The sequence below is a fragment of the Terriglobus tenax genome (assembly GCF_025685395.1).
Classification (GTDB): Bacteria; Acidobacteriota; Terriglobia; order Terriglobales; family Acidobacteriaceae; genus Terriglobus; species Terriglobus tenax.
This window is the reverse complement of record NZ_JAGSYA010000004.1, coordinates 2628165-2684248: the sequence shown is the minus strand read 5'-3', so window position 1 is coordinate 2684248 and position 56084 is coordinate 2628165. Positions and strand designations below refer to the sequence as shown.

General features: G+C 61.8%; 60 protein-coding genes (2 of these 60 cut by a window edge). 30 read left to right on the top strand and 30 right to left on the bottom strand.

What is annotated here, in order from left to right; genetic code table 11:
- The 12 genes from OHL13_RS17080 to hfq all read right to left on the bottom strand — a co-directional run.
- Positions 1-666, bottom strand: partial view of an L-lactate permease gene (locus OHL13_RS17080; protein ID WP_263411332.1) — the 5' end (the start) only. 960 nt of this gene lie to the left of the window's left edge; only the first 666 of its 1626 coding nucleotides appear in the window; the start codon lies at positions 664-666; its stop codon lies beyond the left edge, outside the window.
- A gap of 137 nt (positions 667-803) precedes the next feature.
- Positions 804-1238, bottom strand: a complete 435-nt coding sequence (atpC, locus tag OHL13_RS17075; RefSeq protein ID WP_263411331.1) for an ATP synthase F1 subunit epsilon — start codon at positions 1236-1238, stop codon at positions 804-806.
- 3 nt (positions 1239-1241) lie between these two features.
- A complete protein-coding gene (gene atpD / locus OHL13_RS17070; protein WP_263411330.1) occupies positions 1242-2678 on the bottom strand; it encodes a F0F1 ATP synthase subunit beta in 1437 nt (478 codons plus the stop codon).
- Between the two features lie 14 nt (positions 2679-2692).
- Positions 2693-3781: a F0F1 ATP synthase subunit gamma gene (locus OHL13_RS17065; RefSeq protein WP_263411329.1), complete on the bottom strand. Its 1089-nt coding sequence runs from the start codon at positions 3779-3781 to the stop codon at positions 2693-2695.
- A 6-nt stretch (positions 3782-3787) separates the two neighbouring features.
- Positions 3788-5335: a F0F1 ATP synthase subunit alpha gene (atpA, locus tag OHL13_RS17060; protein WP_263411328.1), complete on the bottom strand. Its 1548-nt coding sequence runs from the start codon at positions 5333-5335 to the stop codon at positions 3788-3790.
- A 70-nt stretch (positions 5336-5405) separates the two neighbouring features.
- Positions 5406-5945 carry an ATP synthase F1 subunit delta gene (gene atpH / locus OHL13_RS17055; protein WP_263411327.1) on the bottom strand — a complete coding sequence of 180 codons (540 nt, stop codon included), beginning with the start codon at positions 5943-5945 and terminating at the stop codon, positions 5406-5408.
- Positions 5945-6652, bottom strand: a complete 708-nt coding sequence (locus OHL13_RS17050; protein ID WP_263411326.1) for a F0F1 ATP synthase subunit B family protein — start codon at positions 6650-6652, stop codon at positions 5945-5947. The genes atpH and OHL13_RS17050 overlap by 1 nt, the downstream gene beginning before the upstream one ends.
- Complete coding sequence (locus OHL13_RS17045; RefSeq protein ID WP_263411325.1) at positions 6649-7113, bottom strand: ATP synthase F0 subunit B; 465 nt, start codon at positions 7111-7113, stop codon at positions 6649-6651. Before OHL13_RS17045 ends, OHL13_RS17050 begins: the two co-directional genes overlap by 4 nt.
- Before the next feature lie 318 nt (positions 7114-7431).
- Positions 7432-8907: a GGDEF domain-containing protein gene (locus OHL13_RS17040; RefSeq protein WP_263411324.1), complete on the bottom strand. Its 1476-nt coding sequence runs from the start codon at positions 8905-8907 to the stop codon at positions 7432-7434.
- Positions 8908-8917: 10 nt separating this feature from the next.
- Positions 8918-9763 (bottom strand): alpha/beta fold hydrolase, encoded by an 846-nt coding sequence (locus OHL13_RS17035; protein WP_263411323.1) that lies wholly within the window; start codon positions 9761-9763, stop codon positions 8918-8920.
- A gap of 105 nt (positions 9764-9868) precedes the next feature.
- A complete protein-coding gene (gene hflX / locus OHL13_RS17030) occupies positions 9869-11323 on the bottom strand; it encodes a GTPase HflX (protein WP_399255980.1) in 1455 nt (484 codons plus the stop codon).
- Positions 11324-11325: 2 nt separating this feature from the next.
- Positions 11326-11622: an RNA chaperone Hfq gene (gene hfq / locus OHL13_RS17025; protein WP_263411322.1), complete on the bottom strand. Its 297-nt coding sequence runs from the start codon at positions 11620-11622 to the stop codon at positions 11326-11328.
- A gap of 274 nt (positions 11623-11896) precedes the next feature.
- Here hfq and OHL13_RS17020 point away from each other — a divergent pair, with 274 nt between their 5' ends.
- Positions 11897-13015 (top strand): DegT/DnrJ/EryC1/StrS family aminotransferase, encoded by a 1119-nt coding sequence (locus tag OHL13_RS17020; protein ID WP_263411321.1) that lies wholly within the window; start codon positions 11897-11899, stop codon positions 13013-13015.
- A gap of 69 nt (positions 13016-13084) precedes the next feature.
- Here the strand turns inward: OHL13_RS17020 and pqqE are convergent, their stop codons facing one another.
- From pqqE to OHL13_RS16990, 7 genes are all read right to left on the bottom strand, one after another.
- Positions 13085-14155 (bottom strand): pyrroloquinoline quinone biosynthesis protein PqqE, encoded by a 1071-nt coding sequence (gene pqqE / locus OHL13_RS17015; protein ID WP_263411320.1) that lies wholly within the window; start codon positions 14153-14155, stop codon positions 13085-13087.
- A 6-nt stretch (positions 14156-14161) separates the two neighbouring features.
- Positions 14162-14422 (bottom strand): PqqD family peptide modification chaperone, encoded by a 261-nt coding sequence (locus tag OHL13_RS17010; protein ID WP_263411319.1) that lies wholly within the window; start codon positions 14420-14422, stop codon positions 14162-14164.
- A complete protein-coding gene (gene pqqC / locus OHL13_RS17005; protein ID WP_263411318.1) occupies positions 14419-15156 on the bottom strand; it encodes a pyrroloquinoline-quinone synthase PqqC in 738 nt (245 codons plus the stop codon). The genes OHL13_RS17010 and pqqC overlap by 4 nt, the downstream gene beginning before the upstream one ends.
- The gene (pqqB, locus tag OHL13_RS17000) at positions 15144-16031 is read right to left on the bottom strand and encodes a pyrroloquinoline quinone biosynthesis protein PqqB (RefSeq protein ID WP_399256097.1); all 888 of its coding nucleotides are present in this window, start codon (positions 16029-16031) and stop codon (positions 15144-15146) included. The genes pqqC and pqqB overlap by 13 nt, the downstream gene beginning before the upstream one ends.
- 18 nt (positions 16032-16049) lie before the next feature.
- Positions 16050-16130 carry a pyrroloquinoline quinone precursor peptide PqqA gene (pqqA, locus tag OHL13_RS18740; protein ID WP_399256096.1) on the bottom strand — a complete coding sequence of 27 codons (81 nt, stop codon included), beginning with the start codon at positions 16128-16130 and terminating at the stop codon, positions 16050-16052.
- 143 nt (positions 16131-16273) lie between these two features.
- Entirely contained in the window at positions 16274-17374 is a 1101-nt protein-coding gene (locus OHL13_RS16995; RefSeq protein WP_263411316.1) for an SH3 domain-containing protein, read from the bottom strand.
- Positions 17375-17473: 99 nt separating this feature from the next.
- Complete coding sequence (locus tag OHL13_RS16990) at positions 17474-18577, bottom strand: lactonase family protein (protein ID WP_263411315.1); 1104 nt, start codon at positions 18575-18577, stop codon at positions 17474-17476.
- A 65-nt stretch (positions 18578-18642) separates the two neighbouring features.
- On the opposite strand from OHL13_RS16990, the gene OHL13_RS16985 reads away from it, so the two are divergent.
- Positions 18643-19656 carry a M28 family peptidase gene (locus OHL13_RS16985; RefSeq protein ID WP_263411314.1) on the top strand — a complete coding sequence of 338 codons (1014 nt, stop codon included), beginning with the start codon at positions 18643-18645 and terminating at the stop codon, positions 19654-19656.
- Positions 19657-19756: 100 nt separating this feature from the next.
- On the opposite strand, the gene OHL13_RS16980 is transcribed toward OHL13_RS16985, so the two are convergent.
- The 5 genes from OHL13_RS16980 to nadA form a co-directional block, all read right to left on the bottom strand.
- Positions 19757-20302 (bottom strand): carboxymuconolactone decarboxylase family protein, encoded by a 546-nt coding sequence (locus tag OHL13_RS16980; RefSeq protein ID WP_263411313.1) that lies wholly within the window; start codon positions 20300-20302, stop codon positions 19757-19759.
- A gap of 104 nt (positions 20303-20406) precedes the next feature.
- On the bottom strand, positions 20407-20943 hold the full coding sequence (locus OHL13_RS16975) for a peroxiredoxin (protein WP_263411312.1): 537 nt from the start codon (positions 20941-20943) through the stop codon (positions 20407-20409).
- A gap of 110 nt (positions 20944-21053) precedes the next feature.
- Positions 21054-21479, bottom strand: coding sequence for a Fur family transcriptional regulator (locus OHL13_RS16970; RefSeq protein ID WP_399255975.1), 426 nt, complete (start codon positions 21477-21479; stop codon positions 21054-21056).
- 65 nt (positions 21480-21544) lie between these two features.
- Positions 21545-21973 carry a DUF2203 domain-containing protein gene (locus OHL13_RS16965; RefSeq protein WP_263411310.1) on the bottom strand — a complete coding sequence of 143 codons (429 nt, stop codon included), beginning with the start codon at positions 21971-21973 and terminating at the stop codon, positions 21545-21547.
- Positions 21974-22081: 108 nt separating this feature from the next.
- On the bottom strand, positions 22082-23206 hold the full coding sequence (gene nadA, locus OHL13_RS16960) for a quinolinate synthase NadA (protein ID WP_263411309.1): 1125 nt from the start codon (positions 23204-23206) through the stop codon (positions 22082-22084).
- A gap of 277 nt (positions 23207-23483) precedes the next feature.
- On the opposite strand from nadA, the gene OHL13_RS16955 reads away from it, so the two are divergent.
- The 4 genes from OHL13_RS16955 (at position 23484) to OHL13_RS16940 (ending at position 26835) form a co-directional block, all read left to right on the top strand.
- Positions 23484-23948: a twin-arginine translocase TatA/TatE family subunit gene (locus tag OHL13_RS16955; protein ID WP_263411308.1), complete on the top strand. Its 465-nt coding sequence runs from the start codon at positions 23484-23486 to the stop codon at positions 23946-23948.
- A complete protein-coding gene (tatC, locus tag OHL13_RS16950; protein ID WP_263411307.1) occupies positions 23941-24723 on the top strand; it encodes a twin-arginine translocase subunit TatC in 783 nt (260 codons plus the stop codon). Before OHL13_RS16955 ends, tatC begins: the two co-directional genes overlap by 8 nt.
- A gap of 185 nt (positions 24724-24908) precedes the next feature.
- On the top strand, positions 24909-25742 hold the full coding sequence (locus OHL13_RS16945; protein WP_263411306.1) for a M28 family peptidase: 834 nt from the start codon (positions 24909-24911) through the stop codon (positions 25740-25742).
- Between the two features lie 184 nt (positions 25743-25926).
- On the top strand, positions 25927-26835 hold the full coding sequence (locus OHL13_RS16940) for a TerC/Alx family metal homeostasis membrane protein (protein WP_263411305.1): 909 nt from the start codon (positions 25927-25929) through the stop codon (positions 26833-26835).
- 71 nt (positions 26836-26906) lie between these two features.
- Here the strand turns inward: OHL13_RS16940 and nadB are convergent, their stop codons facing one another.
- Positions 26907-28487, bottom strand: coding sequence for an L-aspartate oxidase (gene nadB / locus OHL13_RS16935; protein WP_263411304.1), 1581 nt, complete (start codon positions 28485-28487; stop codon positions 26907-26909).
- 6 nt (positions 28488-28493) lie between these two features.
- Between nadB and aroB the strand changes: the two genes are divergently transcribed.
- The 4 genes from aroB (at position 28494) to OHL13_RS16915 (ending at position 32592) form a co-directional block, all read left to right on the top strand.
- The gene (gene aroB, locus OHL13_RS16930) at positions 28494-29600 is read left to right on the top strand and encodes a 3-dehydroquinate synthase (RefSeq protein WP_263411303.1); all 1107 of its coding nucleotides are present in this window, start codon (positions 28494-28496) and stop codon (positions 29598-29600) included.
- Complete coding sequence (gene ubiE / locus OHL13_RS16925; RefSeq protein ID WP_263411302.1) at positions 29597-30340, top strand: bifunctional demethylmenaquinone methyltransferase/2-methoxy-6-polyprenyl-1,4-benzoquinol methylase UbiE; 744 nt, start codon at positions 29597-29599, stop codon at positions 30338-30340. Before aroB ends, ubiE begins: the two co-directional genes overlap by 4 nt.
- A gap of 12 nt (positions 30341-30352) precedes the next feature.
- Entirely contained in the window at positions 30353-31780 is a 1428-nt protein-coding gene (locus OHL13_RS16920) for a cation-efflux pump (RefSeq protein ID WP_263411301.1), read from the top strand.
- 62 nt (positions 31781-31842) lie between these two features.
- A complete protein-coding gene (locus tag OHL13_RS16915) occupies positions 31843-32592 on the top strand; it encodes a PASTA domain-containing protein (RefSeq protein ID WP_263411300.1) in 750 nt (249 codons plus the stop codon).
- 15 nt (positions 32593-32607) lie between these two features.
- Here the strand turns inward: OHL13_RS16915 and OHL13_RS16910 are convergent, their stop codons facing one another.
- The 3 genes from OHL13_RS16910 to OHL13_RS16900 form a co-directional block, all read right to left on the bottom strand.
- On the bottom strand, positions 32608-33756 hold the full coding sequence (locus tag OHL13_RS16910) for a trans-sulfuration enzyme family protein (RefSeq protein ID WP_263411299.1): 1149 nt from the start codon (positions 33754-33756) through the stop codon (positions 32608-32610).
- Between the two features lie 68 nt (positions 33757-33824).
- Positions 33825-34898, bottom strand: coding sequence for a VWA domain-containing protein (locus tag OHL13_RS16905; RefSeq protein WP_263411298.1), 1074 nt, complete (start codon positions 34896-34898; stop codon positions 33825-33827).
- Positions 34882-35865, bottom strand: coding sequence for a VWA domain-containing protein (locus OHL13_RS16900; RefSeq protein WP_263411297.1), 984 nt, complete (start codon positions 35863-35865; stop codon positions 34882-34884). Before OHL13_RS16900 ends, OHL13_RS16905 begins: the two co-directional genes overlap by 17 nt.
- A gap of 341 nt (positions 35866-36206) precedes the next feature.
- On the opposite strand from OHL13_RS16900, the gene OHL13_RS16895 reads away from it, so the two are divergent.
- From OHL13_RS16895 to OHL13_RS16845, 11 genes are all read left to right on the top strand, one after another.
- Positions 36207-37583: a DUF1015 domain-containing protein gene (locus OHL13_RS16895; protein WP_263411296.1), complete on the top strand. Its 1377-nt coding sequence runs from the start codon at positions 36207-36209 to the stop codon at positions 37581-37583.
- On the top strand, positions 37570-38268 hold the full coding sequence (locus tag OHL13_RS16890) for an N-acetylmuramoyl-L-alanine amidase family protein (protein WP_263411295.1): 699 nt from the start codon (positions 37570-37572) through the stop codon (positions 38266-38268). The genes OHL13_RS16895 and OHL13_RS16890 overlap by 14 nt, the downstream gene beginning before the upstream one ends.
- The gene (locus OHL13_RS16885) at positions 38265-38936 is read left to right on the top strand and encodes a GerMN domain-containing protein (protein WP_263411294.1); all 672 of its coding nucleotides are present in this window, start codon (positions 38265-38267) and stop codon (positions 38934-38936) included. Before OHL13_RS16890 ends, OHL13_RS16885 begins: the two co-directional genes overlap by 4 nt.
- Complete coding sequence (gene murI / locus OHL13_RS16880; protein ID WP_263411293.1) at positions 38933-39751, top strand: glutamate racemase; 819 nt, start codon at positions 38933-38935, stop codon at positions 39749-39751. Before OHL13_RS16885 ends, murI begins: the two co-directional genes overlap by 4 nt.
- A 101-nt stretch (positions 39752-39852) precedes the next feature.
- Entirely contained in the window at positions 39853-40239 is a 387-nt protein-coding gene (locus OHL13_RS16875) for an EVE domain-containing protein (protein WP_263411292.1), read from the top strand.
- A 409-nt stretch (positions 40240-40648) separates the two neighbouring features.
- Positions 40649-41872 carry a GGDEF domain-containing protein gene (locus OHL13_RS16870; protein WP_263411291.1) on the top strand — a complete coding sequence of 408 codons (1224 nt, stop codon included), beginning with the start codon at positions 40649-40651 and terminating at the stop codon, positions 41870-41872.
- A 1-nt stretch (position 41873) separates the two neighbouring features.
- Positions 41874-42155, top strand: coding sequence for a hypothetical protein (locus OHL13_RS16865; RefSeq protein ID WP_263411290.1), 282 nt, complete (start codon positions 41874-41876; stop codon positions 42153-42155).
- Positions 42156-42188: 33 nt separating this feature from the next.
- A complete protein-coding gene (locus OHL13_RS16860; RefSeq protein WP_263411289.1) occupies positions 42189-42647 on the top strand; it encodes a DUF1569 domain-containing protein in 459 nt (152 codons plus the stop codon).
- A 76-nt stretch (positions 42648-42723) separates the two neighbouring features.
- A complete protein-coding gene (gene asd / locus OHL13_RS16855) occupies positions 42724-43848 on the top strand; it encodes an aspartate-semialdehyde dehydrogenase (protein ID WP_263411288.1) in 1125 nt (374 codons plus the stop codon).
- Entirely contained in the window at positions 43845-45293 is a 1449-nt protein-coding gene (lysC, locus tag OHL13_RS16850; RefSeq protein ID WP_263411287.1) for a lysine-sensitive aspartokinase 3, read from the top strand. Before asd ends, lysC begins: the two co-directional genes overlap by 4 nt.
- A 19-nt stretch (positions 45294-45312) precedes the next feature.
- Entirely contained in the window at positions 45313-45987 is a 675-nt protein-coding gene (locus OHL13_RS16845; RefSeq protein WP_263411286.1) for a 4-hydroxy-tetrahydrodipicolinate reductase, read from the top strand.
- A gap of 24 nt (positions 45988-46011) precedes the next feature.
- Here OHL13_RS16845 and OHL13_RS16840 read toward each other — a convergent pair whose 3' ends face one another.
- Positions 46012-47823, bottom strand: a complete 1812-nt coding sequence (locus OHL13_RS16840) for a TonB-dependent receptor plug domain-containing protein (protein WP_263411285.1) — start codon at positions 47821-47823, stop codon at positions 46012-46014.
- A gap of 64 nt (positions 47824-47887) precedes the next feature.
- Here OHL13_RS16840 and OHL13_RS16835 point away from each other — a divergent pair, with 64 nt between their 5' ends.
- The 4 genes from OHL13_RS16835 to OHL13_RS16820 all read left to right on the top strand — a co-directional run bounded on the left by OHL13_RS16835 (position 47888) and on the right by OHL13_RS16820 (position 51466).
- Positions 47888-49141, top strand: coding sequence for an aminopeptidase (locus OHL13_RS16835; RefSeq protein ID WP_263411284.1), 1254 nt, complete (start codon positions 47888-47890; stop codon positions 49139-49141).
- A 163-nt stretch (positions 49142-49304) separates the two neighbouring features.
- Entirely contained in the window at positions 49305-49895 is a 591-nt protein-coding gene (locus OHL13_RS16830; RefSeq protein ID WP_263411283.1) for a TMEM175 family protein, read from the top strand.
- A 36-nt stretch (positions 49896-49931) separates the two neighbouring features.
- On the top strand, positions 49932-50852 hold the full coding sequence (gene dapA, locus OHL13_RS16825) for a 4-hydroxy-tetrahydrodipicolinate synthase (protein WP_263411282.1): 921 nt from the start codon (positions 49932-49934) through the stop codon (positions 50850-50852).
- A 188-nt stretch (positions 50853-51040) separates the two neighbouring features.
- Entirely contained in the window at positions 51041-51466 is a 426-nt protein-coding gene (locus tag OHL13_RS16820; protein ID WP_263411281.1) for a response regulator, read from the top strand.
- Positions 51467-51495: 29 nt separating this feature from the next.
- Here OHL13_RS16820 and OHL13_RS16815 read toward each other — a convergent pair whose 3' ends face one another.
- Positions 51496-52377: an alpha/beta hydrolase gene (locus OHL13_RS16815; protein ID WP_263411280.1), complete on the bottom strand. Its 882-nt coding sequence runs from the start codon at positions 52375-52377 to the stop codon at positions 51496-51498.
- Between the two features lie 66 nt (positions 52378-52443).
- Here OHL13_RS16815 and OHL13_RS16810 point away from each other — a divergent pair, with 66 nt between their 5' ends.
- The 5 genes from OHL13_RS16810 to OHL13_RS16790 form a co-directional block, all read left to right on the top strand.
- Positions 52444-52698 (top strand): type II toxin-antitoxin system ParD family antitoxin, encoded by a 255-nt coding sequence (locus tag OHL13_RS16810; protein ID WP_263411279.1) that lies wholly within the window; start codon positions 52444-52446, stop codon positions 52696-52698.
- Positions 52695-53000 (top strand): type II toxin-antitoxin system RelE/ParE family toxin, encoded by a 306-nt coding sequence (locus OHL13_RS16805; protein ID WP_263411278.1) that lies wholly within the window; start codon positions 52695-52697, stop codon positions 52998-53000. The genes OHL13_RS16810 and OHL13_RS16805 overlap by 4 nt, the downstream gene beginning before the upstream one ends.
- Before the next feature lie 28 nt (positions 53001-53028).
- On the top strand, positions 53029-53874 hold the full coding sequence (locus OHL13_RS16800) for a 2,3,4,5-tetrahydropyridine-2,6-dicarboxylate N-succinyltransferase (RefSeq protein ID WP_263411277.1): 846 nt from the start codon (positions 53029-53031) through the stop codon (positions 53872-53874).
- Between the two features lie 115 nt (positions 53875-53989).
- On the top strand, positions 53990-55129 hold the full coding sequence (locus OHL13_RS16795) for an acyltransferase family protein (protein WP_263411276.1): 1140 nt from the start codon (positions 53990-53992) through the stop codon (positions 55127-55129).
- A gap of 30 nt (positions 55130-55159) precedes the next feature.
- Positions 55160-56084: the 5' portion of a ribonuclease J gene (locus OHL13_RS16790; protein WP_263411275.1), read on the top strand. Its footprint extends 746 nt past the window's final position; only the first 925 of its 1671 coding nucleotides appear in the window; its start codon is at positions 55160-55162; its stop codon lies beyond the right edge, outside the window.

Below are 56084 nucleotides of genomic sequence, written 5' to 3'. Positions count from 1 at the left end.
CCCGGCAAAGCCCGCACGGCCCCACATCGCCAGCACAAGATACGTTGGCAGCAGCAGCGAGACCGGAGCGCAGAAGCTGCCTACTGCTCCGCTCAGCTTGTCCAGCGGCAGGCCGGTGGTTCCGGCAAGCGTGACCACCGGGATTCCAATTGACCCAAAGGCCACTGGCGCCGTATTGGCCAGCAGGCAAAGCGCAGCCGCATCGAAACCGGAAAACCCAAGCCCCATCAACATGGTGGCGGCAATGGCCACCGGAGCGCCAAAACCAGCCGCGCCTTCAAGGAAGGCTCCGAAGGCAAAGGCGATCAGTAAGGCCTGCAGCCGAAGATCCGGCGTCAACCGGCTGACGGACTCCTTGATGATCTCGAACTTGCCTGTCTGTTCGGTGACACGGAAAAGTGCGATGGCCCAGAAGATGATCCACGAGATGGGAAACAGGCCGAAAGCCGCGCCATGCGCGGCCGCACTGACGGCCTGCAGAACGGGCATCTGATAACCGCCGACTGCCAGCACAAAGGTGACCGCAAGTCCGGCCAGCCCCGCCATCCAAGACGGCTTGCGCAGCACGCCCAGCAGCAACAACAAGGTGAAGATGGGAAGCGCCGCCAGAGCAGCCGACCAGCCGAGTCCCAGGTGAAACAGCAGATAGTCCTGCGGCCACGGCATCGTATGTGTCGGCTCACGGAGTGGGATGAGGTGCTTTCGCGCTCATACTACGGTCCGCCAATCTTCGCGGTCAAATCCAGGGCAAACAAAAAGCGCGGACCGAAGTCCGCGCCTTTGCTGTTTCTGGTGAAAAGAAGTTAGTGCGACTTGCCCTGGGCAGAGTTGAGCTTCTCCTCGGCCACGCGAATTTCCGCATTGGCTTCATCGTAGGCGTTGGCGTCGTCGCCGGCGTCGGCCCAGTCCTTCTCGCCCTTGGCGAGGTCGGCCTTGGCCTTCTCCACGTTAATCTCAGCCGGCTTCATCGCCTGCTCCGCCAGGATGGTGACACGCTCCGGCAGTACCTCGGCAAAGCCCCACGCCACGAAGAACGTCTCGTTGCCGGAAGCACCGCCATGCAGACGAACCTCGCCGGCGCCAAGCTCAGCCAGCAGCGGAGACGCGCCGTAGAGCGCCTCCAGGTAGCCGGACATCGACGGCAGCTCGACCGCCTCAGCCGTGGTGTCAATCACCACGCGCTGCGGCGTGACCAGCCGTACGGTCAGCAGTCCCGAATTGTTTGTCGTCTCGGCCATGGCTTACTTCTTCATCTTCTCCGCGGCTTCCAGCACTTCCTCAATGGAGCCCTTCATGTAGAAGGCCTGCTCGGGGACGCTGTCATGCTTGCCTTCGATGATCTCCTTGAAGGAGCGGACGGTGTCGGCCACCTTGACGTACTTGCCAGGGTTGCCGGTAAAGATCTCCGCGACGTGGAAGGGCTGCGACAGGAAGCGCTGCACCTTACGGGCGCGGGCAACGGTGATCTTGTCCTCTTCCGACAGTTCGTCGATACCGAGAATGGCGATGATGTCCTGCAGATCCTTGTAGCGCTGCAGAATACCCTTCACGGCCTGCGCGGTGTTGTAGTGATCCTCACCCACAACGCGGGGCGTAAGAATACGCGAGTTCGATGCCAGCGGATCGACGGCCGGGTAGATACCGATTTCCGTCAGAGCACGCGAGAGCACGGTGGTCGCGTCAAGGTGGGCAAAGGTGGTCGCCGGAGCCGGATCGGTAAGATCGTCGGCGGGCACATAAACTGCCTGCACCGAGGTGACCGAACCCTTCTTGGTCGACGTGATGCGCTCCTGCAGCTGGCCCATTTCCGTGGCCAGGTTCGGCTGGTAGCCTACGGCCGAGGGCATACGGCCCAGCAGCGTCGATACCTCAGAACCTGCCTGCGTGAAGCGGAAGATGTTGTCGATGAACAGCAGCGTGTCCGCGCCTTCTTCATCACGGAAGTGCTCCGCGATGGTCAGACCGGTCAGCGCCACGCGCAGACGGGCTCCTGGCGGCTCGGTCATCTGTCCATAGATGAGCGAAGCTTTGGACTTGGTCCAGTCGTGGGGATCAATAACACCCGACTCCTGGAACTCGTGCCACAGGTCGTTTCCTTCACGGGTACGCTCGCCTACACCGGCGAAGACCGAGAAGCCGCCGTGCTTCATGGCGACGTTGTTGATCAGCTCCTGAATCAGAACTGTCTTGCCGACGCCGGCGCCACCGAACAGGCCGATCTTGCCGCCCTTCAAGAAGGGCTGGATCAGGTCGACGACCTTGATGCCCGTCTCGAACATCTCTTCCGAGGTCGACTGCTCGTCGAACGCGGGAGCCTGGCGGTGAATCGACTTGTAGGTCTTGGCTGCAACCGGGCCGAGCTCGTCCACGGGCTTGCCCAGAACGTTCAGCACGCGGCCCAGGGTCTCACGACCCACGGGAACGGTGATGGGACCGCCGGTGTCGGTGGCCTTCATGCCGCGAACCATGCCTTCGGTGGCCGTCATAGCGACGGTGCGTACGCGGCCTTCGCCCAGATGCTGCTGCACTTCGACGATAACGTCGATCGGCTCAGGCGTGGTGAAGCCTTCGCTCGTAATGCGCAGCGCCTGGTAGATGGGCGGCATGTGCGATTCTTCGAACTGCACGTCAACGGCCGGGCCGCTGATGGAAATTACGTGTCCAATGTTCTCTGCCATAAATCTCTCTCTCGTTACAGAGCGGCCGCGCCGCTCACAATCTCGATCAGTTCCTTCGTGATGGCCGCCTGGCGTGCGCGGTTCATCGTCAAGCTCAGAGCATCAATCATCTCGCCCGCGTTGCTGGTGGCGTTGTCCATGGCCGTCATACGAGCGGCATGTTCCGCCGCGGCAGACTCGAACATCGCATGCAGAATCTGGGTCTCCACATACTTCGGCATCAGGTGCTTGAAGATATGCGCCGGGCTCTGGTCGAAGATGTAATCCACGTCCGCAGTGCCAAACTTCTTGGCTTCGCGCTCAATGGCCGTCTCTTCGGGCTCCAGGGTGCTGACGCCAGCGGTCGCAGCGGCATGGGCAGCCGCCTCACGCTGTTCCTGCGTCATCTCTTCGGAAGCCGTGATCTCGGACTCGCCCAGTTTCGCGATGGGCAGCAGCTTCTCAACGACCACACGCTGAGCAATCACGCTCTTGAACTCGTTGAAGACCACGTAGACCGAATCAATCTCCGCACGCTCAAAGCGAGCAATAATCTCATGCACCATCGCATGCACCGAAGTCAGATCCAGGCGGGCCAGCACCAGCTCATGCTCGCCGGTCAACTCCACCTGCGCCTTGCGGTGGCGGATGATCTCGTGGTGCGTCGACAGCTCGTTGTCGTACTTTTCCGTGGTGCGCTCGTACACGGCCTGCGGATACAGGCGGCGGAAGGCATCCTTCGCCTTACGGCCTACCGGTTCCACATCCACGTTCTGCCCACGGGCTGCGCGCTCGCGGATGAAGTTGGAAGCCGCACGCACAATGTTGGAGTTGAAGGCGCCGGCAAAGCCCTTGTCACCCGCCACCACAACCACGAGGACGTTCTTTTCCTCGCGCTGCACCAGCAGCGGATGAAGCACATCGCCATTGCCGTCATGGATGTCGGCGCGGCGCTGCAGTGATTCCAGCACGGCTGTAATCATCTGCGCGTAAGGCCTCGCCTGCAGCGCGGCCTCCTGCGCACGGCGCAGCTTGGCCGCCGAAACCATCTTCATCGCCTTGGTAATCTGCCGCGTGTTCTTCACGCTGCGGATACGGCGTCGTAGATCGAGAACGCTTGCCATAGTCGGTTAGGCCTTGGCGGCCTTGGCCTCCTTGGACTTGTTCTGCGCCAGGAAGTTCTTCTTGTACTCGTTGATGCCGGCCGTCAGCTTCGACTTGACTTCATCATCGAGCTGCTTCTTGGTCGCAATATCATTCAGCACGCCATTGCCATTGGCCTCAAGGTACGGATACAGGCCGTCTTCGAATGCGCGCAGCTGCTTCACTTCCACATCGTCCAGCAGACCCTGCGTACCGGCAAACAGGATCGCAACCTGCTTCTCCACCGGGAGCGGATCGAACTGGGGCTGCTTCAGCAGCTCCGTCAGGCGCTGACCACGGGCCAGCTGACGCTGCGTCGCCGGGTCAAGGTCCGAACCGAACTGGGCGAAGGCCGCGAGTTCGCGGTACTGTGCCAGGTCCAGCTTCAGCGTGGAACCAACCTGCTTGGTCGCCTTGATCGCGGCGGCAAAGCCTACACGCGATACCGACAGACCTACGTTCACGGCCGGACGGATACCCGAGTTGAACAGGTCAGTCTCAAGGAAGATCTGGCCATCGGTGATCGAAATCACGTTGGTCGGAATGTAGGCAGCCACGTCGCCGGCCTGGGTCTCGATGATCGGCAGTGCAGTCAGCGAACCGCCGCCCTTTGCATCGCTCATCTTGGCCGAGCGCTCCAGCAGGCGCGAGTGCAGGTAGAACACGTCGCCCGGATACGCTTCGCGGCCCGGAGGACGACGGAGCAGCAGCGAGATTTCGCGGTAGGCTACGGCGTGCTTGGAGAGATCGTCATAGATCACCAGGGCATGCTTGCCGTTGTCGCGGAAGTACTCACCAATCGCGGTGGCGGTGTAGGGAGCGATGTATGCCATGGGGGCCGGCTCGGAAGCCGTAGCAGCCACAACGACGGTGTACGCCATGGCGCCCTTCTCTTCGAGAGCCTGCACAACCTGCGCTACCGACGAACGCTTCTGACCGATGGCGCAATAGATGCAGATCAGGTCGTTCTTCGCGGAGTTGATGATCGTATCCAGAGCAACGGCGGTCTTGCCGGTCTGGCGGTCGCCAATGATCAGCTCACGCTGTCCACGGCCGATCGGAATCATGGAATCGATGGCCTTGATACCGGTCGCCATCGGCTCGGTGACCGACTTACGGTCGATGACGCCCGGAGCAATGCGCTCAACAGGCAGGGAGTGCGGGGTGTTGATGGGTCCCTTGTCGTCAATCGGCTCGCCCAGAGCGTTGACCACGCGGCCCACCATGGCCTCGCCCACCGGCACGGACATGATCTTGCCGGTACGCTTGACCTGATCGCCTTCGCTGATCTGGGTGTAGTCACCCAGAAGAACCGCGCCTACCTGTCCCTCGTCCAGGTTCATGGCCAGACCTGCAATGCCATGGGGGAACTCGATCAGCTCGCCGGCCATAACCTTGTCCAGGCCGTGGATACGGGCGATACCGTCGCCCAGCGAGATCACGGTGCCGACTTCGTCGACCTGCACGCGCTGCTCGTAGTTCTCAATCTGCTGCCGCAGAAGTTCGGTTATCTCATCTGCCTTGATCTGAGCCATTCCGTCGTTTCCTCTTCAATCTTTTGCTTCTAAATTTTTCGCGGGTATGTCGTGTGCGTTTCCGCCGCGTTTACGCGTTGACCAGTTTCTGCTTCAACTGGGCCAACTGCGCCTTGACCGAGCCGTCGTACAGCGTCGATCCAATCCTGATCACCGCTCCGCCCAGCAGCGTTGCATCCTGACGGTAGCTGGCGCGAACCTTGCCACCGGCCAGGGCTCCAGCCTTCTGCTCCAGCAGGGCCTTGTCCTCGTCGGTCAGCGGATGCGCACTGACAATCTCCGCCTCGGCGATACCAGCCTGCCGGTCGGCGATGGAATTGTACTCATCCAGCACCTCGGCCAGCATCTCCATGCGGTCATGTGCGGTCAGCACAGCCAGGAAGTTGCGGACCTGCTTGTCATAGCCGATCTTGCCGCCCACCGCATCCAGCACCTTTACCTTCGTGGTCTGGTCGATGGAGGGGTTCTCCAGCAATTCCTTCAGCTCGCGACTGCCAGCCAGAGTCAGCTGAAAATCAATCAACTGCTGGCGAACCTGCTCGCGGTTCAGATTCTGCGCGGAAACCACGTCAGCAAACGCCTGTGCGTAACGAAGAGCAACCTGTGACATTAGTTCTGCCCTCCGTTCGATCCGCCCAGACGCTCTGCGAAGCTGCGGATCAGAAGACGGTCGGTCTCAGCCGTTACCTGCAGCTTCTGGGCAGCCTGCGAGATCGCCAGGTCAGCGGCAAATTCCTTGATCGCGCGCTGTGCGTGCGAACTGGCCGCGGCAATCTCCTGCTCGGCGGCGGCAACAATCTTGTGCTTTTCGTCCTCAAGCTGAGCTCGCAGACGGGCTTCTTCAGCAGCGGCCTCCGCAGCAGCCTGCGAACGCAGAGCCGAGAGCTCGCCATCCAGCTTCGCGAGGCGGGCTTCCACGGCCGACATGCGGGCGTTGGCCGCCTCGGTCGCCGAACGCGCCTCGTTGAGCTGCCTGCCAATGTCCTCGGAGCGCTTGCGGAAGGCCTTGGGCAGCGCCTTCATCAGGCCATACAGAACGGCAATCGCCAGGATCGCGAAGTTCAGCACCTGGAAGACCGTGGCAGCCGTCTCCGGCTCCATGCCCAGCGCGTGGCCGAGCTTGACGACCATGGGGCTCTTCAGGAAAGCGTCGTTCTCGTTCTCGACTTCCTTCTTCTCTGACTTCTGGTCTTCAGGCGCCGTGCGCGGCACGCCCTGCGTTGCGGCCGGAGCGGACTCCTGCGCAAAGGTCAGAGGTGCGGGCACAGCAAGAACTCCGGCGAGCATCGCCACAAACATGATCTTTTTCAGCTTCACTGCGTGCCTCCAGCCGGAAGTCCCGCGGGCAGGATGGCTTTGACCACCTGGGCCGAAAGCTGCTCGCTGACGGTCTCAATCTGCTTCTTGGCCTCGGCAATGCTCTGCTCCACCTGCTGGCGGGCAGCATCCACACGAATCTGCGCCTGCTCGCGGGCCTCGCCCAGGGCGGCGTCACGCTCCGTGTTGAACTTCTGCAGACGCTGCTGGCGGGCCTCAAAGATCTCCGCGCGGGCAATGCGCAACCGTTCTTCGTAGTCCGACGTCATGTTTTCAGCAGAAGCCACGGCAGACTTCGCCTGCTCCATGGCTCCAGAGGTGCGCGCGCGGCGCTCGGCCAGCGTCTTCTCAAGAGGACGACGCACCAGAACGCTGTACGCAATAACGACGAACGCAAACAACACAATGGTCGGCACGGAGCCGAGCACAAGTTCGCTAAGTGTAGCTAGGATCTCATTCATGAAATGGCTTGTCAGGAAGCTGCCGTAACCGCGGGATCGGATCTACAGGGCAGCGAAAGAGGCTGTCTTTGTCTTCCCTTCGACACTTTTATTTGTAACAAGCCACTTTCGATAGTGTCAATGGATAGTCGTGCGATAAAAGAACGGACGCGTCGCTATTCGCACCAATTCACCCGGCTGAAAACTTCCCCTTAACCACTTGACGCCCGGTAGAACAGGCGTACCCTTAAATTCACCACCTGGACCCAATTCAGGGTCAGTCAGGCCGCCTCGCCGGGGACACTCTCCGCTCCCCCTCTTAGAGGCGGCCTGATGTATTTAACTCAGTCTTTTTCGCGAAAACAGGTTCACCACGTTCCCGCCGCGGCTCTTACCCAAATACATGGCATTGTCCGCCGCCCGCAGCAGGCTTACCCCATCCTCGGCATCCTCCGGAAAAACAGCGACGCCGACCGTGGCGCTGACTTCAATACTCCCCGAGCCGGTGCTGACCGGAATGTGCAGCCGCTGCCGCACCTGCAGCACCAGGTCTTCCAGCCCGGCCTCGTCCATCTCGCCATCCAGGCTCAGAGCGCAGGCAAACTCGTCACCGCCGAGGCGCGCAATCAGATCGTCCTTGCGCAGGCTTCGGGTCAGGGTATCGGCCACCTTGCGCAGCAACTCGTCGCCGCGCTCGTGCCCAAGGGTGTCATTCACCGGCTTGAACTTGTCCAGGTCCAGGTAAAGCACGGCCACCTTACCGTGACTCATCCGGGCATGGTCAACCATCTCGTCCAGACCGTTCCGGAAGCGGCGGCGATTGGCCAGACCGGTCAGGGAGTCCTGGTTGGCCAGCAGGTCGCTGTGCAGCTTGGCAATCTCCAGCTCTTCGTTCTGCCGCTGCAGACCCTGGGTGTACTTCCGCAGCTCGTCTTCGGCCTCCATACGGCGCTCCATCTCGGTGTTGAGCTGTGACAGGTTGCGCTCCAGCACCTGGTTGGCAACCTTCACCTTCTCCGCGCTCTCCCACAGGGGCTTTACATCGGTGAACAGCCAGAACCTGCCGGGAACCTGCGCCGTGCCCACCTCATGGCTCTCCACACGCAGCACGATCCCTCTGCTGGAACAAATCCAGTACTCCTCACCGGCTGCCGAACCTTCGGCCCTGCCATCGCGGGTCTCCGATCTCTCGACGGCGCACTGCGACCGTACCCGCTGAATGGCCGCGGCGACCGTGGCTGTATCGCGCGTCTCCTCCGGCAGTTCCAGGATGCGAGCGGCGACAGGGTTCACCACGCTGCCCGCAAGCAGGTCGACAAAGACGATGCCCAGCTCGACCTTTGCCAGAATCGTATCCAGCCGTTCCTGCACCTGTTGCTGCGAGACCGCCGCAACCTGGCGGCCGGTATATTCCCCCACCAGGCGAGTTGCCTGTTCCAGCAGCTCTGCAAAACGCGGATTCTCCGGCGGCGCCTGCTTCCAAAGGAAGTACAGGCAGCCTTCTCCGTCTGCCCATGACACCCTGCAGGAGGCAAGATACTGCGGACGGAAACCCAGCCAGCCGGTCACCGACGAGGGGAGAAGAACCTTCTCAGTGGGTTGAACACCGGAACCGCAAACGGCATGGAGGGCAGGCGAAACCGGCAGCCTGCGCCCTGCAAGACCCGACGGAACCGAGGCCAGCACTGATGCATCCATGCCCGGAGCGCCGGAAGAGACCAGGGCACCATCCGCACACAAGGTGGCCAGAACCAGACCCAGCAGAGCTGCGAGGCCTGTGTCGGGCAACTTGGAAACCGTCTCCGGGATAGCCATCCTCCGTTTCTTAGTTCAAGTGCTTCAACAGCGCGCCGGAAACAACTTCTGGTGCAGAAAGATGAGGGAAATGCCCTTCGGCTGGCAGAATCTCCAGCGCGGCATTCGGCATGTGGCTCCGCAGATATTCGCCCACCTGGTCCGGCACCGCAATGTCGTTCCGAGTCTGCAACAACACGGTCGGCCGTTCCATCAGGGCGAGGTGACGGCGGAAGTCGCACTGGAAGATAGACCGCGCCGCGCTTAACGCGATATCGGGACGCAGGGAAAACAGGCTGTCGGAAAACTCCTTCACGGCCTCACTGGAGGGCAGACCGCGAACAGCCAGCGGAGCAAAGCCGGTGATCCATCCCTGGTAGTCGCGGCTCATCATCTCGAACATGCCATTGAGCTGTTCCTGTTCGAAGCCGCCGACATACTCTCCATCATTCAGGTAGCGTGGCGAAACACCAATTCCGATGAGTTTGCGGAAGAGATTCGGACGCTCGATCGAAGCCAGAAGGCCAATCATGGAACCGACCGAAGCGCCCACGAAGCAGCACTCTTCAACGCCGGCCTCTTCCATCACCATCAGCAGATCATCGGCATGGGTTTCCAACTCGTCATAGCGGCCTGCCTCATAGGACTCGGCGCCATGCGGCCCTGCGCCGGCCATGTTCATGCGGAGCACGCGGAAACGGGATTCAAGCGAGGGCAAGACCTTGTGCCATACGGTCAGATCGGTTCCGAAGCCGTGCAACAGCACCACAAGCGGACCATCCGTCCCGGACACGGTAACGTGATGCTTCTGCAGACGGGCAGACTTCGCCACATCAGCATCGGAGAGGATCGCCGCTCTGAGCAATTTTTCTGGCAAACGTTGGGTTCCTAGCAGTTAGTTATCAGAATCCGCGCATCCGGTCTATAAGTTCCTGCCAGCCATTGTTTGCGTCATCGAAACCCGAAGAGGAAATAGCAACAATCACGCATGACCCGGCACAGCGGAAGCGATCTGGAAACGCCGGTAGCGTCCCAGCAGGCTGGCCGGTCCCTTTACATGCAGATAGACCAGGTTCCCTTCGAACCGCTTCTTTTCAATGAAAGCTCCCGCCTCGATTGCCGCTAGAGCCGCGCCCTGCTTCTGCGGAATGCGGAACTCCGCTTCGGCCGTGGGATCGGCCGCGCCTTCGCCGCCGATCCGCTCGTCGATCAGTTCGATCAAACGCGAAAGACCTTCTCCGGTCTTCGCGCTCACGGTCACCACATCCCCAAGCCCTGAACGCTGCCACAGCGTGGCACGCTCGCTCGCGCTTAGCAGATCAGCCTTGTTCATCACCTCGATGACAGGCTTACGCGCGGCTTCCAGTTCGCCCAGAACCTTCTCCACCTGCACCTTCTGCTCGTCCATCATGGGCGAGGAAGAGTCACGGACATGCAGCAGAATCTCCGCCCGCTCCACCTCTTCCAGCGTGGCGCGGAAGCTGGTGACCAGCGTATGCGGCAGGTTGCGGATGAAGCCGACGGTATCACTCAGCAGCACCTTGCGCCGCGACGGCAGCGCGAGTTGGCGCAGCTTGGGGTCCAGCGTGGCGAACATACGGCTGGACTCCAGCACCCCGGCCTCCGTCAATGCGTTGAACAACGTGCTTTTGCCCGCGTTGGTGTAGCCAACCAGAGCCACCACCGGCACGGGAACGCCTTCACGCCGCGCTCTTTGCTGGCGGCGGATGCGCCGCACCTGTTCGAGCTGGGCTTTCACATGGTCAATCCGGACACGGATGCGGCGGCGATCTGTCTCAAGCTTGGTTTCGCCCGGACCACGTGTGCCGATGCCACCACCAAGCTGGCTCATCGCCTTGCCCTTACCTGCCAGGCGCGGCAACTGGTATTCGAGCTGAGCAAGCTCCACCTGCAACTGGCCTTCGCGGGTGCGGGCGTGGCGGGCAAAAATGTCGAGGATCAACTGCGTACGGTCAATCACGCGGCAGGGCAGCAACTCGTCCAGGTTGCGAAGCTGCGAAGGAGAGAGGTCGTGGTCAAACAGCACCAGGTCAGCCCCGGTGCTCTCAATCATCGCGGCAATCTCTTCGGCCTTGCCATGACCCACCAGCAATGCGGGGTCGGGCTTCAGGCGGCGCTGGATCATCACCGAGGCAATCTCCGCTCCGGCTGAACGCGCCAGCTCGCGGAACTCCTCCAGCCCGGCCTCAAAGTCGAGATCGGCCTGTGGAACAGCGGGAGTGTCGATCTCTCCGGCATCAATGGCCGCGGAGGCGCGCGCCTGCGCAGCCACGGAGGAAAGACGCCGCCGCTCGCCGGTAAATTCCACGGCGACCAGCACGGCTTTTTCCGTGTGCGCGTTAAGACTGCGCTCGCGTAGTTCGTCAGCCTGCCGCAGCTTCTCAACGAGAAGCCGCGGCTTCTGAGTGTCTGCCAAGGTTAGGCGCCTGCGGGCTCATTCGCGACAGCAGCGTGCGCACTGTGCGCCGTTGCTGCGCCGTGCGGACGCTCGCCATGGCTGGACGTAGAGCGACCGCTGACCACGGTAGAGATAGCGTGTTTGAAAATCAACTGCTCCTGGCTGTTGTTCTCCAGCAGAACAGAGTACTTGTCAAAGGAACGGATGCGGCCCGTCAGTTTCACGCCACTAACGAGATAGATCGTGATGGGGCTCTTGTCTTTACGGACAGTGTTGAGGAAGGTGTCCTGGATGTTCTGCGCCGGCTTCGATTCCATAAAGGCCGATCTCCTTTAATTTTCTGGTTCAAACCTGCGTTGCTGGAAATAAGTGGAGCTGCACCGCCTTCCGTCAGCGACGGAAAACTTCTGCGGCGTCCAGACTCAAAAAAGTCTTGAGCGAGTTCACAATACGAGCATTGTGTCGATTTTTCAACACACGCTGCCCTAATAGACGCACAACGATGCCATCTGGCTGCTCAAAATTTGCATGGACCTCTTCCCGGCAACACCCGGCTTTCTTTCCCACGCCGGGAAGCTTAAGATCAACCTCGTGCCGAACGCTGTCCCGTTGCTCGATTTTTCCCGTGAATACCGGGTCCACCGCGAGGAGATTCTCGCCGCCCTGGAACTGGTTGCCGACTCGCAGAAGTTCATCCTCGGCCCCGAGGTCGACCGCTTTGAAGCAGCCGCAGCCGAAGCCCTGCAGGCGAAATACGCCATCGGCTGTGCCAGCGGTACCGATGCGCTGTGGCTGGCCCTTGCCGCTGCAGGCGTTGGCCCGGGCGATGAGGTCATCACCACTCCATTCAGCTTCTTCGCCTCCACCAGCGCCATCCTGCGCGCCGGGGCGACCCCTGTCTTCGCCGACATTGACCCGGTGACCTTCAATCTTTCCGCGGCTGCGGCAGAAGCCGCCATCACGCCGGGGACCAGGGCCGTTCTGCCCGTCCACCTCTACGGCCAGCCGGTGGACTGGGATCACCTGCAGCAGGTCGCCGATCGCCACAAGCTGCTGCTGGTGGAAGATGCGGCGCAGGCCTGGGGAGCACGCTGGAAGGACACGCCTGCCGGAGCGCTCGGAATCTCGGCCGCCTTCAGCTTCTACCCCACCAAGAACCTGGCCGCCATGGGCGACGCCGGCCTGGTCAGCACCAATGACCCCGCCGTGGCCGACCGCGCCCGCGCTCTGCGCACCCACGGCATGCGCAAGCGCTACTTCCACGACGAAGTGGGCTGGAACGCCCGCCTGGACAGCTTTCAGGCGGCCGTGCTGAACGTCCGCCTGAAGTATGTGAACGAGGGCAACGCCGAGCGCGCGCAGATCGCGGAAAACTACCTGCACCTGTTCCAGCAGGCTGACCTGATCGGCACGGTCACGCTGCCGGAGACGCTGAGCCACGCCCACTCAGCATGGCACCAGTACGTCATCCGTGCACCGCGCCGCGACGACCTGAGGGCGCATCTGACCAACCACCAGATCGGTACCGAGATCTATTACCCGCTGCCCATTCATCTGCAGCCGGCACTCGAGTACCTGGGCTACAAGCATGGATCGCTGCCGCACACCGAACAGGCCGCGCACGAGGTCCTGGCCCTGCCCATCTTCCCCGGCCTTCGTCTTGAGGAGCAGGAACTGGTGGTCCAGCGCATTGCAGAGTTCTATCGCTAAACGTCCGTTGCCCGCCCTTCGCGAAGCGAAGGGCGGGGTATGGCGCTCAGCGTGGCCCGTTTTGTTTTGTCATCCCCGGTAAATCGGCAGAGGGTCAGCCGTCACCGGCTTGCGCAGCTCTTCCATCAGCCCGTGCTGCGGGCTGTAGGTACACACCGGGTCGATGGCTTCCACATCCCCGGTCAGCAGAAACGCCTGGCAACGGCACCCGCCAAAATCGCGTGCCTTCCGCTCACAGCCTTTGCAGGTCTCCGGCATCCACGTCTCACCGCGGAAACGTTCAAACGCGACCGACTGCTGCCAGATCCACGGCAAACTATGTTCCTTCACATTGTCGAACTCCATCCCGGGCAGGACGCCCGCCGCATGGCACGGCAAAGCACGTCCGGCAGGATCAATCAGCAGCATCTGCCGCCCCCATCCGCCCACGCACGCCTTGGGAAAGCTGCCGTAGTAGTCCGGCAGTACGGCATCCAGGTGAATCTTCCCCTTCAGCCTCTGACGCGCCGCTTCCACAATGGGCAATGCGCGCTGCACCTGCTCCTCTGCAGGCATCAGCAGGTCGCGGTTCTTCAGCGCCCAGCCGTAGTACTGCACGTGGGCAATCTCCACGCGGTTCGGCTCCAGCGACTCGGCCAGAGCGATCATTTCCGGGAGCCGGTCAAGATTCTGCCGGTGCACCACCAGGTTGACCGTAAAGGCCAGCCGCTGCCGCTTGACGAGCGGAACCAGTTGCAGCTTCCATGCATGCGCCCGCGTTCCGGCAATAAAGTTGGCCCGCGCCTCGTCCACATCCTGAAAGCTCAGTTGCAGGTGCTCCAGCCCGGCCTCGACCAGCGCCTCCAGCCTGGCCTCCGTCATCCCTACACCGGAGGTGATCATGTTCACGTACAGTCCCGCGTCGTGACCGGCCTGGATCAACTCCGTAAGGTCCTTCCGGGCCAGCGGCTCACCACCGGTCAGGTGCAGGTGCAGAATGCCCATCTGCGCCGCCTCCGTGAAGACGCGCTTCCACGCAGCCGTATCCAGCTCCGCATCCGCCTTCTGCATCTCCAGCGGGTTGGAGCAGTACAGGCAGTGCAGCGGGCAACGATGCGTCACCTCGCAGATCAGCGATTGCGGCCGTGTCGTCGGAGGCATATTCGTCTATCCCTGCAGCACACCGCGCTCGGCAAGGCGGCCCAGCAGAGCGATCACGTCGCCCAGCATCTCGTTTTCGTCTACGCCTGCGTACTGCGCGGCCAGGTCGTGCACAATCTGCTTCACCGAGCGGGTGCCATCCACCAGCAGAAGAATGTCCCGCGTGGGGCCGCTCAGCTCCAGCGCACCCTCGGGAATCAGAACAACGTCCTGCGTGGGATGCAGACGGTACCCCGGCGTCATCTGCGGAATCGTCTCAGCCGTCATGCGTTCTCCTTTGGCACAAAGCAGCCCGGAGGCGGCGTGCCCGGCACCACATAGGCGTGCTCAATCGCATCCAGCTGCGCCCACAGAATCTCGCACTTGCGCTCCAGGGCGCGGATCACCTGTTCCTGCTCCTCGCGGTTGCGGGCATGCTTCGTTACATAATCCAGGGCGAAGGCAGCGTCCTCCGGGGCCTGCGTCAAACGGCCCACAAAGTAGGCCAGCCCGGGCTCCAGGTAGGGATAGTGAATCTTCATCTTGTCCATACGCAGGCTGATCAACTGGCGCGAGAACAGCTCCGTCAGGCTGGACGCAACAGCTACCAGCAGAGAGCTCTCGCGTACCAGAGCCAGATAGGCATCCACGGCAAAGATCACCGCAGGCAGAACGCCCTTGCACGCAATCGTGTCCTCCCGCGAGACACCCGCGGCCTCTGCCAACTGGATCCACTTCTCCACGCCGCCATAGCCGCTCTCGTCGCCGTCGTGGTCCACGATGCGCTTCCGCCACGCCCGGCGAAACGCGGGATCGTCGCTCTTGGCCAGCACCAGCGAATCTTTGATGGGAATGCGGCTCTGGTAGTAGTACCGGTTCAGCGCCCAGGCCTGCAGTTGACCACGCGTCAGCTCGCCCTGGTGCATGCGCAGGTGAAACGGGTGCAGGTGGTGGTACTTCGCCTCTCCTACCGCCTGCAGACGAGCACGCAGCTCCTCCGGCGTCAACATCACAGCAGACATCCATCCTCCGCGATCTCCCACCCGCCGGCCAGCACGGCCGACCGCTCGCCGCTCTCCCGGTCCAGGATGGGGTTGGTGTTGTTCAGATGTACAAAAACCCGGCGCGGCTTCTCCAGCCCCGCCATGCTGGCCATCATGCCGTCTTCTCCACTGATGGGGACATGTCCTATCTGACGTGCCAGCGGCGTTCCCGGCTGCGCCCGCTGCAGCTCATCGTTGCTCCAGAAGGTGCCGTCGACGGCGATCACATCCGCCGTCGCATATTCCTGGTAGAGCGAATCCGTCACCTCGCCCACCGCAGGCGTGTAGACGATCTTCTTTTCGCTGCTGGCAAGCACAAGCCCCACCACCGCCTGACCCGGCTCCGCGCCTTCGGCAAAGCTTTTCGCATAATGCGGAAGCTCGTCGGACATGGGCAGCGCAGTGCACTGCACCCCTGGCAGCAGCTCAAACGGTTCGTTGGGCAGCATGGTGATCCATGTGAGTTGTTGCGGCACGCGTTCCATCATGCGGAAGAAGCTGTTCGCCGTGAGCACGCGGTGCACCAGCGGTGTGGCGTAGACACGCAGCGGCTGGAACTCGCGCATCAGCAACAGCCCCAGTACCTGGTCCAGGTCGGCTGAGGTCAATACGATGCCGTCGACCGGCGTGTTCCGCCGGCCGCGCTCCGGCTGGGGCTGCAGCTTCGGGGTCGACTCGATCTGAACCCGCAGATCCGGTCCAGCATTCAGCAGAACATTCCGCCCGCCAGAAGACACCACAGCCTGCAACTGCAGCCGGGGCGTGCAGCGTACGGGATTCCTGCGGCTCAGATCACACAGAGCGCAGGCACAATTCCATTGCGGAAAACCGCCGCCAGCGGCGGTTCCCAGCAACTCCAGAGTGAACAAGGTTTAGATTTCGGCAGGGGCGTAGCAGTTGATCTCGCAGCCGAGGCTTACTTCTTTGAAATCAGGGCGGGTCCAGGTCTTCATATCGCTTCTTCCTCTCAAACCGTTTGATTGAGTTCTGCGTTATAAACCGCACGTAAGCGGCTCAGTGCAGATGAGAATGCCTGAAGAGGTCTGCACCTGTAAAGTCCCTCTCCGGGCGTTGCCGGCAACCTCTTGCCACACAACTACTTGCGCTTTTTCACCGATTTCTTCGCGGCCGCCTTGTTGGCTTCTTCCTGGCTTGCCTTCGCTTCTTCCGGAGCCACCTCGCCCGGCTTCAGCACACGGCGCGTGATGTTGCCCTCCAGCCGGTAGGTCTTCTCCACCAGCTTCTTCGGCGTGGAGATACCCGTCTCCGGATCGGGGATGACCGGGCCATTCTCAGCCGCCAGCACGCGATACGTAAAGGCAGGAGCAGGGCCGGTGCTTGCCGACGGCCGTCCGTTCGCCGAAGGCTGTCCGGGATCGGTCTTGATCTCTACCGGCAGGAAGCCCTGGATATTGCGGTCGCGGAAGGCCGTTTCATAGCGGTGCTTGGCGCGGTTCCAGGTAAAGACGCGCACCTGGTCGTAGTCATACGGCAGGCCAGCCTTCCAACTGTTCATCAGCGTGACGAAGATGGGCACCATCTTGTCGTCGCCTTCAATCGCGTCGTCCTGCACCTTGGTGAGGATGTAGTTGCCGACAATGCGCTGGCCCTCGGCGTAGCGCGCCACAGAGTCCGGCACGTCCACATCCATCATGCGCGAGAGCATCCAGCCCACGCGGTCGCCGGAGCGCACCAGCCACCAGTCTTCCATCGGCGGTGGAGCCGGAGCCTCGCCCTCCTTGGGCTTGGGAGCGCCACCGGGCATGGGGCGCGGCAGTGTGGCGCGGGTAACCAGGCTGAGCTTGTCGCCTTCATTCAGGCGGTAGTAATGCTCCGTGTCGCGGCCCGGCTTCACATGCAGGTAGACGTCGTCGCGCACAGTGCCTTTGGCGACAACGGTCACGCGGGCGTACTGCTTCTGTAGCGCCTCAAACTGATCGACGATGTCCTGCGTGGCCACGGCGCGTTCGTTAATCCAGCCGCTCTCACCCTTGTCGGTCGACACGCGATAGTAGTGGCGCTGGTGCTCCAGCACCTTCAGCTTCTGCCCGTTGTCCACATTGCCGGTGCGGTTGGAGACAGCAGCCAGGCGGTCGCGCAGGTAGGTTGTCTTCGCCGTAACGTAGACATACTCATCCTTGGGTTTGGGGCGCAGGCGACTGCATCCCGACAGCAGCACAAGGACAGTGGCGAGCACGAAAAGTTTGCGTTGGATCGACGGGAGGTTCACGCCCAAGACTGATCCGAGCATACTCCTGCGGATGCAGCCTTGCAGGCTGCGGTTTTCCGCCCGCACCTAGTGCGTCACTGCTACGGCCACAGGGCCATAGGCTGAGGTAGTGGAACTGACCGTGTAGATGCGGCCCAGCACCGACGTATCAAACGCATACATGCCCAGGTCCGGTGCGCCGCCGCTGGCCGCAGCCAGAATGTACTTGCCTGTCGAATCGGCCGCCAGCGCCGTAACAGTCGTTCCGCTGGAATACGGCGAGCCACTGATGGCCGTCAGCGCTCCGGTGGTGCCAATGCTGAAGGCGGAGATCGTACCGTCTCCCCGGTTGCCCACGTAGACATACTTCGCCGTGTTATCGACCACCACCGAGTTGGCCTGGGTGCCAGTGGTAAAGGGCGAACCGCCAACAATGTTCAGCGCTCCGGCCGTTCCGATGGTGAACACCGCCAGCCCACCTGCATTGCCGCTGCGCGCAATGAAGAGGAAGGCCGTGTTCTTATCCATGGCAATGGCATTGTCACTGGTCGTGGTCGGTGCGGAGAGCCGCTGACTCTCTGCAATCACGCCCGTGGTTGTGTTCAGCGTGTAGACAATCTCTCCGGCCGTTCCCAGGGCCACCATGACGTAGCTGCCACCGGGAGAGACCTTGATCATCTTCGGCACCACGGTCACCGTCGAGCTATAGCTATACGCCGCGCCTGTCTGTGCCGTCAGCAGGCCGGTCGAGCCGTCAATGGAGTACTCGCGCACCGTCGTGCCGTCGCCGTCCAGGGCGAACAGCCACTTGCCGTCCGGGGAGATGTCCATGGAAACCACGTTGCCGTTGGCCACCACCGCTCCACTGTTGGCCGCCGTCAGCACGCCGCCGGTGCCAATGGCGTAGGCATAGACCACGCCGTTGCCGCCCACGTACAGGTAGGTGTTCGCCGGATTGACGGCAATGGCTGTCGGCGTAAACGTCAGCGAGTACGGTGATCCGCTGACCGAGGCAAGCGCTCCGCTCGACATGGCAAACGCTGTAATGGACGTCGTGCCGGCGTTGGCCACGTAAACAATATTGGTTCCGGAACCGCTGCCGCCTCCGTTGATGGGAGGAAAGAACCCGGCACACCCCGCCAGCAGAACCACAGGCAGGACCAACAGAAAGCGCAGCGCTCGAAACGACATCAACACAGCCACCATTGTCGCAGGAAATTTGAGCCGGGCTGCGTGAGTTTGCCTATAATCCGGCCATGCTTATGAGCTTCCGCATGACCTTTGGCGCTGCCGCGCTGCTGACCCTGTCGACCTGCCTGTTGGACGCGCAAACCCCGCAAACCGCTCTGGAACAGGAGGTGCGTGCCGATATGAATTTTCTGGCTTCGGACGCCCTGGACGGACGTGGCTCAGCCACACGCGACGAACATATCGCCGCACAGTACGCCGCCTCCGTCTTCCAGGGCCTGGGCCTGCAGCCCGGCTCCAACGGAAGCTATCTCCAGAAAGCCCCGGTCGAACTCCCCGAGCGCGCCAAGACCCGCATCGAGCAGAAACTTGCCCCCGCCGACCGCTTTGAGACATGGAACGCCGTCGCTATCCTTCCCGGAACCGACGCAAAGCTGAAGTCCGAAGTGATTCTGCTGACCGCCCACCTGGATCACCTGGGCCTGGCAAAAACGCCTGTCAATGGAGACGCGATCTACAACGGAGCGGATGACGACGCCTCCGGCACCACCGCCGTTCTGAACCTGGCCCGCTACCTTGCCCACGGCAAGCCGCCTAAGCGCACCGTCGTCTTCGCGCTGTTTGGCACGGAAGAGCTGGGCGGCTTTGGAGCACGCGCCTTTCTGGCGCATCCCCCCGTTCCCATTACGGATATCGTGGCTAACCTGGAGTTCGAGATGATTGGCCGTCCGGACTCGGCCGTGCCCGAAGGCACCCTGTGGCTTACCGGCTTTGAGCGCAGCTCGCTTGGCCCGGAACTGGCCAAACACGGCGCCCACCTGGTGCAGGACCCGCACCCCAAGGAGCAGTTCTTCATGCGCAGTGACAACTACGGTCTCGCGCTGGAAGGCATCATCGCTCACACCGTCTCCAGCTTCGGTCTGCACACGGACTACCACCAGGTCACCGACGAGCTGACCACCATCGACTTCAAACACATGACCGCCGCCATCGCCAGCATGGAAGGCCCCGTGCAATGGCTGATCAACACCAACTGGAAGCCCGCCTGGAACCCGGGCGGCAAGCCGGAGAAGAAACAGTAACGAGTTGTGAGTGCTGTGTTGTGAGTAAGAAAAATGCCGTGGCGGCCGCCACGGCATTTGCTTTTCTATCCACTTCAGAACACAGAACTCACAACCGCCCTTACGCTGCAGGCGTAGGACTCGCCTTCTCAGAATCCAGAACCACGCCAATGGCGTGCACGATGCTGGTCACGCGGATAGCGGCGTTGACCACCTCTTCCGTCATACCCTTCTGGCGCACCACGTTCTCATGCGAGCTGACGCACTTGCCGCAGGCATTCACGGCAGAAACTGCCAGGCACCACAACTCAAAATCCACGTGGTCCACGTTGTGCGTGCGCAGCACGTTCATGCGCAGGCGAGCCGGCAGGGTGGCGTACTTCTCGTTCTCCGTCAGGTGGTGGAAGCGATAGTAGATATTGTTCATACCCATGATCGCCGCGGCAGCCTTGGCCGCATCCAGCGCAACGGGCGAGAGCACCTTGGCTGCTTCCTCAATCGTGGCCGCGGTCAGATCCGGGTTGCGCGTGGCGATGGCCGTGCTCACCACGGTGCCCCACAACTGCTGCGGAGTCAGTTCCGTGTTCTGGCGAACCAGCGTGCTGAAATTCAGCTTCAGGTCCTTCGCATACGCGGGAAGCCCGTTGATCAAATCATCCAAAGCCATGTCGTTTCTCCTTTTAACTGGAACTTTTAACGTGCAACTGCTATTCAGGCGCAAGAAAAGGCGGCCACGCCAAACGGTGGCCACCTCTTCAGGGCTTACCTTGCTTAGACCGTCAGGGTCGCTTCGCCCTTGGTCCAGTTGCAGGGGCACAGTTCGTCGGTCTGCAGAGCGTCCAGAACACGCAGAACCTCCTGTGGGTTACGTCCCACCGAACCGGCGGTGACGTAGACAAACTGGATCACGTTGTTGGGGTCGACGAGGAAGGTGGCGCGCTGCGCAACGCCGCCATCGGGATCGATGATGCCGAGCTGACCCACCAGGTCACGCTTGATGTCGGCCAGCATGGGGAAGGGCAGTTCCTTCAGGTCCTCGTGGTTGTTGCGCCACGCCAGGTGCACGAACTCGGAGTCAGTGGAGCCGCCGAGGATCTGGCAGTCACGGTCCGCAAACTCCTGGTTCAGCTTGCCAAAGCCGGCGATCTCCGTCGGGCATACGAAGGTGAAATCCTTCGGCCAGAAGAAGTACAGCTTCCACTTGCCGGGGTACGATTCCTCGGTAATGGTCTCAAACGCCTTGGCGTTGTCGCGGCTGACAGTAGCGGTCACAGAAAAGTTAGGGAACTTCTCGCCAATCTGAAGCATGTGTTCTTTCTCCTTCAACGGGTTGGTGATATCTGGGCAGACCGGTGCGCCGGTCCGCAAAAAGCGAAATCCTTCGTGCTCAAAACATCTCTGCGGCACAACAATTGCGGCTAGTGGACCTGCGTCTTTGCCTGGCACTCCGGGCAGATGCCAATGACATCGACCGCGTACCGCTCGACGAGGAACCCGCCGGGCAGCGTTGTGTGCGAGGGCAGAAGTCCAAGCTCGGCTTCATCGATATCCGAGATTGCCTTGCACTCCGTGCAGACCATATGGTGATGCGGCCGGCTGTTCATCTCCACGCGCAGCGTGCCATGGTGCATGCTCACTTCGCGGAAGATGCCGCTTTCCACAAACAGGTGGATATTTTTGTAGACCGTCGCCAGGCTGATCGCGGGAATCTTCTTCTTCACGCGGGCGTACACCTCTTCCGGAGAAGGGTGTCCGTGCATGCCCTGCATGATCTCAAACAAGACCTGACGCTGGTGCGTTACTGCGATGCCGTGCTCCTGGCACAACTCGCGGAAACTGATCAAAGACGCTTCCATCAAGAGTTAGTAGACGATAATTCTTATCGTTTGTCAAACCTTCTCAGAGGAGATTAGTGCAGCTTCTCACCGCGTGTAAACCGCTCGTCCAGCGGCTGGCGTCCGGCGAAGCCGGATTCCATCGTGTGCCAGTGCGTGATCGAAGTCTCGCCCTGCTTCCAGCACAACAACACCACGCGGTCTTCCAGTTGGAACGGAAAATCGAGCAGGCCGGAGTCCAGGTCCTTGACCTGCACACCGATGGCGTCGATCTCGGCCAGGGTGTCTTTGGCCTCCTGCACGGCCTTCTCGCGCTGTCCGCGGCGGCGGGCCACGGCGGCAATATCGACGTGCATGCCTCCGTTCAGGAAGATGCGCTGCGAAAGATCCTGCAATTCGCCCTCCACCTGCGACGCCAGTTCCGCACTGGCCTGCGCCCGTTTCAACAGGCTTTCCAGCACCGGCAACATGGTTTGCGCTTCCGAGAGAGTGAATGTCCGCATGGAAAGATTCTAGACCCGGATGGAATCTTCGGGTTTCACAGAGACGTTTTGTTTGCGGAGGGAGCAGGGGCCTTTCACGCCCCTGCTCCCTCCGGGTGGCGAAACCGCTTACACCTTGATCTCCAGCATCCGGTCCAGAGCGACCCGCGCCCACTGCTTGACCTCGTCGTCCACCTTGATGCGGTTGACCACGTTGCCCTCCAGCAGGTTTTCCAGCGCCCAGGCCAGGTGCTGCGGGCTGATGCGGTACATGGTCGTGCACAGGCAGCCTGAGTCGTCCAGTGTGATGATCTTCTTGCGCCCCTCAAAGAGCTTGGCCATGCGGTTCACCAGGTGGATCTCGGTGCCGACTGCGAACATGGAGCCGTCAGGAGCGCGTTCGATCAACTCAATAAGTTTTTCCGTGGAGCCGGTCGCATCCGCCTTCTGGCAGACCTCCCAGCGACACTCCGGGTGAACCACCACCTGGATACCGGGATACGCCGCTCGGACATTGTCCACGTGCGATGGCAGAAAACGCTGATGTACGGAGCAGTGGCCCTTCCACAGGATGACCTTCGCAGCCTTCAATTTTGCCGGGGAGACTCCGCCGCCGATCACCCAGGGGTCCCAGACCACCATCTCGTCCAGGCCGATACCCATGGCAAAGGCGGTGTTGCGGCCCAGGTGCTGGTCAGGCAGGAACAGAATCTTTTCCTTGCGGGCAAAGGCCCAGTTGAACGCACCCGGAGCATTGGACGAGGTGCAGACCAACCCGTCACGCTCGCCGCAGAAAGCCTTAATGGCTGCGGAGGAGTTCATGTAGGTCAACGGCATGACCTCACCGGCAATGCCGGCGCGCTCCAGCTGTTCCCAGCAATCTTCTACCTGGCCAATCTCGGCCATATCGGCCATGGAGCAGCCGGCGTTCAGGTCAGGCAGAATCACCTGCTGGTGCCCCTTGCCCAGAACATCGGCGCTTTCGGCCATAAAGTGCACACCGCAGAAGATCAGGTACCTGGCATCGGTCTCCGCGGCAATTTTGCTTAGTTTGTAGCTGTCGCCGGTAAAGTCCGCAAAGCGAATGACCTCGTCACGCTGATAGTGATGCCCCAGGATCACGGTCGACTTGCCCAGCTTTTGGCGGGCTGTCGCAATACGGGCATCCATGGTGTGGTCTGGCTGGGAAAGATAGTTATCCAACGAACAGGCTTCCGCCTGCGCGGGTTCTAATACGTCTTCGACAACGCTCACTTCTGTTCCTGCCTTCAGTCACGCCTTCAGGCGCGACGGGGATGTTGAAAGCAATTCCTGCTTATGGCGGCAGTGGACTCGCTGTCTGGTCGACCCAGCCCACGGGGATGTTGCCGTCAATGTTCGAGGTTTAGACGAGCGGCCAGCTCTGGAGGATTCACCGCGTCGTAACCTTTCCCGAAAAGTGTATCGCAGCCGGACGGTTGGAACGGGGTGAGAGCCATGCCCACACACACCTCCAAGTGATCGCCTGCATCCGCTATCATGGACAACAACGATGCCCAGCTTTGCCGACAGCGTGTTCCTTTTCTTTCTGGCCCTGCTCCTTTTCGGGCCCAAGAAGCTGCCGGAGCTTGCCCGTCAGTTAGGAAAGCTGATGGCCGAGTTCCGCCGTGCCTCCAACGAGTTCAAGTACCAGATGGAAGAGGAGTTACGCCTCACCGAGCAGGCCGAGGAGCGGAAAAAGCTCGCCGAGCAGGCCAGGACGGAAGACCCCGAGGCCGTGAAACCTATCGCCAGTGAAGGCGAGTTGAAGATCATGCCTCCCTCCACCGGCCTGCCCACCCCCGTGGGCGGCGAGGCAGTCGCGGATACCACCGGTGCCGAGGCCGTGAACACGCTGGTGGACTCTGTGCCGGCCGAAACGGCCGCAGCCGCGGAGCCCGAGTTCCATATTCCTTCCGAGCTGGACCAGCACATGGATCCGGCCCATTCGCACACCACGCAGGAGAACCATGGCTGACGTGATTGAACGCGCCCGTGAGGCTGTGTCAGAACGGGCCGACCTGCCCGGCATGAGCCTGATGGACCACCTGGACGAGCTGCGCAAGCGGCTGATCCGGGCGGTCATTTTTCTGGTCCTCGGCATGGCCATCGCCTATGCCTTCCACGACAAGCTCTATGGCCTGGTGCAGAAGCCGCTGACCGACCTTCACCTGCAACTGAACTTTACGCACCCGACCGACGGCCTGAACCTGTCGCTGAAGACGGCGCTGTACGGCGGCGCGATCCTGGCTTCGCCGTTCATTCTGTACCAGGTGTGGCTGTTCATCGCTCCGGGCCTGTACCAAAACGAAAAGAAGTATGTGTGGCCCTTCATGGCGGCCACCGTCGGCCTGTTCCTGCTGGGCGCGTGGTTCGGCTACCGCTGGGTGCTGCCCGAGGGATTGAAGGTCCTGATCTTCGGCTTCGGCAAGAACCTGAACCCGATCATCACCATTGAGGACTACACCAGTTTCTTCCTGGCGGTGATTCTGGGGCTGGGCGCGTGCTTTGAGCTGCCTATCGTCATCTTCTTCCTGGCGCTGTTCGGCATCGTCGATGCAAAGTTCCTGTGGAAGAACGTGCGCTACGCCATCATGATCATCTTCGTGATTGCGGCCGTCATCTGCCCCACGCCCGATCCGTTCGGCATGGTCCTGTTCGCCTCGCCCATGCTGGCGCTGTACTTTGTGTCGATCCTGGTGGCCTATATGGTTCATCCAAAACGCCGCGAAGCGAAGTCTAAGGCTGCATGATGACCTGGCTGGCCAAAATTCGGGTGCCCCATCCACGCGCAGCGTGGGCAGGCTTGTTCTTCGGAGGGAGCAGTCGCCTTCAGGCGACTGAAAAACGCTCCTTCAAGACCTGGGCTTTAGCCCTGGGCCTTTTCCTGGCACTCACAACAGCGACCAACGCCCAGAAATTTAACGGCGCGCGCGCCATGGACCTGACCCGGCAGTATGTGAATGCCAGCGGCCCCCGCTGGCTCGGCTCGCCCGGACACGCCAAGGCTGAGGCCTTTATCAAGAAGTTCTTCGCTCCGGAGATCGCCAAGGGACAGTTCGAAGAGGACGCCTTCACCGCCAGCACACCGGCGGGGTATCTTCCGGGGAAGAACTTCATCGTGAAATACCCCGGCAAGAAGGACGGCATCATCGTCCTGGCCAGCCACTACGAGACCAATTACCCGCTGCGCAACATCAACTTCGTAGGCGCCAACGACGGCGGCGCCACCAGCGCCCTGCTGATGGAGATGGCCAACTACCTGCGCGCACATGCACCAGAGGGCTACTCCGTGTGGCTGCTGTTCGATGACGCGGAAGAGGCCGTCGGCGACCACTGGGACACGCAGCGCGACGCTCTCTACGGCACCAAGCACATTGCCGCCAAATGGGCTGCCAACGGCACGCTGCCAAAGATCAAGGCCTTCCTTCTGGCCGATATGTGCGCCGACAAGGACCTGAATATCAACAAGGAGTCGAACTCGACGCCCTGGCTGCAGGAGATGCTGAAGCAGGCGGCGAAGAATACCGGCCACTCCGCCTACATCTACAAGCAGGAGTCGGCGGTCGAAGACGACCACCTGCCCTTCAAGCAGCGCGGCGTTCCGGTGCTGGACATTATTGACATCAACTACGGGCCGTCCAGCTTCTCGCACCCGGACGGCTACCACCACACCGCCGACGACACGCTGGATAAGATCTCCGCGGCCAGCCTGCAGATTTCGGGCGATCTTTTTGTTGAGATGATCAAGCTGATCAACGCATCGCACTAGCGTACGTTCCGTCTTTCCCAGCGAAGCAGGGGTCTCTGCTTCGCTTTTTCATGCCATCCCGTACCGTCCGCTGCAACGCGGACGCATCCAAGCAACAAAAGACGGCCCCAGGCCGCTAAGGTACAAATAACTAGAACCGCACGATACGCAGTCACTCTGGCAGCAAGGACTAACAACCACAGGCATGCACGACATCCCTCTTTACGACTGGATCGGTTTTCACGTCTTTCTGCTTCTGCTCTTCGTCGCCGAGTTCTTCATCCTGCGCCGGAAGCAAACGCCTGCGCGCGCCGTTGCAGCCACCTTCATGTGGGTGGCCGCGGCGCTGGCCTTCGCCGGCTACATCTGGTTCACGCTGGGCACACCCTATGACGTTGAATTCGTCTCCGGCTACGCCATTGAAGAGGCGCTCTCGGTCGACAACCTCTTCGTCTTTCTGATCCTCTTCCGCGAGTTCAAGATCGAAGGCGCACAGCAGCGCCGCGTGCTCTTCTGGGGCATTCTGGGCGCTGTGGTCATGCGCGCCGGCTTCATCAGCCTTGGCATTGAGCTGCTGGAACGCTTCGAGTGGGTAACCTACATCTTCGGAGCCTTCCTGCTGATCGCCGCCGTGCGCCTGCTGTTCCCGGAGAAGGAAAAGAAGCCCGGCAAACCGGCATGGACCAGGTGGGTCGAACGCATCTTTCCGGTCTCGCATGACGAGACGCACTTCTTCACCCGCGAAGAGGGCAAGCTGCACCTGACCATGATGTCGCTGGCGCTGATCGCCATTGCGTTTACGGACTTCGTCTTCGCCCTGGACTCGATCCCTGCCGTACTCTCACTGACGCGGCATCCGTTCATCGCGTACAGCTCCAACGTGATGGCGGTGATGGGCCTGCGCTCGCTCTACTTCCTTCTGGCGCACCTGCTGGCAAAGCTGGCCTACCTGCACTATGGCCTGGCCGCGGTGCTGGGCTTTGCGGCCTTCAAGATGCTGGCCGTGAAGTGGGTAGAGATCTCCGCCGGTGTCTCGCTGGGAGTCATCATCGGCCTTCTGGGAGTTACGGTCGTGTTGTCGCTGGTGCTGCCCAAGAAGACGGCGCACGCGTAGCAAAGCTTTGCGGAGCCTTATTGGCGTAGATCAGACTCATCAGGGCACGGCTAAAAGTCGTGCCCTGACATTTATACGAACGAAATATCCTCACCCTGCAGCACCGAGTGCTTCTGAAAATGCACATCGTCCCGCTGCGGAAAGTCGTTGCGAAAATGTGCTCCTCGGCTCTCCTCGCGCGCCAGCGCCGAGAGCACGATCATCGTCGCCACGGCATGCAGACTGCGCGCCTCCGCAGAACGGCGAGCGTTGCCCTGCGGCAGCAGCATCGCCGCCAGCTCAGCCTTCGCCTCACCAAGTCGCACCGCATCGCGCAGCAGACCGGCCTTCTCCCACATCAGCGCCCGCAGATGGTTGATCCAGCCTTCGACATCCTCTACTGAACCACCGCTCTGGGTGCCCCATCCATCACGAAGGAATGGGTGGGATGAATCACCAGCGCACTCCTCCACCATCGCCTCCGCCGCCAGCGCGCCAAAAACCAGACCCTCCAGCAGCGAATTGCTCGCCAGACGATTCGCTCCATGCACGCCTGTGCAGGCACACTCGCCTGCGGCATACAAGCCCTGCAGCGATGTCCGCCCATGCGTATCGGTACGCACACCACCCATCAGGTAATGTGCGGCAGGGCGCACCGGAATCAGGTCACGGTTCAACTCAAGCCCCTGGTTCGCCAGAAATGCGGAGATGCCAGGGAAGCGAGCCTTCAGGTCCTTCGTCACATGGCGCATGTCGAGATACACCTCGCCCTCCATGCCTTCGCGCGTGATGGCGCGCGCAACCACATCGCGCGGAGCAAGCTCCGCCAGTGCGTGATAGCGCGGCATAAAGCGCTCGCCTGCGGCATTCAGCAGGTACGCACCCTCACCACGCAGCGCCTCCGACATCAGGAAGCGCGGAGCTCCCGGCCGCGAAAACGCTGTGGGATGGAACTGGTAGAACTCCATGTCGCTGATCGCCGCACCGGCGCGCCATGCCATGGCAATGCCATCGCCCGTGGCCACCGCAGGGTTGGTCGTATCGCTGTAGACCTGCCCCGCGCCTCCGGCAGCCAGCAGGACAGCACATGCCGGCTCTGCCTTCACCGCACCGGCAGCATCCTCCAGTACGACACCGCAGACGCGGCCCGTCTCATCCTGCAACAGCTCCATGGTCGTCACAAACTCGCGTACCGTGATCTTGGGATTGGCCAGCACCATACGCAGTAGCGAGCGAGCGATCTCCCAGCCTGTTGCATCGCCATGCGCATGCAGAATGCGTGAGCGCGAGTGCGCTCCTTCACGGGTGCGCATCAACTCGCCCTGCTCGCGGTCAAACTCCGTGCCCCAGGCCAGCAGCTCGTCCACACGTGCCGGCCCCTGCTCCACCAGTACCTGCGCGGCCTCGCGATTCACCAGGCCATCGCCGGCCATCAGCGTGTCGTCCAGGTGCTCGGCCACATCTTCGGCACCACCCATGGCCACGGCAATGCCGCCCTGCGCATAGGCAGTATTGGACTCCACCATCTTTTCCTTGGTCACTACCAGCACGCGCCCAGCCTGCGACAGCGTCATGGCGGCTCGAAGACCAGCGATTCCTGCACCTACAACGACAAAATCAAAACGATCCGCGGCACTCACCGTAACAGGGTACGCTTCCGGTCGCGATACCATAAAGCTGTGCCTGTTATCCCGGTAAATACGCCCACCGCGAATTACAACGTCGTCATCGGCCGCGGTCTTCTTCCTACGCTCTCCCGCCGCATCCTCAAACTCACCGGCTCGCCCGCGACACGCCTGTTCGTTGTCACTACGCCGGAAATCTGGACGAAGTGGAAGCGCAAGTTCCTCGCGTCCTTCCCAAAGGACGCGCAGCCCGTCGTTCTGCTGCATCCCTCCGGGGAGTCGCACAAGCGCTTTGCCGCTGTCGAATCGCTGCTGGAACAGCTTGCCGAGAACAAGGCCGACCGCGACTCCGTACTTGTCGCCTTCGGCGGCGGCGTCATTGGAGACATCACCGGCTTCCTCGCCGCCATCTACATGCGCGGTATCCGCTTTATCCAGGTGCCTACGACGCTGCTGGCGCAGGTTGACTCCTCCGTCGGCGGCAAGACCGGCGTGAACCTGCGTGCAGGTAAAAATCTTGTCGGCAGCTTTCACCAGCCGCTCGGCGTCTTCGTCGATATCGACGTGCTGAAGACCCTGCCCGCTAATGAGCTTCGCGCGGGCCTGCAGGAGTCGGTCAAGGCAGGCGTCATCCGCATGCCGCGTCTCTTCCGCTTCATGGAGAGCGACGCGAAGGCCATCCTGAAGGGCGATCCCAAGGCGCTGGAGAAGGTCGTCACCTCCTCCGTCAAGATGAAGGCCGAGGTCGTCGGCATCGACGAGCGCGAGAACGGCCTGCGCATGATCCTGAACTTTGGCCACACCATCGGCCATGCCATTGAAGCGGCAACAAAGTACAAGCAGCTTCTGCATGGCGAGGCCATCGCCTGGGGCATGATCGCCGCCACCCTGATCGCCGTGGAACGCGGCCTGCTTGCTGAAGCCGACGCCACGCGCATCGTGAACACCGTACTCGCTTACGGCCCGGTACCGAAGTTCCGCGCACCTGCTGAACAGATCGTCGCGCTTACGGGCTCGGACAAGAAGAACCGCTCCGGCGAGCGCCGCTTTATTCTGCCCTCCGCTATCGGCAAGGTGGAGATTGTGACCGATGTGACCGAAGCCGAGATGCTGCACGCAACCAGGCAGACTCTGAAGCTGATGCAGGAGCGCGGAGCATGAGTGCCAGCGGCGCGCGTCCGGACGAGACCATGAGCGAACAGCAGGCCGCCGCGGCGGTGCAGCAGATGTTCGACTCCATTGCGCCCAAGTACGACCTGCTGAACCATGTGCTCTCCGCCGGTGTGGACCGCCGCTGGTGGCGCCGCTGCGCGAAGACCTTCCGCGAGACACTCGTCCGCCCTGAAGCCGCCGTGCTGGACCTGTGCTGCGGCACCGGCGACATGACCTCTGCCCTGTTGGAACTGCGCCCCACTCCCGCACAACAGATGCTGGCCGTCGACTTCTCGCACGAGATGATCTCGCGCGGCATCGAGAAGCATCGCGGCAACAATGTCCGCTTTATCGAGGCCGATGCCCTGAACCTGCCCCTCGAAGACAACTCGCTGGACCTGGTCGTCTCCGCCTTCGGCTTCCGCAACCTGGCCAACTACGACGCTGGTCTGCGGGAGATTGCCCGCGTGTTGAAGCCCGGCGGACAGATCGGCATCCTGGACTTCAACCAGCCGGGAGGACTCATCGGCAAGGGCTACGCCTTCTACTTCCGCCGCGTGTTGCCGGCCATTGGCGCAGCCATCTCGCGCAGCGCCTCCGCCTACACCTATCTGCCTGCATCAGTTGGCCGATTCCCCAAGCCACCGCAAATGCTGGGCAAGATGGAAGCCGCCGGGTACACCCACACCACCTGGACGCCCTACACCTTCGGCATCGCCGGACTCTATCGCGGAACCAAATCGGAGTAAGCTGTAGTTCCCATGCCTGCTGCGGTCCAAACCCAAAACCCCACCGCCCCGCAGCAGGAAAAGCGCCGGGCAGCTCTCAGCTCCGTGCTGGCGGCGGCAGGCGTCACTGCACTGAAGCTGATCACCGGGCTGATCACCGGCTCGCTGGGCATGTTGAGCGAAGCCGCTCATTCGGGCCTCGACCTTGCCGCCGCAGGGATCACCCTGTTCTCCGTACACGTCTCCGATAAGCCCGCCGACGAGGACCATAACTTCGGCCACGGCAAGATTGAGAATCTCTCGGCCTTCGTCGAGATTTTCCTGATGGGTGCCTCCTGCTTCTGGATCGTCTTCGAAGCGGTAAAGCGGCTGATCCATCCCATCGATATCCGCCACAGCATCTGGCCGTTCCTCGTGCTGCTGGTCTCCATTGCGGTGGACTACGGCCGCTCGCGCCACCTGTTCCGCGTGGCAAAAGAGTCCGGCTCGCAGGCGCTTGAGGCAGATGCCGTCCACTTCAGCACGGACATCTGGTCCTCCGTCGCTGTACTGCTCGGTCTTGCCGCCGCATGGATCGGCGAGCGCTACGACATCCTGTGGCTGCATCGCGCGGACCCGGTCGCGGCGCTGCTGGTCTCCGTCATCATCCTGCAGGTTAGCTACCGCCTTGCGCGCCGCACGCTGGACGCCCTGATGGATGCCACCCCTGCAGAAACCCGGCACGAGCTGATGCAGGCCATTGCGCACGTGCCGGACGTGCTCTCCGTCGACCAGGTGCGGGTGCGCCAGGCTGGCCCTGAGTACTTTGTTGACCTGACGCTGGCCCTGGATCGCAACCTGACCTTCCAGCGCGCCGAACAGGTAACCCGCGGGGCACGCGCCGCTGTCCAGCGTATCCTTCCAGGCGCCGATATCGACATCAACACCGTGCCGACCGCGACCGAATCCGAATCCGTCTTCGACCGTGTGAAGGCCGTTGCCGCGCGCCGCAATCTCGGCATCCACGACCTGAGCGTGCGCGAAATCAGCGGCCGGCTTCATATTGAACTGCACCTGGAAGTGCCGGAGGTCATGCGCCTGCGCGCCGCGCATGACCTGGTCACCAGCCTGGAGACCGAGATGCGCCGCGAAGAACCGCGCATTGACAGCATCCTGACGCATATTGAGAGCGAACCCACCACGATTGAACACACCGACGAGGTGGCCCGCGACAGCCTGCTGGAGCGTGGCCTTCGCCGTGCCGCGCAGGACTTTCCGCAGATCCTCGACATTCACGAGGTGCTGATTACACGCACCGGCGACCACCTGCAGATTAACTGCCACTGCACACTGCCCGACGACTTGCCCATGGCGGAGGTTCACCGCATCATCACCGAAGTGGAAAGCATTATGAAACGGCAGCACCCCGAGGTTACCCGCGTACTGATTCATCCGGAACCGGCAACCGATAACGAGCGCTGAAGGCGCATCCTATTCTGTAGCCCTTGCACCCTGGCCCTGACACCGTGAAACTGAAATCCACCATGATCCGCTTCTTTCGCATCCTGCTTGGCGCGCTCGCCATGATGACCGTGGCGCTGCTCTCGGCCTTCATCACGATGCGGCTGGCCATCCATGGCCGCGAGGTAGGGGTTCCGGACTTCTCCGGACTCACCTATGAAGAGGCCGCTGCCAAGGCGCGCGACACCGGCCTGAACATGACGCTCGACAATCGCTACTATTCAGCCGTGGTACCCGCAGGACGCGTGCTGCAGCAGTATCCTGCACCCGGAGCGCGGGTGCGCCGCCAGTGGGAGGTCCGCGTAACACAGTCGCTGGGACCACAGCGCGTCACGATTCCGAATGCGGTGGGTATGCCGCTGCGGGAAGCCGCGGTAACGCTGCGTCGTGGCGGGCTGGAACTGGGCTCGCTGGCCCATCTGCCTGTCGCGGGCAATGCAGACTCCGTGCTGGCGCAGTCGCCGCCTCCAAACGCCGAGGGCGTCGATAAACCTTCCGTGAGCCTTCTGCTGTCTGAATCAGAAGACGCACAGCCGAAGGCATGGGTTATGCCGAACCTTGCGGGCATGACCTTGCTGGAAGCCGGAGCCAGAATCTCCGCCATGGGCCTGCACGTGGCTTATGCGCAGGAAGCCACTGCCGCGATTCCTGCTGTTGGGACCACCGCCACACCGCAGCCCGTCAGGACAACCGGCACCGTCATCGCGCAGTCACCCGCGGCGGGCTCACGCGTCACGGCAGCCGATGCGGTGAAGCTCACGATCGTGCACTAGCAGCAGCAATCATCCCTACACCTTCTCCAAAGCCTGCTCCAGGTCCGCGAGAATGTCCTCGACATCCTCACACCCTACCGACAGACGGATCAGACCATCGGTAATCCCCAGGGCATCGCGCTGCTGCTGCGTCATGCCACCGTGCGTCATCGAGGCCGAGTGCGAGACCAGCGTCTCCACGCCACCCAGCGACTCCGCCAGGTAGCAGAGCTTCAGCGCGCTGACAAAGGCATTCGCCGCCTGCTTGCCGCCCAGCTCAAACGACATCATGGAGCCGAAGCCCTTCTGCTGACGAGCGGCAATCTCATGCCCCGGATGCGTAGGCAGACCGGGATAGAAGATCTTCTGGATCTTCGGATGCTTTGCCAGGTACTCCGCCACCGCGCGGCCGTTGGCATCATGCTGCCGCATGCGCAGGGCCAGTGTTTTGACGCCACGCAGAATCAGGTAACTATCAAACGGCTGCAGGATGCCACCGGTCACCTTCTGCACAAAGCTGAAGCGCTCCGTGTGCTCCGGTCTGGTGCCGATCAGCACACCGCCCAGTCCATCCGAATGGCCGTTGAGGAACTTCGTCGTCGAGTGCATCACGATGTCCGCGCCCAATTCAATCGGCTGCTGCAGATACGGGGAAAGAAACGTATTGTCGACCGAAAGCTCCACGCCATGACGATGGCACACCGCGGCCACCGCGGCGATATCGACCATCGACATCATGGGATTGGTCGGGCTTTCGATATGCACCAGCTTCGTAGCAGGCGTGATGGCAGCTTCGATCTTCGCCGGATCACTCGCGTCCACATACGTAAACGTCAGCCCGTAGTTCACCAGCACCTTGTCGAACAGCCGCGCGGTTCCGCCGTAAATGTTCTCGCTGCAGATGACGTGATCGCCCGCCTTCATCATCGTGCAGAGCGCGGCAATGGCCGCCATACCGCTGCCAAAGACGTGCGCGCTGTGCCCGCCTTCCAGCGCGGCCAGGCTCTCTTCCAGTGCGGAACGCGTCGGATTGGTAACGCGGGCGTACTCGTAGCCCTTGTTCTGGCCGATGCCCTGTTGCTGGTAGGTGGAGGTGAGATAGATGGGCACATTCACGGCGCCGGTCAACTCGTCCGGCTCCTGCCCTGCGTGAATGGCTTTGGTGGAAAATCCCTTGTACGGCATCGTGTCCCTCAACTGACACGTTATCGCAAGGCACGTGGGGCACGGCTAAAGCCGTGCCCACGTGCGCATTACTTCTCAGTCTTATCCGCCCCGCCCGAAACCTTTGGGAAGTATCCGGTACGCGTACGCACCGTCAGCTTATTGAAGCCCTTATACTTGGCATCCACATGCACCTGGCGGTAGCCGCCCAGCGTGGGCGACTTGGTGGAGTGGTAGGTGATGGTGTACTGCTCCCGGATGTCCTTGGCCACCTGGTCAGCAATCGAGTCCACCTCCTGCACGTTCTTCGGGAAGAAGGCAATACCGCCTGTCTGCTCGGCCAGGCTCTCCAGCACGCGGCGTGCGTGGCGGCTCTCGCGCTTGTCGGTATCCTTGCCGAATAGCAGGCCCACCGAATAGATCACCGGTCCATCCAGGTCCTGGATACGAGCAATCGCATCCTCAAGCGAGGTCGCCGAGGCGTTGTCCTCGCCATCGGTCACAACCAGCAACACCTGCTTGGGCTGTTTGGCGTTCTTTGAGAGATAGTCCGCGGAGGCCAGCAGGGCATCATACATTGCCGTGCCGCCTGAGGACTTCACATAGCTTAGTCCCGCCTCCAGCTTCGAAACATCGCTGGTGAAGTCGGTGTCGATGTACGGCTCAAACGAAAAGTCGACCAGGAACGCTTCGTCCTTCGGGTTCGACAGCTTGATAAGCCGCACGGCGGCCTTGTTCACCGCATCGCGCTTGTCATACATGGAGCCCGAGCTGTCGATCAGGATACCGATCGAGACCGGCAGATCCTCCTGCCGGAAGGAGTTAACGGTCTGCGGTACGCCATCCTCAAAGACATGGAAGGCGTCCTGCGGGAGCGTCAGGATGCTTCGCCCATTGCCGTCCAGCACCGTGGCGTTCAGACGGACTTCATAGGCATCCCGGCGCAGCGTGTAGCCGCCGCGTCCGCTGGAGATCTTGTCGCCCGTATTGTTTCCCGGTCCCACAGGAGCGGTCTGCCCTGCCGGCGCGGTATCCGGGTCAGGCGAGGCGATGGGGTCGCGGTCAACCGTAAGCGAGGGCTGCTGCGCCCATGCGGCCGTGCTGAATCCCGAACTGAGTCCAAAAACGAGGGCGACGCTGAAAATCTTAGTCCGCAGGTGCATAGTACCCCTGTCGATTATGCACGTTCAGCGGCGGCAGACCGGGCGGCGGATTCAGTTTTACCTTCAACTTACGCCATGTGCCATCGTGCTTCAGGTCGGTCGGACGGAAGCCGACCACGTATTCGTTGCGCAACTCCTGGCTGATGCGGGCGGCAATGTCGCCCAGCTCTGCCACATCGATAACGCGGAACATGCGGCCGCCGGTCATCTCGCAGATGTCATTCAGCATGATGGGGCCGGCAATCTCCTCCGGCGTGGAGGCAAAGGTGTCAAAGATCCCGATCGAGTAGATCTGCACATCGCTCTCACGCACGGCACGGCGCAGCTCGCCTTCCGTATAACGGCTGCGGTTGTCGCCGCCGTCGGAGATGATCAGCAGCGCCTTGCGGTCGTACTTTGCGTCCTTCAACTTGTTCAATCCCAGGTAGACGGCATCAATCAGCGCCGTCCGGCTCTGCGGCTTCATCATCGCCATGCGGGCTTCGACGTCGTCCACGTTCGAGGTGTTGTCCACTACGACGGCCGGACGGTCGTTGAAGGCTACAACGAAGAACTCATCCTCGGGGTTCGAGGTCCGCATAAAGGCGCTGAGCGCCTTGCGCGACCGCTGGTACTTGGAGTTCATACTGCCGCTCATATCGAAGATGATGCCGATGGTCACCGGCGCATCGTCCAGCGAGAAGGTGCGGATCTCCTGCGGCTGGTTGTTCTCATACACCCAGAAATTTTCCTTCTCCAGGCCGGTCACCAGCCGGTTCATCGGGTCGGTGACTGTCATGGGCACCAGCACCAGGTTGACCGAAACGCGAATGCTGGCTCCGCGTGGAGCCGAGGTGGCCTCCCGCGCGACACTTTCCCCGCCCTCAATCACTTTGGGTGGCTCTGCCGGAGGCTTGGGTGGCGGAGGAACAGCGGTATTCACGTCGCCCAGCGGGTTATCCTGCGCCCCGGCACTGCCACACAGCACTGCGCCCAGTACCAGCAGGCCCGCCAGACAACGCAGCGAGCAACGCCAAAACCCCGGACGATTCTTGAGCCCCAGACCCTGCACCGTTAGCCCCTTGCCGGAGGCTACGCCCTCCGGGAAGTACGAGTGTAATCCACTGTTTCTCTGTTTGACGCAGCATGCGATGAAATCGACACCTTGGGTTCCATCTTGCGGAAATTCGGGGGCTAACTCCGTCGTTTCCCGCACTTTCCCGGGTCTGTTCCAGACACTGGGAGTCTGTCCCCATTCCAGATCGATTCACATCCCCCAAGTACAATCACAGCTAGAACCGAAAGATTGGAGTGTCTTAGCTCGTACCGATGGCCCGCATTTATCCCTTCCGCGCCCTCCGCTACAACCCCGCCAAGGTCAAACTGGAGGATGTCGTCACCCAGCCTTACGACAAGATCTCTCCCGAGATGCAGGACCGCTACTATGCGCGGAGCCCGCAGAACCTGATCCGCGTCATCCTGGGCAAGCATTTCCCCGGCGATACCGAAGAGGGGGAAAACGTCTACACCCGCGCCGCCGCCACCCTGAACGAGTGGCGCGACGAGAAGGTGCTGGTCGAAGAGACCGAGCCGGCCATCTATGGCTACTCGCAGGTCTACACCGTGCCCGGCACCGAAGAGACCCGCGAACGCCGCGGCTTCATCGCCCTTGGCCACCTGTACGACTACGCCGACCAGGTGGTTTACCGCCACGAGCAGACCTTCCCCAAGCACAAGTCTGACCGCCTGGCCCTGTTCAAGGCCACACGCGCCTACTGCGAGCAGATTTACCTGCTCTACAACGACCCCGGTTTCAGCGTGGAGCGCCTGTTGTTTGAGAACGGCCCTGCTCCTGACCAGGCCGTGACCGACGACTATGGCGTTCTGCACAAGCTGTGGAAGATCACCGACCCGTCGCTGATCCGCATCATCGTCGGCGCCATGCAGGATAAGAAGCTGATCATCGCCGACGGTCACCATCGCTACGAGACCTCGGTTGCCTACTCCAAGGAGCGCGCTGCCGAACTGGGCCTGCCCTTCAACCCGCCGCCGGGCTCTGAGACCGCCGGTGCGGACGAGGCCGAAAAGCTGCACGTCACCGCCACCGATCTGCCGACACCGGCGTATCCGGAAGCCGCCATGATGATGACCTTCGTCAACATGGCCGCGCCGGGCATCACCATTCTGCCGACGCACCGCGTCCTGAATGGCCTGGAAAACTTCTCGCCGGAAGAGTTCCTGAAGAATGCCGAGCCGTACTTTACCGCCACTCCGCTGAACGGCAGCAACCACGTCGCCTTGAAGGCCTCGCTGGATGCGACCGAAGGAGTTGCCTTCGTCGCCGCTACAGCCAAGGGAAGCTGGCTGCTGGCTGCAAAGCCGGAGACTATTGCGGCGAAGCTCACCGAGTTCTCGCCTCGCCAGCGTCAGCTGGACGTGGTGCAGCTCCACGGCCTGATCTTTGCGCAGATCCTCGGTCTGTCGCAGGAGCAGGTTACTAAGCTGGGCAATGTGAAGTACCTGCGCGAGGCCTCCGAGGCCGTCGACCTGGTTAACAAGGGCGAGGCGGATGTCGCCTTCCTTACCAAGCCGGTCACGCTCGACCAGCTCCGCGACGTTGCCTTCGCCAATGAAGTCATGCCGCAGAAGTCCACCGACTTCTATCCGAAGCTGCTGAGCGGACTTGCCATCTATGCCCTGGACTAAAACCGTGTTGTTTGCCGCGGCGGCCCTGGCAGTCACCCTGCCGGCCGCCCGCGCGCAAACCGCGACGCAACAACCCGTCATTCTTCTGGACCCCGGCCACGGCGGCCCGGATACGGGTGCAATGCTCACCGGCAAGCTCTCTGAGAGCGAGGTGACCGTTGCCCTGGCCAACCGGCTGCGGGCACTTCTGCTGGTACGCGGCTTCAAGGTCGTGATGACGCACACCACCCCCACCGACGCCACCGACCTGAACACCGACCGCCGCGCGGAAGCCGCCAACCGCTCCGGAGCCATCGCCTGCCTGACCCTGCATGCCACGGGCAGCAGCAACGGTGTGCACCTGTTCACCTCCGCCCTGCCGGAGACCGAGCCGGCCCTGCAGGCCAGCAGACCCGTTCCGTGGAACGAGGCGCAGAGCGCCTGGGTCACGCGCTCCTTGCGGCTCGCCTCAGAGCTACAAGCCGCCGTCGCGCGTTCGCATACCCCGGTCACCAGCAGCCGCACCTACCTGGCACAGCTTGATTCCATGACCTGTCCCGCCGTTGCCGTGGAACTTGGCCCGCTGGACGACCTTACCGCGCAGGACGCCACCTATCAGCAGCGTGTTGCCGAAGCGATTGCAGGCGCCCTGCTGTTCTGGCGCGGACATCCCAATGCCGTTACCAGCGCGGGGGCCACGCGATGATTCCCCGCTACCAGCGCATCCTGTTCCTGGTACTGATGACGCTCTCCGTCCTGATGGCTGCCTTCCTTTGGCGCGTTCACCAGCGCACCACGGCCCGGCTGAACTCCATCACCACCGACGCACCGCCGATTGAAGCCCCCAGCACCGCCGAAGCCGAGGCCATCACCTTCCTGCTGGCCAACGACGAGGAAGGCAGCATCACCGCCAGCGAGCGGCAGATTGCTCTGCCCGGCGAGGCGACCATTCGCCTGCGCGCCATCCTGGAACGGCTCTTCGTGGAGTACGGCAAGCAGGATTCGCGCCACCCGCTCAACCCGCAGGGCCCAGCCATCGCGGATGTCTTCTTTCTGCCCCTGCCGCTCACCGCTCCGGGGACGACAGCCAGCACTGCGTCTCTTGAGGCCGAGCAGTCCAGTAGCCGCGATGTTCTCGCCGTTATCAACCTGCGTCAGAGCTTTGCCGACGCGCATCCCTCGGGCATCGAGGTGGAGACGCTGACCGCGCTCTCCATGCTGGGCACCGTGCATGCCAACTTTCCACAGGTAAGCAAGGTCCGCTTCCTGGTCGACGGCAAGACGCGGCCTACACTGGCCGGACACTTCGCGCTCGACCGCATTTACCCCTCCACCGACACCACTCTTCAACCCGCAAAGACCGACACGCAATGAACGGACCACACATCGGCGTCTTCGACTCCGGCTTCGGCGGCCTGACCGTGCTGCGCGCACTGCTGCCACTGATCCCGGAAGCTCGCTACACCTACCTGGGCGACACAGCCCGGTTGCCCTACGGTGCGAAATCCCGCCAGACTATCGCGCGCTATGCCGTCTCGTCGGCGAAGTTCCTGGAAGATCAGGGCGCGGAGATGCTGGTCATCGCCTGCAACACCGCCTCAGCCCTGGCGATGGACGAACTGAAAGCCTCCACCACGCTGCCGGTTCTCGGCGTCATCGAGCCCGGAGCTGAAGCCGCCGCAGCCGCAACATCCAACTCGGTTCTCGTCCTTGCAACGCAGGCCACCGTGCAATCGCACGCTTACCTGCACGCACTGCACAAGCTGGGCCTGCAGGCCACAGAAAAAGCCTGCCCCCTTCTGGTGCCGCTGGTCGAAGAAGGCTGGATCGACCACACCGTCACCGAACAGGTAGCGCGCATCTACCTGACGGAAGCCCTGGACGAAGCCCACGCCGCCGGACTTACCCCCGGCACCGCATTGCTGGGATGTACGCACTACCCCCTGTTGCGCCCGCTGTTCACACGCCTGCTGGCGGAGATGAATCCGACACCGGTCACCGTCATCGACTCCGCCGAGACCACCGCGCATAAAGCTGCAGCAATGTTTCCCCTCAGCCAACCGGCCATCCAGTCATCCTTCCAACTGGAGTTCTATGCCACCGACTCCACGCAGAAGTTCCAGGCTCTGGGCTCGCGCTTCCTCGGCCAGCCGCTGCCCGAGGTAAAGCTGCTCGACCTGGGAGGGTGAGGTAAGAGGGTTCTCAGTTCTCAGAGAAATGCAAACGCACTCTCCTATCCACGAAACTTGCTTTTCCACTGACAACTGAGAACTAATACCTGAGAACTGTTATGTCTTTCTATCTGCTGAAATCCGAACCTGATGTGTATTCCTTTGATGACCTGCTGCGCGATGGCGAGACCGTCTGGGACGGCATCAAGAACCCGCAGGCCCTGATGACCCTGCGCGCGATGAAGCCGGGCGAGGACATCGTCATCTATCACTCGAACGTGGGCAAGGCCGCCGTCGGACAGGCCAAGGTCGTCTCAGTCGACGCCGCCGATCCGAAGAACCCCGTCGTCCGCATCAAGCCGGTCAAGGCCATCAAGCGGCCCAAGCCACTGGCGGAGATCCGCGACAACCCGCTGTTTGAAGGCTCCATCATGTTTCGCCAGTTCCGTCTCTCCGTCGTTCCCCTCACCAAAGAGCAGTTCGCCTGGCTGGTACAAGGCAAGTAAACGCACGCCAGTGGGTGGTATGGCTGTTTAGGGAATCAGCAGCTTACCAGGTCAAACGCAATGGCCGGAATGCCCTCGCCCTTGACGGCCAGAAAATCCTCGAGCAGACAACGTCAGAGCCTGCCGGCCAGGACAGCACGCTCCACGATTGATTCCCCTCGAAAAAGGGATGGCGTAACCGGGGAATTCGCAGAAAAATAGAATCCCTCGATGAATCTTCTTCTGCAATGGCTGGACAACCGGACGCTGCTTCTCGCGCCGACTCCGCACTTTACCGCGTCAAACGGGAAGGAAGAAACGCTGTACGCCTGGGGCCAGGACTCGCATCACTGTCCAGCGACGAAGCATCCAATTCGTTTTCTGAGGCATTGGGTCCTCATGGAGAATAGGAAGATCGCACCTGGGCCGTATGGAACATCTGTTGCAGTGGTTTGATAACCGGACTTTGCTGATCTGCCAGCTCCTGCTGGAGCTGATGATGGCGTCCGCCTTTCTGCTGCTGCGGCGGGTCAACCCTGGAATGCGAGGCGTAGGACGCATCTCCCTCGGCTTTGCCCTGGGTGTACTCGCCCTGTTTCTGGTGGCGACCCGCGGAGCCATTCCGCTGTTTGTCTCTGCTGTCGTTGGCAATGGCATTGGGTTCTTCAGCTACTACCTGGTTTCCCGCGGCATCCAGAGGTTCCTCAACGACCGCTCCCGTTACGGCTGGGTGCTGGAGATCTCCTGCATTGCCGGCCTGCTGGTGCTGTTCTACTACTGCGTCATCACGCCGGACCTCATCCCCCGCTCCATTGCGTCCGCGTGGGTCATCGGCATGGGCCGGCTGATTCCTGCCATCGTGCTTTGGCGCGCAGCCCGCCAGTCGCACTTTCTGCGCTTTGGCTCCATCGTCTTCGGAATCTTCTCCCTGCTCAGCCTGCAACGCTTCATTCTGCTCTTTCTGCAGGAATCGCCGCAGAACTTCATGCAGCGTAACTCCGTGCAGACGGCCAGCATCCTGGTCGGATTCCTGTACATCGGCATCACCGGGATGTTCCTTCTTGCCATGATCACCAGCGAGATGCGCGCGGCCACGCTGCGCACAGCGCAGATTGATAGCCTGACTGGGGCCCTGACCCGCGCCGCCGCCGAGCAAAAGTTCGCGCAGGAGCTGGAACTGGCCGGTCGCACCGGCCTTCCCCTTTCCCTCCTCCTGATCGACATCGACAATTTCAAGTACTTCAATGACACGGCCGGCCATGCCGCCGGCGATGAAGCCCTGCGCCACGTCGCCGAGGTCATCCAGCAACAGCTTCGCGTCTATGACACCTTCGGCCGCTTTGGCGGTGACGAGATGCTGCTGCTTCTGCCCTCCACACCCGGGCCTGACGCCCTGATTGTCGCCGGACGCATTCGCGGCGCACTGCAGCAGCTTCCGCCGGAGCACGGCAGTCTGCCGGTCACCGTCTCTGTTGGAATCGCCCAGAGCGAGCCGCATGACACCACCCGCTCCCTTCTGGCCCGCGCCGACTCCGCGCTGTACCACGTGAAGCGTACTGGCCGGAACTCTGCCTACTTTCTTCCGTACGGCATGACGCCACCCGCGCAGAATGCATCCGAATCAGCAGCGGGCCCGCACGCCCTGGCTGACTGACATGCATACGCTCCCCTTCTGGTTCCTCGTTCTCTCTCTTTTTCTGCCCCGCATCTGCCTGGCCATCGCCTGGCTGCAGGGCAACCTCGTACCCTTCCACTTCGTGGGCTGGATCCCGCTCCTGGCCGCGATCCTCATCCCCCGCATCCTCATCCTGGTGATGATCTACCAGACACAGGGACTGTCGCTCTGGTTCCTGATCCACGCCGTGGCGATGGTCTGCGTCTTTGCCGGGGCAGGTTCCGAACCGGCCCGCAGGCGACGGCGAGCGACAGATTACTAAAGCTCAGCCAACCAATGGATACACTTGTCCCGCATGCCCCGGACCCTTGCTAACGCAGCCGATCTGGAAGCACTGCGACAGCGGATTCTTACGCTGACGCCCGGCGATCGGCCCCGGTGGGGCAGCATGACCACCGGCCAGATGATCTGCCACATGACTGATGCCCTGCTGTACACCCTCCATCAGCGGCCCCTGGAACCCCACATCCCCTCCACCCTGCCGCCGGGCATTTACAAGTGGCTGGCGCTTTATTTCCCTCGAAAATGGCCGCAGGACGTGCCGACTCCTCCGGGCCTGAAACAGGGAGAGGGCGGAACCCCGCCGACAGAGTTTGCCGGGGACCGCGAAGCCCTGCTGCAGGCCTTGGCCGCCTTTGCTGCTAACCAGGGAAACTGGGCCCCGCACCCCCTCTTCGCGGAGATGACCACCCCGAAATGGCGGCGCTGGGGCTGGCTGCATACTGACCATCACCTGCGCCAGTTTGGCCGCTGAACTGTGGGAAACTTGCTATCCTAGGAGAATCACGCTTTGACGCGAAGACGCGCATGCATGTGCGCGCAAGGACCGTATGGAACGACGTAAAGTAGGCATCCTCGGCGCCACCGGCATGGTGGGCCAGCGCTTTATCCAGCTTCTCGCCAACCACCCGTGGTTCGAGATTACGTGGCTCGCAGCTTCCGACCGCTCCGCCGGCAAAACCTACGGCGAAGCCACCAACTGGAAACTGGACACGCCGCTGCCCGCGCAGATCGCCAAAATGATCGTCCAGCCGAACACGGTTCCCACCCCCGCCCAGCTTGCGAGCGGTGAGGTACCGCGCATCATCTTCTCGTCGGTCGACTCGCCCATCGCCAAGGAACTGGAGCCCGCGTATGCCGAGGCCGGCTGCGCCGTCATCTCCAACTCCTCGGCCTTCCGCATGACGCCGGACGTCCCGCTGGTCGTCCCCGAGGTCAACTCGGACCACTTCGGCCTGCTGGAGACCCAGACCTCGCGCAAGGCGAGCGGCGGCTTCCTGGTCACCAATCCCAACTGTTGCGCCATTGGCCTGGTACTGGCCCTGGCACCGCTTGAGAAGGCCTTCGGCATCGAGAGCCTGTTCGTCACCACCATGCAGGCCGTCTCCGGCGCCGGCTACCCCGGTGTGCCCTCGCTCGACATCCTTGGCAACGTCGTCCCGTTCATCAAGAACGAGGAAGAGAAGCTGGAAGAGGAAGTGGGCAAGCTGCTGGGCACCTTCACCGGCGATGCCGACGCAGGCACCGGCTCCCTCGACTTTCTGGACGCCAAGGTCTCCGCGCACTGCAACCGCGTTCCGGTCATTGACGGCCACACCGAGTGCGTCAGCATCAAGCTGAAGAAGCCTGCGACCAAAGAAGAGATGATCGCCGCATGGCGCGAGTTCCAGCCCCTGCGCGCGCATCACCTGCCGTCGGCCCCGCTGCACCCGGTGGAGTATGACGAGGCGGAGAACCGCCCGCAGCCGCGTCTGGATATTGGCCGCGGCAACGGCATGGCCACCACGGTCGGTCGCGTGCGTCCGTGCAGCCTGCTGGACTGGAAGTTCGTCCTGCTGTCGCACAACACGGTTCGCGGCGCCGCCGGAGCTGCCATTCTGAACGCCGAAATCCTCGCCGTGATGGGCAAGTTCAAGTTTGCCGGAGCACGGCAGGAAACACTGGTGAACGCATGAGCACCGCACGCAAGCACATCGTTGTCATGAAGTTCGGCGGTACCTCGGTTGAGGACGCCAAGGCGATGAACCGCACGGCGGAGATTGTCCGCACGCGCACCAGCAAAGGCCTGTCGCCGGTCGTCGTCGTCTCCGCCATGGCCAAGGTCACCGACCAGCTTCTGGCTGCCGCTGCCGCTGCCGGCAAGGGCGACAAACTGGGTGCCCTGGCCATCTCTGCCCGCCTGCGCAACCGCCACGTGGATACCGCGGCCGAGCTGCTGGACAACGAGCGCTTTACCGTTCTGCAGCCGCAGATCGCCGCCGACTTTGACTCGCTGGACGACCTGCTGCGCGGCATTGCCGCCGTCGGCGAACTGACTCCCCGCACCACGGATAACGTGGTCAGCTACGGCGAGCGTCTCTCGTCACGCATGGTGGCAGCCGCCTTCGACCAGCGCGGCCTGAACGGGGTTCACCACGACGCGCGCGAGTCCATCATCACGGACTCAGTCTTCGGCAAGGCTGCTCCACTGCCCGAGAAGATTGAAGCCAAGCTGCTCGAGAATGTTCTTCCGCTGATCGAAGCCGGAAAGACACCCGTCATGGGCGGCTTCATCGCCTCGAACGAGGCCGGCATCACCACAACGCTCGGCCGCGGCGGATCGGACTACACCGGCGCCCTGATCGGCGGCGGTCTGCATGCCGGAGCCATCGAGATCTGGACCGACGTCAACGGCATCATGACGACCGACCCGCGGATCACCGCCGATGCGCTCCGCGTCAAGACCATCAGCTTTGAAGAAGCCGCGGAACTGGCCTACTTCGGAGCGAAGGTCCTGCACCCGGCTACCATTCTTCCGGCCGTGCAGAAGAACATCCCGGTGTGGGTGCTGAACTCGCGCAACGCCGCCAATGAAGGCACCAAGATCATTGCCGCAGCGCCGCCCTGCAAGTCTCCGTTCAAGTGCATCGCCGCCAAGCGCAAGCTCACCATCATCGACATCGTCTCGAGCGGCATGCTGATGTCGCATGGCTACATGAAGGCTGTCTTTGACATCTTCGACCGCCACAAGATCGTCGTCGATATGGTCTCCACCTCCGAGGTCTCCATCTCGCTGACGGTGGACTCGACCATCGGCCTCGATTCCCTGATCGAAGACCTGCGCACCATCGCCGACGTGAAGCTTGACCCGAACAAGGCGTTGATCTGCCTGGTAGGCGAAGACATCCGTGGCCACGCCGGCATCTCCGGCCAGGTCTTCACGGCGGTCAGCCACATCAACGTGCGGATGATTTCGCAGGGCGCCAGCGAAATCAACATGAGCTTCATGATCGAGGAGTCGGACGTGGAAGAGGCTGTCCGCGCTCTGCACGGCAAGTTCTTCGCCAACCCCGATCCCAGCGTCTTCGATGTGGAAGCACGCGCCACAGCACAGGCCGAACCCGAAACCGCAAAAGCGTAAGCAGAGAGATCTTTTCCCCATGCGTATCCTCGTCCTCGGACACGGTAAGACTGGCAAGCTCGTCGCTGACGTCGCGCATGAGCGCGGACACGGCGTCCACGTTCTCGATGCGAAAGAGAACCCCAACGCGCAGGCACTGACGCCTCCGTTCGTCACACTCTTCGATGTGGTGATTGACTTCACCACACCCGAGGCAGTGATCCCCAACCTGCGCGCCTGCCTCGCCACCGGAGCCCGCGTCGTAGTAGGCACCACGGGCTGGTATGACAAGCTGCCCGACATGCGCAGCCTGGCCGAACGCAAGGAAGCCGGCCTGCTCTATGGCACCAACTACTCCATCGGAACTCAGGTGATGTTCCAGGCCGCCTCCGTACTGGCTAGTGGGCTGGCCAAAGCCGGCTACGAGTTCACCATCGAAGAGACCCACCACACCAGCAAGCTGGACGCACCCAGCGGCACCGCCCTGAGCCTGAAGGCTGCGCTGGGTGGCATTGACGCCCCCATCACCAGCCATCGCGAGGGCGATACCGTCGGCATCCACACGCTGGTGGCCACTTCCAAGGGCGACAGGGTGGTCCTGACCCACGAGGCCTTCAGCCGCCGCGCCTTCGCGGATGGCGCTGTCCGCGCCGCCGAATGGCTTTCCACCCGCAAGGGCTGCTACGACTTCAAGGACATCTTCTCCGAGCTGTAAAGCCCGGAGAAGATGTCTTCCTCCCTAACGGCTCTTCCCCAGCATCACCACCACGCCCGCCATATAGCCGCGCCCCGGCATCGGAACCCCCACAATCTCCTGGTACTGCGCATCACTTCCATTCGTCATGCGGAAGTATGGCTGCGCGCGCTTACCCTCCCAGGCCGCCGAGGCATCCCACACCGGATACGCATTGCGATTCAAACGATTGACCGCGCGCACTCTCTGCCGCAGCAGCAGGCCACTCTGCCAGCGCCCCACCCACTCCACGCTCGCGTTCTGCGAGGGGAAATTGAACACATACACCGACTGCAGACCATGCAGCGCCTCGCGCGCGCCGCTGACCTGCGTGAACGACACGCGCACGTTCTGTCCGCTCATCGGACGCCAGTCCACCGCCGCCTCGGCACCTGTCAGATGCACGCTGGTCAGGTTCGCCGCGCGCCACTTCTCCGCAGCGCTGGCACGGACATAATCAATCACATTCGTCTGCCGCGAGGTAAAACCTGTTACGGAAGCCGAAAACCTTCGCCCCGCATACCAGTCCACGCCACCGTCGTAGCTCCAGGCCGACTCCGGCCTGAGGGCCGCATTGCCCAACGATGTCGGATCGCTGTAGTACAGGTCTGTAAACGTCGGCAGCCGATATCCACGCCCCACACTCGCCCGAACCTTCACCTTCGTCCCCAGCCAGAAGCTGCCCGCAATCGAAGGCACCATCACATGGTTGCCGCCACTGAAGATCTCCTCCCGCAGCCCCACCGACAACGTGCCCCGCCCATGCCCGCGCACTTCCAGATCGAGATAGCCCGCGCTGCGATTGCGGCCATGACGGCCAAGGTTGGTGCTGTCGATCTGATCGGCATTCGTCTCCAACCCATAAAACAGCGTCGCTGGCTTCCATGGCAGTGTGTCCTGCCGCCGCACCACCCCCTGCCAGCTGGAATCCACGTGCTGGTTCTTGTAGCCCGCAGGATTCGACCGCGTCAGCACAAACAGGTCCGTATGCCGCCGGTAGCTCACCGCTGCCTGCGTCTTCAGGTTGATCTGCTGATTCAGCGCGGCAAACCAGCCCTTCGTCCGCTCCCACGAAACGTAATTGCCATAGAAACCATTCGCGCCATAAGCACGGTCGCTGCCCGCCAGCAGCACATCGGAATCACCCGCCGCCGTATGAAAGCGTGTCTCTGAACTTGCCTCTTCTGACCGGTAATCGCGGTCCGCCATAAAGCCCGAGGAAAAATCCCTTCCCCCGGCAAAGACCTGGCTCAGCCTGCCCTTGCCCCACGTCGCCATGGCCGACTGTTCCTGTCCGCCAAAGCTGCCGCCACCCGCCTGCAACCGCAGCCGAAGCCCGTCCCCAGCGGGCCTGGTGACAAAGTTCACCACGCCGCTCACCGCATCCGATCCATACAAGGTCGAGCCCGCGCCATGCAGCAGATGAGCCGCACCGAGCGCCGCCAGCGGAACCGGCAAGTCCATGTTGAAGTGCGAGGTCTGCGCGTCGTTCACGCGCAAGCCATTCAATAGCACTAGCGTCTGCGCGTACGAGCTGCCGCGGATCGACAGGTCCGCCTGCACACCCGCGCCGCCACGCTGCTGAATGTCCACCGAAGGATCGCTGCGGAGCAGGTCGTTGATGTCGCTCAACGCAAGCCGCTTCTCTTCCACCATCTGCACGGTTGTCGCGCGGGAGGAGTCTTCCTCCGCCAGCGCATCGGGTGCACCCACCACAACCACTGTCGTTCGAACCTCGGGCGCATCCTTCTGCTTCTGCTGCGCCCACATACTTCCACCCGCGCCCATCAGGAACGCAAGCGCCACTGCTTTTCTCATGCCCCTTAAGCTTCTCATCCCGGCGCACTTGCGCGGTGCTGTGCAGGCTCCTACCCTAGAAGGCATGTCTAACGCCGTTGCTTCCCAGTCTTTTGAAACCAAGCTCGACGCCCTCGCGCTCGTCACCGTCCGCGTCGGTCTGAACCTCCGCGCAGGGCAGGAACTGGTCATCACCGCTCCGCTTGAGTCGCTGCCCCTCGTCCGCCGCATCACCGAGCAAGCCTACAAGGCCGGAGCCACGCTGGTGACCACCTTCTTCGGCGATGACGAGCTGACGCTGGCACGCTACAAGTACGCTCCGGACGAAAGCTTCGACAAGACCAACGCCTGGCTCTCCGAAGGCATCGCCAATGCCTACCGCTCCGGCGCGGCGCGCCTCGGCATCACCGGCGCCAACCCCTCGCTGCTGGCCGGGCAGGATCCCAACAAGGTCTCCCGCGCCAACATCGCCGCCAGCAAAGCCAGCAAGCCTGCGATGGAGATCATCACCCGCCACGAGATCAACTGGACCATCGTCGCCTGCGCCACCCCCGCCTGGGCCTCGCTCGTCTTCCCCAGCCTGCCGCAGGAGGAAGCCGTCGCCAAACTGTGGGAGGCCATCTTCGCCGCCTCACGTTCGGACCAGCCCGACCCCGTCCTGGCATGGCAGCAGCATGGCGCCCGCCTGAAGGAGCGCGTCGATTTCCTGAACAACAAGCGCTACCACGCGCTGCGCTTCCACTCGAACGACGGGCTGACGGATCTTACGGTTGGCCTCGCCGACGATCACCTGTGGGCCGGCGGTGGCACCACTGCGGGCAACGGAATCTACTGCCAGCCCAACATCCCCACGGAAGAGTGCTTCACCACGCCGCACAAGGACCGGGTCAACGGTCGCGTCCGCGCCTCGAAGCCTCTCTCCCACCAGGGCACGCTCATCGAGAACATCAGCGTCCACTTTGAGAACGGCCGCATCATCGACGCCTCCGCCTCGGCAGGCGAAGAAGCCCTGAAGAAGCTGATCGCCACCGACGAAGGCGCGGCCCGCCTTGGCGAAGTTGCTCTCGTACCGCATCACTCGCCCATCGCCGAGAGCGGCCTGCTCTTCTGGAACACGCTCTTTGACGAGAACGCAGCCAGCCACATCGCCCTGGGCCAGGCCTACTCCACCTGCATCATCGGCGGCGAAAAAATGGCCGAAGACGAGCTGAACAAACTCGGAGCCAACAGCTCCCTCATCCACGTCGACTGGATGATCGGCAGCGCGCAGATGAACGTCGATGGCGTCCACGCGGACGGCACCAGCGAACCCCTGATGCGCAACGGAAACTGGGCCTAGCCGCTTTTCTTGCTTTGTCATCCTGATCGGAGCGAAGCGCAGCGGAGAAACCCGCATTTCTGCTTTGCCTTTCTTGTTTGTCATTCCGTAGCACCCGCGGAGGAATCTGCTTCTCCGCTACACTGCGAGATGACAAACAAGAAACACGGTATCCTTCCGCCAGATGACCACACACCAGCTCACCCCCACCCGCCTGGAAGCCTTCTCCGACGGCGTCATCGCCATCATCATCACCATCATGGTGCTGGAATTGAAGGTTCCGCACGAAGACGGCTTCGCCGGTCTGCGCACCGTGCTACCCACGCTGGCCATCTACGCACTCAGCTTCCTGTTTACCGGCACCTACTGGATCAACCACCATGCGCTCATCCATCGCATCCGTATGGTGAACCATCGCATCCTCTGGGCCAATCTCTTCTTTCTCTTCACGCTGTCGCTGCTGCCCTACTTCACTGACTGGATCGGCGAACACAAAATCTCCTCGTTCTCCGCCGCGCTCTATGCCGCCACACTGCTGCTGCAGGCCATCGGCTTCATGCTGCTGCGCCTGGCCGTCAACCAGATGCTTGCTGGGCAGGGGGACCTTGATCACGAGGACCACACCACCCACCGCAAGCACCTGCTCTGCATGATGATTTACCTGCTGGCCATTCCCGCCGCCTACCTTCGTCCCTGGCTCTCGTTCGCTCTGGCGTTCGTTGTCACCGTCATCTGGATCACGCCCACCTTCGCCACCCGCCGCAGCCGAATCTGACAACCGCCCCCACAGAACGGTAAACTAACCTTCGTTATGGACTTACAAGGCTGCGGAACCGCGATTATTACGCCTTTCCGCTCAGACAATTCGATCGACGAGCCTGCGATTAGCTCCCTCGTCCATTGGCAGATCGACTCCGGCATCAGCTTCCTGGTCGCTACCGGCTCCACGGGCGAGGCATCTACCCTTACCGAATCAGAAACCTACCGGGTTATTGAGACCGTCGTCGGCACCGCTGACGGACGCGTCCCCGTCATCGCCGGATGCACGCACAACAGCACGGCCGAAGCCGTCGCGCGGGTCGAGAAGCTCTCGCAAATTCCCGGCCTCTCCGGCATCCTGACCGCGAACCCCTTCTACAACAAGCCTCCGCAAGAGGGCCAGTACCTGCACTTCAAGGCCATTGCGGACGCCTCGCACCTGCCCGTGATGCTCTACAACATCCCCGGTCGCACGGCGGCGAACCTTGAACCCGCGACGGTGCTGCGCCTGGCCGAGCATCCGAAGATCTTCGGCATCAAGGAAAGCTCCGGCAACATGGCGCAGATCTCTGAGATCATTGCCAGCGCGCCACGCAACTTCAAGGTCTTCGCAGGCGATGACAGCCTGGCCCTGCCCGTCATCTCGCAGGGCGGCGCCGGTCTGATTTCGGTCGGCTCCAACATCATTCCACGCCACATGGCGGAGATGGTGGCCTCCGCGCTGGCCAATGACTGGCCCACCGCGCGCCGCATTCAGCGCCACTACGCCAAGTTCCTGAACGCCCTGTACTGGGAGCCGAACCCGGCACCCACCAAGGCCATCCTGAACCTGATGGGCAGGATTGAAGGCAGCCTTCGTCTGCCCATGATGGAGGTCAGCCCGGTGACGCGCCGCAAGCTCGACATCCTGATCGGCGAGCTTGGCCTGCTGGTCGATACCGCCCCCACGGGCGAAGATCTGCGAATGTTCTAAAGATAGGCGTAACCCTCTATCTTTCAGTACGGCACGGCATTTTCGCCGTGCCGTAACGCTTTTGAGCCAACTTCCACAGTCTCCCCTGCGTCAGAGGTATGGGGCCAGAAATGTGTGGTTCGAACCCCACTGCATTGACGGCCCATTCACTTTACGCACGTTTCACCTGAATACGAGAAGTTGTAGTTATGAATCCGCAGTTCCCCCTTCGCACCATCCTGCTCGTCGACGACGACTCTGACATCCGCTCTCTCTACAAGGCATTCCTGCAGCACGCTGGCTATACCGTGCTCAGTTGCCATAGTGCGCAGCGCGCGGCAGAGGTCTTCACCAGCAAACCCAATATCGACCTGCTGCTCACCGACATTCATATGCCGGAGATCACCGGCATTGAGCTGGCGCATACCCTTACCGCCGAACGCCCCAAGCTGCCTGTCATTCTGTTCAGCGGCGATGACCTTCCGGCAGAGCATGCCGCGGGTATCGTTGCCCGCTCCTGGCGCTTTGTGCAGAAACCGGTCAGCCTGCCCTATCTTCTGGATCTGATCCACACCGTTCTGACGCCCTCCGTAAGCACGCGCAACTACGGCCAGGGATGGTCCATCCCCGCGTAGATTGCGGATCGATGCCGCTTTCCTGAGCTTTACCGCAGCACGCCAATCGTCTGCATCCACGTGGTCACCAGTGCGGGCCACTTCACAATCGGCAACTTGTCCGCGCGCGATCCGTAGCCGTGCCCGCCCTCGGCGTAGACGTGAAGCTCCGCCTTCACCTTGGCCTCTTTCAATGCCTGGAAGTACACCAGTACGTTCTCCTCATGCACCGGGTCGTCCTCGGCCTGTAAGAGGAATGTCGGCGGCGTTGCGGAGGTCGGTTTCACGCCCTCGTCTATCACCTTCAGCGTCTCGTCCGTCAGGTACGCCGGATAGATCATCACCGTAAAGTCTGGCTTCGCACTGACCGCGGTTTCTTCCGCGGGCTCGTTCTGCCGCTTGAAGTCAGAGTGGTTGCTCAAAGCAGCTACCAGGTGGCCACCGGCTGAGAACCCGAGGACGCCGACGCGCGAGGGGTCAATGCCCCACTCCTTCGCGTGCATTCGCGTCATCCGCACCGCTTTTTGTGCGTCCTCAAGATCGATCGTGCTGGCCGGATAATGCTCCTTCACCGGCACGCGGTACTTCACCAGGACGCAGGCCACGCCCGCCGCATTCAGCCACTGGCAGACCTCCGTTCCCTCCAGGTCGTAGGCCAGGATGCGGTATCCGCCACCTGGAAAGACCACCACCGCAGCTCCGGTCTTCTTCTCCGGCTGGTAGAGCGCCAGCGTCGACTTCTCAATGTTGGTGATCTTTGAGACGGACTTGCCACCCACCAGCTTGTCCGCCGGCTTCATCGTCTCTGTCTCGGCTCCGGGAGCCCACGCCTCGGGCATTCCGTTAGGCCACAGCGGCAGAGTGACCACCTGCGCCGGAGCAGAAAAAGTACCACTGAGTAGAAGGGCAGAGAGAAGAGCTTTTATACGCACGGCGGAATTCTACGCCCACGCTCGAATAACAGATTTTGCTATTCTTTGACATCAGGAGGGCCCGCGATGAACGTCTCCCTTACCCCCGAACTCGAGAAATTTGTTGAAGAATCGGTGGCTTCCGGTCGCTTCGCATCCGCTTCGGAAGTGGTTCGATACGCCCTGCGCGCCGAAAAGGAGCATGAAGAATGGGTAAGCTTTGCGCGCAGAAAGGTTGTGGAAGGACTGGAAGCCGCTGCCCGTGGAGATGTGATTGACGGAGAGGAATCGATTGCCAGACTGCGCCATATCGTTGCTAAAAAGAAGCGGCGAACCGCGTGAAGACCTTCAAGGTTACCGGCCCTGCGCAACGGGACCTGGAAGCAGCCGTCGAATTTCTGTTGGAACGCAGCGAACTGGCGGCTCTCAACCTGATTGAAGAGCTATATGACGCCTTTCGAATGCTGCTCCGCCATCCGCGTTCTGGCAATGTCCGTGCACACCTTGCGCCGGCTCCAATTCGAGTCTGGGTCGTCAACGACTATCTCGTCTTCTATCGCAACACGACGAAGCAATTATTGATCCTGGCCATATGGTATGGAGCCCGCAACCTAACTCCACTGCTTCGATCTCGCTTAAAGTAGAAAGAACCCATTCAGGAGAACCCCAGACGTGAGCAACACCCTCGAGCAGACCATTGAACATCACTTTGCCTCCGGAGCCGCGGCCATCGGCAATCCCGAAGCCCTTGCAGCCTTCCTGGAGCTTCGTGGCCAGCTCGAAGCCGGCACCCTGCGCTCGGCCTCGCCCGACGAGTCCTCTCCCATCGGCTGGACAGTTAACGCCTGGGTCAAGCGCGGCATCCTTCTGGGCTTCCGCATCGGCGCCCTGGAAGACCAGTCTGCCGCCAGCCTCAGCTTTGTGGACAAAGCGACCTACCCGGCCCGCACCTTCACGCCGGAGCAGGGCATCCGCGTCGTTCCCGGCGGATCGTCGGTCCGCAGCGGAGCATACCTGGCCAAGGGCGTCGTCATGATGCCCCCCGCCTACGTCAACGTCGGCGCCTATGTCGATGAAGGCACCATGGTCGACTCGCACGCTCTCGTCGGAAGCTGCGCGCAGATCGGCAAGCGTGTCCACCTTTCCGCTGCCTGCCAGATCGGCGGCGTCCTGGAGCCGGTCAACGCCTCGCCCGTCATCATTGAGGACGACGTCCTCGTCGGCGGCAATACCGGCGTCTACGAAGGCACCATCGTCCGCTCGAAGGCTGTACTGGCCGCAGGAACCATCCTGACCCGTGGCACACCGGTCTATGACACCGTGAACGGCACGATTCTGAAGGCCACCGCCGAAACACCGCTCATCATCCCTTCGGGCGCGGTCGTTGTTCCCGGCTCCCGCGCCGTCAACAAGGGCAAGGGCCAGGAGTGGGGACTCTCCGTCTACACCCCGGTGATCGTGAAGTACCGCGACGAGAAGACTGATCTCTCCACGGCGCTCGAAGACCTGCTGCGCTAATCCACATTCCTGCATCCCTGCCCATCCGCCTGAAACGCTGTGTGGATGGGCAGGATATATACTCCGGTCATCGCCACTTCCCACAACGGCGCCCCTGCTCAGGAGGAAGACCACGATGACCGAGCCTGTCACCGGCTCGAAGCCCTCAGCACGCTTCTACCAGCCGGAGCTGGATGCTCTTCGTTTTCTGGCCTTTCTTGCCGTCTTCCTGCACCACAAGTCCAATCCTGAGCTGCTGCTTCCTCACCTGCCACATAAGCACTGGCTGGAGACGCTGGTCTGGAGCCTTCACATTGCCGGAGCCTACGGCGTACACCTGTTCTTCCTGCTCAGCAGCTACCTGATCACGCGCCTTCTGCGCCGCGAGGTAGCGTCCACAGGGCACCTGGATCTGCGCTCTTTCTATATCCGGCGCATTCTGCGCATATGGCCGCTGTACTTCTTCTTCCTCGCGCTGTGCGCTGTGCTGGCATGGGTGGGTTTCGCGGAAACCACGCCTCTCAGCTTCTACCTCTCGGCACTCTTCTTTGTCGGTAACTGGTACCTGGTTCTCGGCAACCCGGTCTGGTTCCCCATGGTCCTTCTGTGGACGCTCTCCGTCGAAGAACAGTTCTACATCTGCTGGCCGATCCTTCTGCGCAAAGCCAAACGGGCGCACATTCTCAACGTCGCCGTCGCCACCATCGTGCTCTCGCAGGGCTCGCTGATGCTTATCCGCTGGCTGGGCCAGACGGCTGACCGCCAGGTCTCGTTCAATACCTTCAACCAGGTGCAGTTCTTCGGCCTGGGCGCGCTGCTGGCCCTGTGGGCGGAAGACCGGGCGCTGCAGATGACCTTTCCGCGACGCCTGCTCCTCGCCATCGCCGGTGCAGCGCTGGTCACCTTCGGAGCTCTGTTTGACCCGCGCACGCACGCCCTGACCCTGGGCCTTGTGACGTATAACGTCGCCTATCTTTTCAGCGCGCTTGGCTGTATCGCCCTGTTTCGCGCATTTCTCGGACTGCCGGCAAACTTCTTCCCCGGCTGGATCCTCTTTTTCGGACGCATCTCCTTCGGGCTGTACATCTTCAACATCTTCTCGGCTGAGACCGCCAAACGGCTTTGCCGCGGACACGCCTCGCTTGCGGTTGAAATGTTGCTGACAGTCGCCCTCAACTTCGGACTGGCCACCGCCTCCTGGTTTCTGCTCGAAAAGCCCTTCCTCAGGCTCAAATCAAGGTTTGAGGTGGTCAAGAGCCGCCCAGTTTCCGCATGACGGGCCGATATCCGTTAGCATGAATCTTTGATGAGTCTCGACAAGCTGCAAATCATTCCGCTCGGCGGCCTTGGCGAATTTGGCATGAACTGCTGTGCCATTCGCCTGGGCGACCACATTATCGTCATCGACGCCGGCCTGATGTTTCCCGACGAGGAGCTGCTGGGTGTCGACATCGTCGTGCCCGACATCAGCTACCTGGTCGAGAACCGTGACATGGTCAAAGCCATCCTCCTGACCCACGGTCACGAGGACCACATCGGCGGCCTTCCCTGGATCCTGACCGAGTTGCGCGACGTGCCCGTCTACGGCACCGAGTTCACCCTGGCATACGTCGAAGGCAAACTCGAAGAGCACAAGCTGCTGGACGACACCGAGATGCTGGAGATGATCCCGGGCGAGCAGTTCCAGATCGGTCCCTTCCGCATCCAGCCCATCCGCGTCACCCACTCGCTGGTGGACTGCGTCTCCCTGGCCATCCACACGCCCCACGGCACCATTCTGCACACCGGTGACTTCAAGGTCGATCTCTCATCGCCCGACGGCCATCCGTTCGACCTGCAGACCTTTGCCGAGCTTGGCCGCAACGGCGGCGTGCTCGCCCTCCTGCAGGACTCCACGAATGTCGACCGCCCCGGCCACACGCCCAGCGAGCGAGCCGTACGTCCGCGCCTCGATGACCTGTTCGGACGCACCAAGAAGCGCCTCTTCTTCTCCTGCTTCTCGTCCTCCATCCATCGCCTGAAGCTGGCCTTCGAGCTGGCGGAGAAACATGGCCGCAAGGTCGCCGTCATCGGCCGCTCGCTCGACAACTCCACCGAGATCGCCAGCGACCTGGGCTACATCGACATTCCCCCGGGCCTGCTGATCAACGGCGGACAGATCAAGGACTTCCCGCCCGAGAAGGTCTGCGTGCTGATCTCCGGCACACAGGGCGAGCCCATGTCTGCGCTGT

Excerpts from the sequence above, each read along its gene's own strand:
- nadB (WP_263411304.1), bottom strand. The coding sequence starts at position 28,487 with ATGGTATCGCGACCGGAAGCGTACCCTGTTACGGTGAGTGCCGCGGAT.
- OHL13_RS16945 (WP_263411306.1), top strand. The coding sequence starts at position 24,909 with ATGGACCTGACCCGGCAGTATGTGAATGCCAGCGGCCCCCGCTGGCTC.
- OHL13_RS16835 (WP_263411284.1), top strand. The coding sequence starts at position 47,888 with ATGTCTAACGCCGTTGCTTCCCAGTCTTTTGAAACCAAGCTCGACGCC.
- OHL13_RS16915 (WP_263411300.1), top strand. The coding sequence starts at position 31,843 with ATGATCCGCTTCTTTCGCATCCTGCTTGGCGCGCTCGCCATGATGACC.
- OHL13_RS16875 (WP_263411292.1), top strand. The coding sequence starts at position 39,853 with ATGTCTTTCTATCTGCTGAAATCCGAACCTGATGTGTATTCCTTTGAT.
- hfq (WP_263411322.1), bottom strand. The coding sequence starts at position 11,622 with ATGGAATCGAAGCCGGCGCAGAACATCCAGGACACCTTCCTCAACACT.
- OHL13_RS16810 (WP_263411279.1), top strand. The coding sequence starts at position 52,444 with ATGAACGTCTCCCTTACCCCCGAACTCGAGAAATTTGTTGAAGAATCG.
- OHL13_RS16975 (WP_263411312.1), bottom strand. The coding sequence starts at position 20,943 with ATGCTTCAGATTGGCGAGAAGTTCCCTAACTTTTCTGTGACCGCTACT.
- OHL13_RS16845 (WP_263411286.1), top strand. The coding sequence starts at position 45,313 with ATGCGTATCCTCGTCCTCGGACACGGTAAGACTGGCAAGCTCGTCGCT.
- OHL13_RS16920 (WP_263411301.1), top strand. The coding sequence starts at position 30,353 with ATGCCTGCTGCGGTCCAAACCCAAAACCCCACCGCCCCGCAGCAGGAA.
- pqqA (WP_399256096.1), bottom strand. The coding sequence starts at position 16,130 with ATGAAGACCTGGACCCGCCCTGATTTCAAAGAAGTAAGCCTCGGCTGC.
- OHL13_RS16905 (WP_263411298.1), bottom strand. The coding sequence starts at position 34,898 with ATGCACCTGCGGACTAAGATTTTCAGCGTCGCCCTCGTTTTTGGACTC.
- OHL13_RS16840 (WP_263411285.1), bottom strand. The coding sequence starts at position 47,823 with ATGAGAAAAGCAGTGGCGCTTGCGTTCCTGATGGGCGCGGGTGGAAGT.
- tatC (WP_263411307.1), top strand. The coding sequence starts at position 23,941 with ATGGCTGACGTGATTGAACGCGCCCGTGAGGCTGTGTCAGAACGGGCC.
- atpA (WP_263411328.1), bottom strand. The coding sequence starts at position 5,335 with ATGGCTCAGATCAAGGCAGATGAGATAACCGAACTTCTGCGGCAGCAG.
- OHL13_RS16990 (WP_263411315.1), bottom strand. The coding sequence starts at position 18,577 with ATGTCGTTTCGAGCGCTGCGCTTTCTGTTGGTCCTGCCTGTGGTTCTG.
- OHL13_RS16820 (WP_263411281.1), top strand. The coding sequence starts at position 51,041 with ATGAATCCGCAGTTCCCCCTTCGCACCATCCTGCTCGTCGACGACGAC.
- atpH (WP_263411327.1), bottom strand. The coding sequence starts at position 5,945 with ATGTCACAGGTTGCTCTTCGTTACGCACAGGCGTTTGCTGACGTGGTT.
- OHL13_RS17045 (WP_263411325.1), bottom strand. The coding sequence starts at position 7,113 with ATGAATGAGATCCTAGCTACACTTAGCGAACTTGTGCTCGGCTCCGTG.
- OHL13_RS16980 (WP_263411313.1), bottom strand. The coding sequence starts at position 20,302 with ATGGCTTTGGATGATTTGATCAACGGGCTTCCCGCGTATGCGAAGGAC.
- pqqC (WP_263411318.1), bottom strand. The coding sequence starts at position 15,156 with ATGTCTGCTGTGATGTTGACGCCGGAGGAGCTGCGTGCTCGTCTGCAG.
- atpD (WP_263411330.1), bottom strand. The coding sequence starts at position 2,678 with ATGGCAGAGAACATTGGACACGTAATTTCCATCAGCGGCCCGGCCGTT.
- OHL13_RS16910 (WP_263411299.1), bottom strand. The coding sequence starts at position 33,756 with ATGCCGTACAAGGGATTTTCCACCAAAGCCATTCACGCAGGGCAGGAG.
- OHL13_RS16860 (WP_263411289.1), top strand. The coding sequence starts at position 42,189 with ATGCCCCGGACCCTTGCTAACGCAGCCGATCTGGAAGCACTGCGACAG.
- ubiE (WP_263411302.1), top strand. The coding sequence starts at position 29,597 with ATGAGTGCCAGCGGCGCGCGTCCGGACGAGACCATGAGCGAACAGCAG.
- OHL13_RS16795 (WP_263411276.1), top strand. The coding sequence starts at position 53,990 with ATGACCGAGCCTGTCACCGGCTCGAAGCCCTCAGCACGCTTCTACCAG.
- dapA (WP_263411282.1), top strand. The coding sequence starts at position 49,932 with ATGGACTTACAAGGCTGCGGAACCGCGATTATTACGCCTTTCCGCTCA.
- OHL13_RS17010 (WP_263411319.1), bottom strand. The coding sequence starts at position 14,422 with ATGACGGCTGAGACGATTCCGCAGATGACGCCGGGGTACCGTCTGCAT.
- OHL13_RS16865 (WP_263411290.1), top strand. The coding sequence starts at position 41,874 with ATGCATACGCTCCCCTTCTGGTTCCTCGTTCTCTCTCTTTTTCTGCCC.
- OHL13_RS16890 (WP_263411295.1), top strand. The coding sequence starts at position 37,570 with ATGCCCTGGACTAAAACCGTGTTGTTTGCCGCGGCGGCCCTGGCAGTC.
- OHL13_RS17065 (WP_263411329.1), bottom strand. The coding sequence starts at position 3,781 with ATGGCAAGCGTTCTCGATCTACGACGCCGTATCCGCAGCGTGAAGAAC.
- OHL13_RS16985 (WP_263411314.1), top strand. The coding sequence starts at position 18,643 with ATGCTTATGAGCTTCCGCATGACCTTTGGCGCTGCCGCGCTGCTGACC.
- pqqE (WP_263411320.1), bottom strand. The coding sequence starts at position 14,155 with ATGCCTCCGACGACACGGCCGCAATCGCTGATCTGCGAGGTGACGCAT.
- OHL13_RS16940 (WP_263411305.1), top strand. The coding sequence starts at position 25,927 with ATGCACGACATCCCTCTTTACGACTGGATCGGTTTTCACGTCTTTCTG.
- OHL13_RS16965 (WP_263411310.1), bottom strand. The coding sequence starts at position 21,973 with ATGCGGACATTCACTCTCTCGGAAGCGCAAACCATGTTGCCGGTGCTG.
- lysC (WP_263411287.1), top strand. The coding sequence starts at position 43,845 with ATGAGCACCGCACGCAAGCACATCGTTGTCATGAAGTTCGGCGGTACC.
- OHL13_RS16870 (WP_263411291.1), top strand. The coding sequence starts at position 40,649 with ATGGAACATCTGTTGCAGTGGTTTGATAACCGGACTTTGCTGATCTGC.
- asd (WP_263411288.1), top strand. The coding sequence starts at position 42,724 with ATGGAACGACGTAAAGTAGGCATCCTCGGCGCCACCGGCATGGTGGGC.
- murI (WP_263411293.1), top strand. The coding sequence starts at position 38,933 with ATGAACGGACCACACATCGGCGTCTTCGACTCCGGCTTCGGCGGCCTG.
- OHL13_RS16830 (WP_263411283.1), top strand. The coding sequence starts at position 49,305 with ATGACCACACACCAGCTCACCCCCACCCGCCTGGAAGCCTTCTCCGAC.
- OHL13_RS16955 (WP_263411308.1), top strand. The coding sequence starts at position 23,484 with ATGCCCAGCTTTGCCGACAGCGTGTTCCTTTTCTTTCTGGCCCTGCTC.
- OHL13_RS16895 (WP_263411296.1), top strand. The coding sequence starts at position 36,207 with ATGGCCCGCATTTATCCCTTCCGCGCCCTCCGCTACAACCCCGCCAAG.
- OHL13_RS16885 (WP_263411294.1), top strand. The coding sequence starts at position 38,265 with ATGATTCCCCGCTACCAGCGCATCCTGTTCCTGGTACTGATGACGCTC.
- atpC (WP_263411331.1), bottom strand. The coding sequence starts at position 1,238 with ATGGCCGAGACGACAAACAATTCGGGACTGCTGACCGTACGGCTGGTC.
- OHL13_RS17040 (WP_263411324.1), bottom strand. The coding sequence starts at position 8,907 with ATGGCTATCCCGGAGACGGTTTCCAAGTTGCCCGACACAGGCCTCGCA.